Source organism: Mesorhizobium sp. P2_F7 (assembly GCF_056403695.1).
In genome coordinates this window covers 104,812-161,261 of the sequence record NZ_JBFUFA010000004.1, presented here as the reverse complement: position 1 = coordinate 161,261, position 56,450 = coordinate 104,812, and the positions used below count along the sequence as shown (strand labels likewise).

The following is a 56,450-nucleotide window of genomic DNA, read 5'->3' as shown; positions in this document are numbered from 1 at the left end:
GAGCCGGGTGAACTGGGCGAGATCGGCATTGCCGGCATCGGGCTCGCCGTCGGCTATCTCAACCGGCCGGACCTGACCGACCAGAAATTCATTGCCGATTTCATCGGCCTGCCGAACAACCCGTCGCAGCGCATCTACCGCACCGGCGACCTTGGCCGGATCAACGCCAAGAGCGAGATCGAGTATGCCGGGCGCATCGACACTCAGGTGAAGATCCGGGGGTATCGCATCGAGCTCGGCGAGATCGAGGCGGTGCTGCTCGACCAGCCCGAGATCGCGCAGGCCGCCGTTACCACCTGGGAGATCGAACCCGGCCGCGTCGAACTCGTTGCCTATTACGCGCTTAAAACCGGCGTAGCGGCGATTTCCCGCGGGGATCTCGCCCAGACGATGAAGCGGCGCCTGCCGGACTACATGGTGCCGGCCTATCTGGAGGAGCTGCCGGCGATCCCGATGACGGTCTCCAACAAGGTGGACCTGCGCCAGCTGCCGAAGCCGACAAGCACGAGGCTTTCGGCAGACCGTGCCATGGTGGCGCCCGGCAATGACGACGAGCGTTTCCTGGCCGACGCCCTGGCCGCGGTGCTGAAATTCGACGAGGTGTCGGTCGAGGACAATTTCTTCGACGACCTCGGCGCCAACTCGCTGCTGATGGCGCATTTCTGCGCCCGCGTTCGCACCCGCAAGGAATGGGCGACGACGTCGATGCGCGACATCTATCTCTATCCCACAGTGGCGCGCCTGGCGCGCCATCTGGGTGCGGCGGAAGAGATGACGACGGCCACCTTCGAGCCAGTGCTGACCCGCCGGGCCTCGAACCTTGTCTACTGGACCTGCGGCATGGCCCAGCTTTCGTTCTACCTTGGCTACAGCTATGTCGCGCTGTGGGCGATCAACAACGGCCTCAACTGGGTCTATGACGCGCTCGACGAGCCGCTGCAGCTCTATGTCAGGTGCGTGGCGCTTTCAGCCGCCGTGTTCTTCGGCATGTCGGGCTTTGCCGTCCTGGCGAAATGGGTGCTCATCGGCCGCTGGAAGGCCGAAGCGTTTCCGATCTGGGGATGGCGCTACTATCGCTTCTGGGTCGTCAAGACGCTGATCCGCACCGCACCTGTCGTGCTGTTCCGCGGCAGCCCGCTCTACAGCATTTACCTGCGGCTGCTCGGCACAAAGCTTGGGCACAACGCGGTCATCGAGTCGCGTTCCGTGCCCGTCTGCACGGATCTCATCTCGATCGGCGCCAACACCATCCTGCGCAAGGAATCGATGATCCTCGGCTATCGCGCCCAGGCCGGCTACATCCACACCGGGCCGCTGACCATCGGTCGCGATGCCTTCGTCGGCGTCGGCTCCACGCTCGACATCGACAGTTCGATCGGCGACGGCGGCCAGCTCGGCCATTCATCCTCGCTGCAGCGTGGACAAAGTATCCCGGACGGTGAGCACTGGCATGGGTCGCCCGCCGTGCCGACCACGGCCGACTATTGCAAGGTGCGCAACGCGAACGCTTACGAGGTTCGGCGTTTCCTCTACGAAGCCGTCCAGCTGGTGCTGCTGTTCGCTGTCGTCACCCCGCTGCCGCTGCTGTTCCATAGCTATTGGGAATATGTCGGCGACGACTATCAGGAAACGATCGGTCTGGTCGCGATCGGCACGACGGTCACGCTTTTCGGCTATGGCGCGCTCGCGTTTTTCGCCGCCACGGTGGTGCCGCGCGTGATCAGCCTGATCCTGAAGCCCGGCCGCACCTATACGCTCTACGGTTTCCGTTACTGGCTGCAGACCGTCTCCGAGTTTTCCAGCAACTCGCGTGTGCTCGGGCTGCTGTTCGGCGACAGCTCGGCCATCGTCTATTACATGCGCGCCATCGGGTGGAACCTCAACAAGGTGGTGCAGACCGGTTCCAATTTCGGCTCCAACCAGCAGCACGAAAACCCGCTTCTGTGCGAGATCGGCACCGAGACCATGGTGTCGGACGGGCTGTTCATGATCAACATGCACAAGTCCGCCTCGGCTTTCCGGCTCGAGCCGACGCGGATCGGCGAGCGCAACTATCTCGGCAACAACATCTACTATCCGCCGGATGGACGCACAGGCGACAACGTCCTGCTCGGCACCAAGGTGATGGTCCCCATCGATGGGCCGGTGCGCGAGAATGTCGGGCTCTTGGGTTCGCCATCCTTTGAGATTCCGCGCATGGTGAACCGCGACAAGGAGCTGATCGCCGGCGTCGACGAGGCGGACCGGCGCAAGCGCATCCCGTTCAAGAACCGCCACAATCTGGTGACGATCCTTCTGTTCATGGCGACGCAATGGGTCATGCTGTTCGTGACGCTGGCGATCTGGGACCGTGCGTTGAACTACTATACCGAATGGGCCGAGGTCGCGCTCTTCGTGGCGGTGATCCTGACCTCCATCATTACCATTCCGTTCTACATCTTCGTCGAGCGGGCAAGCCTTGGTTTCAGGAGACTGAAGCCACGGATAACAACGATCTACGACGTCGACTTCTGGCGCCACGAACGCCACTGGAAGCTGGCGGATTCACCGATCGTGCGCCTGTTCGCCGGCACGCCGTTCCGGCCGATGATCCTGCGCCTGCTGGGTGTCAAGGTCGGCAGCAGGGTCTATGACGGTGGCGCCAACCTGACCGAGCGTTCCCTGGTGGAGATCGGCGACGACGTCACGCTGAACGAGGGGTCGGTCATCCAGGCCCATTCGCTGGAAGAAGGCGCCTTCAAGTCCGATTACATCCGCATCGGCGATGGCTGCACGCTTGGCCCGTCGGCGTTCATCCATTACGGCGTCGTGATGGGCAAGGGATCGATGGTCGACGCCGATTCCTTCGTGATGAAGGGCGAGGAGCTCGAGCCCAACTCGATCTGGCGCGGCAACCCGGCCAAGCTTCATCGGTTCGTCGAGCCGATTTCGGATGACGGCTCCAAGATTTGACACTCGATCCCGATAACGGTCGGAGGCAACGTGACGGAGCGATCCGGAAGCACACTCGACATCCGGATCGCCCCGGTGACCCCGGCCAATCGCGCCTTGGTCACGGCACTGCAGCTGGCGCCTGAGCAGATGGACTTCGTCGCCAGCAACCAGGCCTCGCTGCGCGAGGCCGGATCCGACAGGGATGCCCGCCCGCGCGCAATCATGGCCGGGGGTCGTGTCGTCGGGTTCCTGATGTATGAGGCGCCACGCGACGAAGACGAGGCGCGGATCTACCGCTTCATGATCGACCGCGCCTGGCAAGGCAGAGGCTACGGCAAGGCCGCTTTGCGTGAAGTGCTTGGCGAAATCCAGGGGCTCGGCCACATCAGGCACGTTTCCATCTGCTACGAACCGGAAAATGAAGCGGCACGGCAGCTCTATCGCGCCGCCGGCTTCGTCGAGGAAGGGCTGGACGAGGACGGGGAAATGATCGCGGACCTCGCTTTGCCTAGACGGATCGACCAACCATGACACCGCCGCTAGACGCCGGTGCGAGCCTGTCGGCCCAGGCAACCCTGCTGGCGGCGATGGTCGCCATGGCGCCGCTCGGCGTTCGGCTCGGCTGCCGCACGATCCGCGAAGGCGATGAGAACCATTTGCTGCCGCAGGAAGCACGCTCCATCCCGTCGCGCCAGCCGCTGATGCGGCGGGCGAGCGGCGCGGCGCGATGGATCGCGCGCGGGCTGCTGGCGGATATGGGCTTGAACGGCGTGGCTGTCTTGCGTGCATCGTCCGGCGCGCCGGTATGGCCGCCGGGGATAATTGGTTCGCTGGCTCATGACGACGAAATGGCCGTGGCGGCAGTCGCGCCGGTCTCCGACATCGTCGCGCTCGGCATCGATGTCGAGCCCGCCCTGCCCTTGCCCGACGACATCTTCGCGCTTGTTGCAACTGGAGCGGACCGGGCAGACCCGGTCAATCGACACCTCGCCGTTCGCATTCTCTTTTCAGCCAAGGAAGCCGTCTACAAGGCGGTGTATCCGCTCGATCGCGAAGTGCTGGGCTATGAGGATATCGTCGTCGACCTGACCACCGGCGCCGCGATGACGAAGACGGGCCGCAGGGCGAGAGTTGTCTACTGCGTTGCTCCGCGTGTGGTCGCTCTGGCGTTCGTCGACAGTGGCCGGGGCTCGTCGCTGTAGGCGCCAGTGGGACTGGCCGGCGCCCAATGGCAACACCGGTCAGCTTCGCCTCACCCCGCAGCTCCCTTGCCGCGTTTGCTCTTGCCGGCGCGCGATTCCACCGCCTTCTCGATCTCGCGCTTCAACTCGTCCTTGATCGCTTCCGTCTCGGCCATCAGCGTGTCGATCTTCATGAAATCGAGCACGCGGTATTTCGACACGGGCGGGCGGATCAGGATGTCGGGGGGGTGCTGGTTCAGCTTGTGGGCGATGATCGACTGCATCATCAATTGCGTGGCGCCGTACATCAGGTCGACGGTGGTCGGGTGCTTGCGCTCGGCCTCGCTCGGCGCGCCGACGACGTCGATGGCGATGATGATGTCGGCGGCGTTTTCGATGAGGTCGAACGGCACCGGATTGTAGATGCCGCCGTCGATCAGCACGCGGTCGTCGCGCGTCACCGGACGGAACACGGCGGGAATGGCGGCCGAGGCAGCCAAGGCCGAATGCAGGTCGCCATCGTCGAAGACGGCCAGCTTGTGGCCGAAATAGTCGGTCGCCGTCACCTTGAGCGGGATCTTCAGCTCGGCGAAGGTTTCGGGGATGGCTTCGGGCAGGAAGGCCTTCAGGATGCGCTCGATGTTGAACTGGCTGACGCGGATGCCACCCTGCATGGCCTCGGCGATGGTGCCGGGCCGCGAGCGCCACATGCGCGCGGCGACCTCGGCGCGGCGGCCCAGGATCGAACGGGCATAGTCCTCGATGTCCTTACCGCTCATGCCGGAGGCCATGCCGGCGCCCATGATGGCGCCGATCGAGGAGCCGGCGATGGCCACCGGCTTGATGCCGAGCTCGTCCAGCGCCGCGACGATGTGGATGTGTGCCAGGCCGCGTGCGCCGCCGCCGCCAAAGGCGATGCCGAACGTGGGACCTGTCATTTGGCCTCCAGCTTCGGACCGATGCTCATGATCGCGGGGGCCGGCGTCAGCAGCTTCTTCGCCGCCGCCTTGACCTGATCGAGCGTCACGCCGTTGATGAGCGCCGCACGGCGCTGCACGTAGTCGATGCCGAGATTGTCGAGCTGCAACTCCACCAGCGTGGCGGCGATACCGCTGGAAGAATCCAGATTGCTGATGGCATAGGAGCCGACCATGTATTTCTTGGTCGCGTCCAGTTCGGCCTCGGTCGGGCCCTCCTCGGCCATTTTCTTGACCACGTCCTTGACGATGGCGAGCGTCTCGGCGGCGCGGTCCGAACGCGTCGCCGTGGTGATGATCAGCGCGTTGGAATGCTGGTGATCGACCAGGTTGGAATCGACGCTATAGGCCAGGCCGCGCTTTTCGCGCACCTCGTCATAGAGGCGCGAGGTGAAGGTGCCGCCACCGAGAATCTGGTTCATCAGCACCGCGGCGAAGAAATCCGGCGCATCGCGCTTCACGCCGGGATAGGCGAACTGCAGCGAGGTCTGCGGCAGGTCGTAATCGACTTCGAGCTGCTGGCCAAGCTTCAGCTCGGTGTCGGCAACCGGTTGCAGGATTTGCTTCTCCGGCAGATCGCCGAACACCTGGTCGAGTTTCTTTTTCAGCGTCGCGGCGTCGATGTCGCCGACCACCGCGACATGCAGGCCGTTGCGGGCGAAATTGGCCTTGTGGAAGGCCGCCAGATCCGCCGCGGTGATGGTGGCGATACTGTCCTTGGTGCCCTGGTCGGGCCTGGAATAGGGATGGTCGCCATAGATGGCGCGCAGCCATTTGGTCTGGGCGACGGTGTTGGGGTCGCGCTCACTGGCGAGGATGCCGGACAGGATTTGGGAGCGGATGCGGTCGATCGGCGCCTGGTCGAAGCGCGGGCTGGTGACCGCCAGCCGGAGCAGGTCGAAGGCGGCATCCTTCTGCTCGGCCAGCATGCGCATGGCGCCATAGGTGCCGTCGCGCGCCGCGTCGAAGCCCATTTCGGCGCCGGCATCGTCGAGCCTGGTCTGGAAGGCGTCGCTGTCGAGATCGCCGGCGCCCTCATCGAACAGGCCGGTCATCAGATTGACCAGCCCTTCCTTGCCGGCGGGATCTTGCGTCGAGCCGCCGTCGAAGACGAAGCGAATGGCGATGATCGGAATCGAGTGGTCCTCGACCAGCCAGGCATTGATGCCCTTTGACGAGGTCACCTGCTGGATGTCCATCGCGCGCGCCGAAAGCGCCGGCAGGACGAGGAAGAAGATGGAAAGGAACAGCGTGGTGAAGGCGCGGACGATCTTCCCTTCTCCCCTTGTGGGAGAAGGTGGATCGGCGCGCAGCGCCGAGACGGTTGAGGGGTGTTGGAAGGATCGCCGTCTTTGCCAAGCTGGAGCACCCCTCATCCGACCTCGCTTCGCGAGGCCACCTTCTCCCAGAAGGGGAGAAGGGGGAGCCTGGTTCGGAGAAGGCAACACAGCGCTATGCAGGTTCGTCATCAAATCAATTCCCCGCCTGTTGCTGCGGCAAGAGATAGCCGGTGGTCGAACGGTCGAGCAGCAAATAGCGTGCGGCGACCGCCTTGATATCATCGGCGGTGACCTTGCGAATGCGGTCCGGCCATTCCTCGATATCCCTAACGTTGCCGCCGGTGGCGAGTTCGGCGCCGTAGAGATTGGCCATCTCGTCCTGCTTGTCGCGGGCGAAGATCATGGCCCTGATATAGCGGGCCTTGGCCTTCTCCAGCTCGTCGGCGGTGACACCGTCCTTGATGATGCGGGCGATCTCGGCGTCGACGGCCGCCTCGACGTCGCTCAGCTTGGCGTCGCCGCGCGGCGCGCCATAGACGGTGAAATTGGTGGCGTCGAGCATGGTACCCTGGAAGAAGGCGCCGGTCCCCGATGCGATGCCTTGCTTGACCACCAGCTGCTGGTAGAGTCGGCTGCGGCTGCCGCCGCCAAGGATCTCTCCCAACAGGTCGAGCGCCTCGGCCTCGCCGGGTTTTGCGGTGTGGTAGGACGGAACCACCCATTGCGTCGAAAAGCTCGGCACCGAAACGCGCGCGTCAGTGAGCGTCACCGTGCGCTTGGTGTTCTGCTCCGGCTCGACCGGGCGGATGCGCGGCGGCAGATCCGGGCCGCGTGCGACCTTGCCATAGGTCTTTTCGGCCAACGCCTTCACCGCATCCGGCTCGACATCGCCGGCAACGATCAGCACGGCATTGTTGGGGCGGTAGTACTTGTCATAGAAGGCAACCGCATCGGTGCGGTTCAGCTGCTCCATCTCCTGCATCCAGCCGATCACCGGAATGCGGTAGGGCTGGTTCTGCCAGAGCGTCGCATCGACCTCTTCGTCGAGCACGGCCTCGGGGTTGCTGTCGATGCGCGAGCGCCGTTCTTCCAGGATCACGTCGCGCTCGGTCTTGATGACCTCGTCGGTCAAGATGAGATTGCGCATGCGGTCGGCCTCGAAGCTCATCATCTGTTCGAGCGCCGAGGGCGTCACCGTCTCGTGAAAGGCGGTGTAGTCATAGGACGTGAAGGCGTTGTTGGAGCCGCCTATGTCCGAAATGGCGCGGTCGAACTCGCCCGCGGCGTGGTTGGTCGTGGCCTTGAACATCAGGTGTTCGAAGAAATGCGCGATGCCGGATTTGCCTGGCGGCTCGTCGGCGCTGCCGATCTTGTACCACACCATATGGGTGACGATGGGGGCACGATGATCGGGGATGACCACCACCTCCATACCGTTGTCCAGCAGGAAATTTGCCACCTTGCCGTCGTCCGCGGCAAGAGCCGGGCCGGCCACGGTCAGCGCGGTGGCGAGCAACGCTCTCCGCAGCCATTCAGTATGAAGTGTCATTAATGGCTCCGGTTGTTATCGCGCGACGATAGGCAAGGTTAGCCACCGAGGCAAAGTGAATTGTGCGTCATTTTGAAGGCGCAAACCGCGCCGCCCTCACGCAGCCTCGATGAACCGGATCACCGTCTCACCGTAGTTGCGCTCATCGACCACCGAGAATTCAGGCCCAACCTCGAAGGCGGCCGAGGCGGCTTCCTCGACCACGCAAAGCGCGCCGGGCAGCAGCCAGCCACCGGCCTTGGCCGAACGCAGGGCGCGCTCGCCGAGGCCCTTGCCATAGGGCGGATCGGCGAAGATCAGGCCAAAGGCCGCAAGCGTGCCGGCCTCGCCCAAGGCCGTCGCGTCGCGGCGAAAGATCTTGGTGCGGCCGGTGAGGCCAAAGGCTTCGACATTGGTGCGGATCAGGCCGCGCCCTTCCGCCGATTCTTCGATGAAGACGCCATAGGAAGCGCCGCGCGACAGCGCTTCGAGGCCGAGCGCGCCGGTGCCGGCGAACAGGTCGAGCACGCGCGCGCCCTCGAGTTTGTCGGCGAAGCGGTGCGCCAGCACGTTGAAGACGGCCTCGCGGGCACGGTCGGTGGTCGGGCGGATGGCATGGTCACGCGGCGTCGCCAGCGGACGCCCGCGAAATTGACCGCCGACGATTCTCATCTAAACGGCTCTCATCTGGTCCGGGGACCCTTGGGACCATTGCGCGGCCGCTCACCGCCCCGACCGCCATCCGGACGTTCGCCGCGCGGCTTGCCGAACGGCTTGGCGCCGCCAGGCTTGCCATAGGCCGGCTTGCCATAGACCGGCTTGAACGAAGCCTTGCGCGCCTTGGCGTCGGCCGCCTTGGCGGCATCGGCTTCCGCCCTGCCCTTGCCGATCGGACGCGCCCCTGGCGCCATCCAGACATTGGCCTTGCGCTGGCCCGGCGGCTCGATCGGCCGCTGCTCGCGCTCGGGTTTCTTGCCGCCACGCGGCTTGTCACCAAAGGCGCCACGAGATTTGTCGCCAAAACCACCACGGGGCTTGTCGCCCAAATCGCCACGTGGCTTGTCGCGAAACTCGCTACGCTCGGGCCGGGGGCCACGTTCGCCAAAGCTCTTTGCCGGCGCAGCGCCTCTTTCGGGACTGGTCGACAGTTTGCCCAGCGCTTCGTCGCGGCTGCCTTCGCGGCGCTTGCGGTTCTTGATCAGCCCGCCCTCGCCGATCGGCCGGCGGTCCCCCTCGCGGGTGAATTTCGGCCGTTCGGGCTCCACTTCGCGCTCACGCCGCACCGGATGGTTGGAGAATGGCTTGGTGATCTCGGCGTCGAAATTGGCGCCGGACTCCTCGATCAGACGTTCGCCGAGCTGGTCGCGCAGGACCCGGCCCTTGATCTCCAGCACATGGCCTTCGGCAAGGTCGTCGAGCTGGAACGGACCGTAGGAGATGCGGATCAGCCGCGTCACGTCGAGGCCGAGCGAACCAAGGATGTTCTTCACTTCGCGGTTCTTGCCTTCGCGCAGGCCGATCGTCAGCCAGGCGTTGGTGCCTTGCTCACGGTCGAGCGTCGCCTCGATGGCGCCGTAGAAGACGCCGTCGACGGCAATGCCTTCGCGCAGGCCTGCGAGCATGCTTTCCTCGACCTTGCCATGAACGCGCACGCGGTAACGGCGCAGCCAGCCGGTGGCAGGCAGTTCGAGCACGCGCGACAGACCGCCATCATTGGTGAGCAGCAGCAGGCCTTCGGTGTTGATGTCGAGGCGGCCGATCGTCATCAGCCGCGGCAATTCGGCCGGCAGCACGTCGAACACGGTCTTGCGCCCCTCGGGGTCGCGGTTGGTGGTGACGACCCCGGCCGGCTTGTGGAACAGGAACAGCCTTGTGCGCTCGATCGGCGGGATTTCCATGCCGTCGAGATGGATGATGTCGCCGGGCATGACGTTGAAGGCCGGCGAGGTCAAAGCCCGGTTGTTGACCTTGACGCGGCCGGCCGCGATCAGGTCCTCAGCGTCTCTGCGCGAAGCCAGGCCGGCGCGGGCCAGCCGCTTGGCGATACGCTCGCCGGCTTCTTCAGTCTCCGCGGCGCGCGGGCGCGGCTTGAAGCCGCTGCCTGAGGCGCCTTGCGGCCGGTCACCACCGAAATCGCGCTTGGGGCGATCGCTGAAGTCGCGTTTCGGACGATCGCCGGCGTCGCGCTGTGGGCGATCGCCGAAATCGCGCTTTGGCCGGTCGAAACGGTTTTCACCTTCGGCGGCAGCAGGCCGATCACCGCGCGGTGCATAGGGCTTGCGCGGACCTTCGCGCTTCTCATACGGCTTGCCTTCGGGGCGCGGCCCTTTGCTGAACGGCCGGTCGTCGCTCTTGAAATCGCGCTTCGGCCGCTCGCCATCGGCCGCCATCGGCCGGTCGCCGCGCGGCGCATAGGGCTTGCGCGGCCGTTCGCGCTTCTCGAAAGGCTTGCCTTCGGGACGTGGTCCCTTGCTGAACGGCCGGTCGCCGCTTTTGAAATCGCGCTTCGGTCGCTCGCCATCGGCGGCAATCGGCCGATCGCCGCGCGGTGCATAGGGCTTGCGCGGCCCTTCGCGCTTTTCGAAAGGCTTGCCTTCGGCACGCGGCCCCTTGCTGAACGGCCGATCGCCGCTCTTGAAGTCGCGCTTCGGCCGCTCGCCGTCAGCCGCTTCCGGCCTGGCGCCACGCGGCGCATAGGGTTTCTTGGCCCCGAAGGAAGGCTTGCCGCCTTTGCCGGCGGCGCCATCACGGCGCGGCCCTGCGGCTCTCGGGCCGCTTTTGCCCGGGCCTTTGTGGCGCGGAGATTTCTTGTCGTTGTCGTCCATGTGGCCTTTGTCCGTTTGCGCTGCTACAGCGTGGCGCATCCCCAAGCATGATGCCGAAAAGCGGTTTTCGGCGTCATGCTCTATCTCTCGATCTAGAGACGGCGCGCAACGAACGCTATAGCACTTTGATTTGGCGCATGATCATTTCCGAAAATCTGTTCCGATGTTCGGGTTGACGCGCTCCATAACAGGATCACCGCCAAGTGGCGAGGAGATAATCGGAATGGAAACCGCGTGAAGCGGCCGGATTTCATGGCGCTGGCGCTGAAAGAGGCGCAAGCCGCCGCCTTGCGTGGCGAAGTTCCCGTCGGCGCCATCATCGCCAGCGGCGATACCGTGGTGGCATCCGCCGGCAACCGCACCCGCGAGCTTGCCGATCCAACGGCGCATGCCGAAATGCTGGCGATCCGCGCGGCCTGCCGGAAGCTCTCCAGCGAGCGGCTGACCGGGCACGACCTCTATGTGACGCTGGAGCCCTGCGCCATGTGCGCCGGCGCCATTTCCTTCGCCAGGCTGCGCCGGCTCTATTTCGGCGCGGCCGACGAGAAAGGCGGCGCGGTGATCAATGGCGTGCGCTTCTTCGCCTCACCGACCTGCCACCATACGCCCGATATCTATCCGGGCATGGCCGAGGCCGATGCGGCCTTGCTACTCAAGGAATTCTTCAGGGAAAGGCGGGAATCGTAGCGCCTTCAACTGGGAAGGCGACGCTTTTTACCAGGAAGGCAGCCAGTCGAAGAGCCCGCCGCTCTTGCTCTTGGCGGCAGCCTCTCTCTTGAGGCGGCGTTCCTTCTTGTATTCATCCTCGCCGAGTTCGCCCTGAGGCGCGGTATCGGCGGCGGCGCGATAGGCCAGAGGCGGCTCGCTCAGATATTTGCGGCTGTTGGGATCGCCCTGCTTGCCCTCTGCCGAGCGGCGCTGGATCTCGGCGGCGCGACCCTTGTCCGAATCCGCCGGCGACCAGCGCGGCGGATGGCTCGAAGCTGAATCCGCCATCGCCTTCTTCACCGCAGCCGGATCGGTCTGCACGTCGTCGACGATCTGCGACTGATAGGACGGATCATCCTGGTGGGCGGTGGCGTCGGCACGCAGACGGGCGCGGCGCTGTTCCGGCGATTCGGGCCAATCGGTGCTCGCCGTCTCGATGCTTTCCTGAGGCGCCGGCAGCACTTCCTTCTGCCCCGGCGCGGGCTTTACCAGCTCCGGGCGCGGCTTGTAGTCAATCTGTTGCTTGTGCTTGGGGGCGACCGAGAATGCACCCGACAGGTCGCCGACAAGCTGCTCGCCAGCCGTCTTGTCGGTGCCGTAGGTGGGCGAACCCATGCAGCCGGACAGAGCGAGGCCGGACGCGACAAGCGGCGCCAGCAGCGCAACGCGCACGGAAATTCTGTCGGTCATGCCAAAAAGTCCCACTGTAGACAGCCTCTCGATCGCCACCGGCCAAAGGTCCGGTCCCCATCGTCCACGCTCTTGCGACGGAAATCCGGCGACAATTTGTCTTCCGGAGTTTCGCGTGTTTACCTCAACCACTCGTTAAGGGCAACGCGCGGGCGGTTCTCGCCCACGCAGCGTGGTTTTTGTGCACCGGCTTATGGCCTCACAAACGTCCCCGCGCCTGCAACTCATGCAGCACCGCGGCATCGCGAGCCGAAACGTCGGGGAATTCGGCGTCCTGCCCAACATCGGCCGTATAGCGCCAAGAGCGCGCGCATTTGACCAGGCCGCGGTCCTCGGCCTTTTCGACCACGACGGCGACACCTTTGACATCGTCGAGCGCAAAGGCGCCTTCCGGCGCCTTGCCATGGGCGATGACGAGATCGCTGGTGATCGCCATTTCGGCCATATCGACGTCGGCGATTGCGGCTTCAAGCGCAGCATCGTCAAGCGTCACGACCGGCACGGCTTCCAGCGATGCACCGATGACCTTTTGCGCACGTGCGATCTCGAGCGCGCCGGTGACAACACGGCGGACCTGCCGCACCTTGCGCCATTTCTCGGCCAGCGCCTCGTTCTTCCAGTTGGCCGGAATCTCAGGAAACTGGTCAAGATGCAGCGAGACCGCATCGGGATGGCGGTCGAGCCAGGCTTCTTCCATGGTGAACGGCAGCATCGGCGCCAGCCATTTCACCAGGCAGTCGAAGAGGTGGCGCACCACTTGCACCGAGGCCTTGCGCTTCACGCTGGCAGGCCCGTCGCAATAGAGCGCGTCCTTGCGGATATCGAAATAGAAGGCCGACAGCTCCACCACCATGAAGTCGAGCAAGGTGCGGGTGATGCGCTTGAACTCGAACGCGTCGTAGCCCGAGCGCACGACCTCATCGAGCTCGGAAAGCCGATGCAGCATCAGCCGTTCCAGCTCCGGCATCTTGTCCAGCGGCACCTCCTCGCCATCGTCATGGGCGAGTGTACCCAGCATCCAGCGGATGGTGTTGCGCAGCTTGCGGTAGGCGTCGATGTTGGTCTGCAGCACGTTCTTGCCGAGCCGCTGGTCCTCCCAGTAGTCGGTCGTCACCACCCACAGCCGCAGGATATCGGCGCCGGACTGCTTGATGACGTCCTGCGGCACGACGGTGTTGCCGAGCGACTTCGACATTTTGCGCCCCTCCTCATCCATGGTGAAGCCATGGGTGACGACGGTGTCGTAGGGCGCCCTGCCCCTGATGCCGCAGCTTTCGAGCAGCGAGGAGTGGAACCAGCCGCGGTGCTGGTCGGAGCCTTCGAGATAGACGTCGGCAGGCCATTTGAGGTCCGGACGGTCTTCGAGCGTGAAGACATGCGTCGAGCCAGAATCGAACCAGACGTCGAGGATGTCCATCACCTGCTTCCATTTGGAGGCATCGTGATTGCCGAGGAAACGCTCCTTGGCGCCCTCCGCGAACCAGGCGTCGGCGCCTTCCTGTTCGAAAGCATCCATGATGCGCTGGTTGACCGCCTCGTCCCTCAGCACATTGCCGTCGGCATCGGCGAAGACGGCGATCGGCACGCCCCAGGCACGCTGGCGCGACAGCACCCAGTCGGGGCGCTCCTCGATCATGGCGCGGATGCGGTTCTGGCCGGCAGCCGGCACGAAACGCGTGTCGTCGATGGCCTTCAGCGCGCGGCTGCGCAGCGTCGTGCCGTCGCCCAGGTCCTTGTCCATATAGACGAACCATTGCGGCGTGTTGCGGAAGATGATCGGCTTCTTCGAGCGCCACGAGTGCGGGTAGCTGTGCTTCAGCCGGCCGCGCGCGAACAGCGCGTTGCGCTTGATCAGTTCGTCGATGACCGCCTGGTTGGCATTGCCCTTCTTGCCATCGTCGTCGATGACGCGCGCCGCCCCACCTTCGCGGTCCGGGCCAAAACCCGGTGCGTCCTTGGTGAAGAAGCCGCCATCGTCGACAGGAAACGGGATGGCGGTGTCGATGCCGCGCTGGCGAAGCTCATTGGCGGCATCCGTCCAGGCATCGAAGTCCTCGCGACCATGGCTGGGCGCGGTGTGAACGAAGCCGGTGCCGGCATCGTCGGTGACATGATCACCTGCAACCATCGGCACAGGGAATTCATAGCCGCCGCCGAAGCCTTTCAGCGGATGCGAAAGCGTAAGACTTCCAAGCTGTTCCGCCGAAACCCTGTGAAGACGATTCAAGGTGACCTTGGCCTTGGCCGCCGAGTCTTCTGACAGTGCATCGGCAAAGATCAGCTTCTCGCCCGGCTGGGGCCCGAAGGCGTTCTCGGCCGCCGTGACCTCATAAAGACCATAGCCGATACGCGGCGAATAGCTGACCGCACGATTACCGGGGATGGTCCAGGGCGTCGTCGTCCAGATGACGACATGAGCTTCCAGCAGGTCCAGCGACGTTTCGGTCAGCTTTGCCGGTTCTTCGGCGATCTGTCGAGCAAGGCTTGCGACTGGAAACTTCACCCAGATCGTGTCGCTCTCATAATCCTGGTACTCGACCTCGGCTTCGGCCAGCGCGGTACGCTCTACCACGCTCCACATCACCGGCTTGGAGCCGCGGTAGAGCTGGCCTGACATAGCGAACTTCAACAGTTCGCCGGCGATGCGCGACTCGGCGTGGAAGGCCATCGTCGTATAGGGGTTCTTGAAGTCGCCGACGACGCCGAGCCGCTGGAACTCCGCGCCTTGTACGGTGATCCAGTGCGCGGCGAAGTCGCGGCATTCCTTGCGGAATTCGTTGACCGGCACCTCGTCCTTGTTCTTGCCCTTGGCGCGGTACTGTTCCTCGATCTTCCATTCGATCGGCAGGCCGTGACAGTCCCAGCCCGGCACATAGTTGGAGTCATAGCCGCGCATCTGGAACGAGCGGGTGATGACGTCCTTGAGGATCTTGTTCAGCGCATGGCCGATATGGATGTTGCCGTTGGCGTAGGGCGGGCCGTCATGCAGCACGTATTTTTCGCGGCCGGCCGCGCTTTCGCGCAGCTTGCGGTAAAGGTCCATGTCCTGCCAGCGCTTGACCAGCAGCGGCTCCTTCTCCGGCAAACCGGCGCGCATCGGAAAATCCGTCTGCGGCAGATAAAGCGTCTTGGAATAGTCGATCGTTTCAACAGTGTCGGTCATTGGTCTGCCATGTGCATTGCCCGGCGGGCGTAGAGGCTCGGGCGTTGAATTATCAATATCTGGAAAAAGTGCGAGAGCGCACGCCAAGATGCCCGGCGGCTCCGGCAGCCTTCAAGCTGCCTGGAACACCGGGCTCGTAATTCGTATCGCAATCGCGAAAAGGCGCGAAAAGCTGGTCATGGCAGGGCTTTTAGCCGAAGCCACGGCAGGAATAAAGCGCCGAAATCGCCTACATTGAAAAGTTGAAACGGTAGGTGGTCGAGACGCCAACCGTGAACTGGTCGCGCTGGCCGCGCTCCTTGACCAGGCTGGAATCGGCGGCCGGGCCCATCAAGCGCGCATATTCGCCGAACAGGCTGGCGGTCATCGGCTCGGTGACCTTCCAGGTGATGGCGCCGCCAAGGCCGGTCGATTTCACGCCGCCGCCGGGATGATATTCGCTGAGGCCCGAGGCTGCGGCCTCCTTGGCGTTGACGCCGTAATAGGAGTCGAAATAGCCCGACGAGGCGAACGACACGCGCGGGCCGCCCGAAATCCTGACCGTCGGCGTCACATCGTAGAACGCATCGGCGGCGATGTCGGCGACAAAGCCGTCATGGGCACGGATGCCGTGGCGCAGTTCGGCGCGGGCGCGCAGCCAGTCCGTCGGGTAGAATTCGAAGAAACCGCCGACCTCGCCGCCCCAGCGCACCGGGTCGAGGCCTTTCAGCTCATCCTTGCTGCTGCGCGAAAACAGGAACTTTCCGGTCAGGCCGGCGCGGACGCCGCCATCGTCGACCAGCGCCAGCGAAATGTTGTCATTGCGCGAGGTGAAGCGGGCAGATGGCCCGACCTTGCCCAGCGAGATGATCGGCGTGGCGCTGAGCAGAAGACTGTTGGAGCCCTCGAATTTCGGCGCGACCATGCCGGTGGCGCCAAGCGTCAGATACCAGTCGCCGTGGAACCAGCCGAAGGTCCCCTCGCCCGCGTTTGCCACCGTCGGCGCACCCAGCATGATCGCCGCCACAACCGCAGACATTTTCCTGACCGGACTCATGGTCACTCCACTAACACAACACAGCCGCGCCCCGGCCACAGCTTTGAGGGCCGTTTGGTAAAATTTGATTTAAATCCGAGACAGAGATCGCGGTTTGCAGCTGCCGCCATCGCTGGACGGGTGCCGAAGCCGGGACTAACCTCAGGGACGGCGACAAGCCAGGCGATCTTTGACGCGCAGTGACTTTGAGGAGATGCGGCTATGACCCTGCACGGTGACACCCTGAAAGACGCGATCGGCCGGACACGAGACAAATGGGGGTGGTTCGTCGCGCTCGGCGTGCTGCTGCTCATCTTCGGCGGCATTGCCTTCGGCAATCTGTTCATCGCGACCGTCGCCTCTGTCTACGTCGTCGGCTGGCTGATGCTGATGGCCGGCATCATCGAGATAATTCATGCCTTTGGCGTGAAAAGCTGGAGCCGCTTCTTCTATTGGCTGCTCAGCGGCCTGCTCTATGCTGTTGCCGGCTTCTTTGCCTTCGACAATCCGCTGCTGGCGTCAACGGTGCTGACCTTGCTGCTGGCGGTGGCGCTTGTCGCCTCAGGCGCGCTCAGGGCCTGGGTCGGCTACAGCCACCGGCCCGAAAATGGCTGGGGCTGGGTCGTCGCGGCGGGCCTGATCAGTGTGCTGGCAGGCCTGACCATCGCCATGGGCTGGCCAGTCAACAGCCTGTGGGTGCTCGGGCTGTTCCTGGCCATCGACCTGATCTTCCAGGGCTGGAGCTTCATCGCGCTCGGACTTGCCTTGAAGCGGTAAGCGGCCGGAGGCTCAAAAAGCGATCGCGCTGTCCAGCTGCGATAGCGGCCTGACCCCGGCCAGCAGCGCGCGCGCCTCCGTCTCGTCGCGCTTGATCTGCGCCACCAGGGCGTCGAGCCCATCGAACTTCACCTCGGGGCGCAGGAAGCCGAAGAACGAGACCTCGCAGATCTCGCCATAGAGATCGCCGGAAAAGTCGAAAACATAGGTTTCGAGCAGCGGCGCGCCGTTGTCGTCGACGGTCGGGCGGCGGCCAAAGCTGGCGACACCGTCATAAAGCGTGCCGTCGGCGCGGCGGAAGCGGACGGCATAAATCCCTTCCTTCAGAGTCGCTTCCGGCGAAAGTCTCATGTTGGCTGTCGGGAAGCCGAGTGTGCGGCCGAGCTGCTGGCCACCGATGACTTCGCTTTCGACGGTGAAGCGGTAGCCGAGCAGACCGGCGGCCTCGGCGACTTCGCCTTCGCACAACAATGCGCGGATGCGGCTCGACGACACCACCTCGGCGCCTTCGTCGCGAAAAGCGTCGACCAAAGTGACGCCGAAACCGTGGCGCTCGCCTGCCGCCATCAGAAAGGCCGGGCCGCCTTGCCGGTCCTTGCCGAAGTGGAAATCGAAGCCGGTGACGGCATGGGTGATGCCGAGATTGCTTTCCAGCACATCGGTCACGAACGCCTCGGCCGACAGGCCGGCAAAGGCGCGCGTGAATGGCTGTTCGACGAGTGCCGCAAAGCCCAGATGCGACAACAGCCGCGCCTTCATCGGCGGCGGCGTCAGCACGAAAAGCGGCATATCGGGCCTGAACACCTTGCGCGGATGCGGCTCGAAGGTCAGCACCAGGGCCGGCACGCCGCGCCGCCCGGCCTCGGCCAGCGCGCGTTCGAGCACGGCCTGGTGGCCGCGGTGAACGCCGTCGAAATTGCCGATCGCCACGACGCCGCCACGCAAGTGCGCCAGCAGCGGCGCGGTCGCGGAAATATGATCGAAGGCTGCGCTCATGGAAGCGACCCTACCGCAGTCTCGGAATGACGGCGACCGGCCGGTAGCCGTGCTTTTGCAGAAAGGCTGCAAGCCTGGCGGGGTCCGGCTGCATGGGATCGCCATAGTCGCGCGCGTGAATGCCGCCCGACACGTAGAGCACGTCGATGCCATTGTCGGCGGCGCCCTTGACGTCGGTCATCATGCCGTCGCCGATGGCCAGCACCTCGGAGCGCCCGACGTCACGGCCGAGAAGCGAGGCGACTTCCCGCATTGCTGCGTCATACACCGGCGCATAGGGTTTTCCGGCAATCAGCGTGCGGCCGCCGAGCTGGGCATAGTCGCGGGCCAAGGCCCCGGCGCACCAGATCATGCGCTCGCCGCGCTCGACCACGATGTCGGGGTTGGCGCAGATGAAAGGCAGGTTCCTGGCGCGCAGCCGGCGCAGCAGTTCGGCGTAATCCTCAGGTGTTTCCACCTCGTCGTCGAACAGCCCGGTGCAGACGACGCCGGAAGCCTCGAACTCCTCGACGAGATCGACGTCGAGACCGTCATAGAGGGTGAAGTCGCGATCGGCGCCGATATGGAAGATCTTTCGCGGGCCTTCGGCGATGAGGTCGCGGGTCACGTCGCCCGACGTGACGACACGGTCGTAGGCAGCGGCGGGAACGCCGATCGCATTCATCTGCGCCACCACATCGGCATTGCGACGCGGTGAATTGGTGATCAGGACAACCGGAAGCTTGGCCGCGCGCGCGGTTTCCAGTGCCAGCGTCGCTGCCGGAAAATGCCATTCGCCATTGTGGATCACGCCCCAGACATCGCACAGGATGGCCGAGTAGGCTCCCGACAAATCCGCGAGCGAGCCGATGATGTCAGGCGAATCCGCCATGCCGCTTTCCTGATGTGACGATCGTTGCGAGAGCTGCAGCCGACGGTCCGCCGCAACCGGCCCCGCATTAACCGAAGCGTTTCATCCTGTCACCAGCTTTCGGCGTTTTCGACGCCGTCGCGCCACGGGCTGGTGGCGGTCGCATCTCACAGATGGCGCCCTTCCCCAAGCTTCGGCCGATCAGGAAATGTCGCATCGCCGATCACCAGGCCGAATGGTTAACGAGCCTTGAAAAGATGGGCCGATCTTGGACGTATTTCAGCAACCTGAAATTTAACGATTTGTGGGCATGTTCCCGCTGATATTCGACATTTGGGTCCTGGCAGGGGTGCTGTAGGCATGATCCGCAGATTTCTAGGCGACAGACGCGGCAACTATGCCTTGATGACGGTGATAACGTTGGTGCCGTTGATGGGCGCGCTGGCGCTCGCCATCGACTACACCGAGCTGGTCCGCCAGCGCCAACAAACGCTGAATGCGCTCGATGCTGCGGGCATCGCCACTGCCCGGCAGATCGTTTCCGGCGCGACCGACGATGCGATCAAGGCCTATGCCAAGAACTTCTTCGAGGCCAATCTCGGCCACGTCCAACCCGCCAATACGTTGCTGACCGTGACGCTGCCCAACAACAATACCGGCGGCGGCACGCTGAAACTTCAGGCGACGCTGACGTTCAAGCCATACTTTCTGCCGGTCGCGGCCTGGATGCTTGGCAAATCGTCAGGCACCACCGATGTCCAGATGACCGCAACCTCCGAAGTTCGTCTCAAGAACACGCTCGAGGTTGCGCTGGTGCTCGACAACTCGGGGTCGATGGCCTACCTCGGCTCCGGTACTGGTGAGAAGCGCATCGATCTTCTCAAGGAAGCAGCCAAGCAGTTGGTCGACACGCTGGCGCTTCAGGCGCAGCAGATGAAGCAGATCTCCAAGCCGGTGCAGTTTTCCCTGGTTCCGTTTTCGGCGTCGGTCAATATCGGCCCTAGCCACGACCAGGACGACTGGATGGACCAGAAAGGCATATCTCCGGTCCAGCACGAGGATTTCGACTGGACGAAGATGACCGCGACCAACGACCCCAACAAGTATGCCCAGAAGGTAGGCGACGTCTGGTACAAGAAAGGCGCTGGTTGGGGCGATACGGAGGGTGAGGCGCTGACCCGCTTCAGCCTCTATTCCGACATGACCGTGGAGTCGGGCCGCGAAGATGTGACCCCCCCGAAACAATATGTCTGCGACGTCACCAAGAAGGACGGCACCTGCAAGTCCGGCCACTGGGTTATTCCGTCGCCGCAATACGTTTACACCACGAGCCGCTACGCGAGTTGGCAGGGCTGCGTGGAGGCAAGGCCCTACCCATACAATGACGACGACACGACCCCGACGACCGCGACCCCGGCGACGTTGTTCGTGCCGATGTTCGCGCCGGACGAGGCCGGCACGCTCTGGCGCGACTTCAATCGCGACGGCGTCAATGATGTTTCGTCGGCAAGCTACAGCTCCGACAACAACTGGTGGGCAGACTGGCCCTACGATCCGGCAAATCCGACCGCGAAGCAGCGGCAGTCGGACATGCGAAAGTATTTCCTGGTGAAGCCCTACGGTTCAGCCTCCGCCGCTCAGGGCAACGGTCCGAATGCTGGCTGCACGACCACGCCGATCACGCCGCTGAAAGACGTGACCGACGCGGCCCAGAAAAAGGACCTGGACGACGCCATCGACGACATGGAACCGACCGGCAACACCAACGTTCCGGAAGGCATGGCCTGGGGCTGGCGTACGGTGTCGAGCAATGAGCCCTTCACCGACGGACGGCCGAACAACGAAAAGGGTAACGACAAGGTGGTCATCGTGCTGACCGACGGCGCCAACACCTATACCGCTGTCAGCGATTCCACCAATGCCAACAACAGATCGACCTACGCTGCCTATGGCTACACAGGCCTGACCTATCCGGGATCGGGAAGCGTCACCCGCCTGTTCATGAACACGAGCGTTCCCAGCACCACCTATACCTCCAGCAACTACACCGCCGCGCTCGACCAGCAGATGAAGACGCTTTGCGCCAATGCCAAGGCCAACAACATCCTGGTCATGACCGTCTCGCTCGACCTCGTCGACACCAAGACGGATGAAAAGAAGGCAATGGACGCGCTGAAGGAATGTTCGTCGGATTCGCGCTTCCGCAAGGACCCCAACGATCCGAGCAAGGCGGCGAAGCTCTACTGGAACGCCACCGGCGCCACGCTGTCCGATAATTTCAAGGAAATCGCCAACGAGCTTTCCAACCTGCGCATCGTCGGCTGAACCAACGAAATCCTTTCGAAACGAAACGGCCCGTCTCTCCGGCGGGGCGTTTCTGCGAGCAGCGGTCATCCACCGGCCGCCACCTTTGGTTAGCGCTTGGTGAAGCGCTCAGCGCATAATCGAGCGGTTTCCCAAACCCGTCCTTCAGCGTTTTGTGAAAGTGTGGCGGCATTGAAGAATCCGCAGGCGGGGCCGCTTACATCACATGCGCAATTTCTGGCGTGACTTTTGGCGCGACCGGCGCGGCAATTATGCTCTCATGACTGTTCTGGCCATGGTGCCGCTGATGGGCGGCGTGGCGTTGGCCGTCGACTTCAGCGGCATGGTCAGCGAGAAGCAGAAGGTGGTCAACGCGCTCGACGCCGCCAACTTCGCCACCGCACGCCGGCTTGTGGAAGGCGCCACCGACGACCAGTTGCGGGCCTATGCGCTCGACTTCTTCAAGGCAAACCTCAACGACGTCGACCCCGCCAACACGACGCTCAACGTTACACTGCCCAGCAGCACAGCCGGCGGCGGCATCGTCAAGCTTTGCGCCAGCCTGGTTTACAAGCCCTATTTCCTGCCGGCCGCGTCAATGCTGATCGGCAAGACGTCAGGCAACATCGATTACTCCGTGTGCTCGCAGGTGCGGTTGAAGAACACGCTGGAAGTGGCCATGGTGCTCGACAATTCAGGCTCGATGTCGACACCCGGCACCGGCTCCGGGCAAAAGCGCATCGACCTTCTCAAGCAGGCCGCAAAGCAGTTGGTGGACACGCTGGCCTCGCAGGCAGCGATGATCAAGCAGATCGACAAGCCGGTGCAGTTCAGCCTGGTGCCGTTCGCCGCATCGGTCAATGTCGGCGCCAGCAACGACAACGCGTCATGGATCGACGCCTATGGGCTTTCGCCCATCCACAATGAGAATTTCGACTGGTCGACGCTGAACGCCGCTGACAAATACGCCCAGAAGATCGGTGGCATCTGGTACAAGAAAGGCACTGGCTGGGGTGAAGAGGAAGGGCAGATGCTGACCCGCTTCTCGCTTTACCGCGACATGAAGGTAGTCACCAGCCACGAGCGTATCGTTGGCAGCAAGCGCGTGGTCTGCGACGAATACCGGTCCAACCACACCTGCAAGCGCAGCCACGACGAGTACGACTACAACGACACATACGGACCGTTCGCCAGCTGGCAGGGCTGCGTCGAAGTCCGTCCCTACCCCTACAATGTCAACGACGCGCCGGCCTCAGGCGGACCGAACAACACCGGCACCGGCGTCGGCGACCCCGCGACCATGTTCGTGCCGATGTTTGCGCCGGACGAGCCGGGCAACCACTGGTATATCACGCAGGATCCCGACGAGGCGGCGCCCAAGACCTATGGCGCTGTCAACAGCTGGTGGAACGACGATCCGTCGAGCACCACCGGCAAGACCAGACAGTCGAACATGGCCAAGTATTTCCAGCCGCGGCCGATCAATGCGCCGGTGCTGTCGAAAGGCGCCGGGCCGAATTACAGCTGCACCACGACGCCGATCACGCCGCTGACCGATGTCACCAACGCCGACGGGCTGGCAAAGATCAAGGCTGCGATCGACCTAATGGCGCCCAACGGCAACACCAATGTGCCGGAAGGCATGGCGTGGGGCTGGCGCACCGTCTCCAGCACCGAGCCCTTCACCGAGGGACGCCCGGAGACCGAGCGCGGCAACGACAAGGTGGTCATCGTGCTTACCGACGGCGAGAACACCTATTCGGCGCTGAGTTCCGACCCTGCCGGCAACAAGTCGACCTATGCCGCCTATGGCTATACCGGCGTCGGCTACAACGGCACCGCCGTCACCCGCCTGTTCGGTGGCACGTCAAGCGCCATCGGCCAGCTCAACTATTCGTCGAGCAACTACACCGCCGCGCTCAACGAGCAGATGGCGACGTTGTGCAACAACGCCAAGGCGGCCAACATCATGGTGATGACGGTGGCGCTCGACATGTCGACGACCGACGCCGGCGACAAGAGCGCGATGGACGCGCTGAAGACGTGTTCGTCCGACTCGCGCTTCCGCAAGGATCCGATCGACCCGAGCAAGCCTGCGAAACTGTTCTGGAATGCCACGGGCGCCACGCTGTCGGACAATTTCAAGGAAATCGCCAACGAGCTGTCGAACCTGCGCGTGGTGAGCTGAGGCAGAAGCTGCTCATCTCCCCCCTCGAGGGGGAGATGTCGCCAAAGGCGACAGAGGGGGTCGGTTCGACGGGACGCAACACCCCTTCGTCGACAGACGAGGCTGGCTCTCCACGCGAGACGACCCTCTCTGGCCTGCCGGCCATCTCCCCCTCAAGGAGGGAGATCAACAGCGTCGCCGCCCTCTGCAATTTTCGACGCTGGCGCAAAGGCTCCCGCCATCATGCTCTTGCGGCGAGTCAAAGCGCATGGTGAGTAACGTCACCGCTTCCCGGAGATTGCCCGTGCCCGAAACCGCCAACCATCTCGCCTTCGCGCTGGTCTGCCTCGGCATGGTGCTGACGCCCGGGCCGAATATGATCTACCTGATCTCGCGTTCGCTGTCGCAAGGACCGAAGGCCGGGCTGATCTCGCTCGGCGGCGTGGCAGTCGGCTTTCTGTTCTATGTCGTATCGGCCGCGCTCGGCATCACCGCGCTGCTGCTTGCCGTGCCGTTCGCCTATGACGCGCTGCGCATTGCCGGCGCGCTCTATCTGCTGTGGCTTGCCTGGCAAGCGGTGCGCCCCGGCGGACGCTCGCCGTTCCAGGTGCGCGAACTGCCAAAGGACAGGCCGCGCAAGCTGTTCGCCATGGGCTTGATGACCAATCTGCTCAACCCCAAGGTGGCGGTTCTCTATCTGTCGCTGCTGCCGCAGTTCATCTCGCTCGGCAAAGGTCATGTGCTGTCGCAGCTTCTGGTGCTCGGCGTCACGCAGATTTCGATCAGCCTGACCGTCAATGCCATCATCGCGGTGACGGCCGGTTCAATCGCCACCTTCCTCGCCGGACGACCGCTGTGGATGGTCATCCAGCGCTGGATGATGGGCACAGTGCTCGCCGCGCTGGCGCTCAAAATGGCGACCGACGCGCAACGCTGAGCCGCCTGCGGATGCAGCTACGTCGGCCGCCTGATCTGCTGTGCCCGTTCCGGCGCAACCACCTTGCGACATGCCAGGTGGCGTGGCCAAGTACGGGCAGAGGAGGCCAGTCGGATAAGACTGACGGAAACCTGGATCAGGGCCGAGCAAAATTCTGATCGAAATAGGGTTTTCGAATATTGCGGAATTGGGCGAAGGCGCTCAGGGTCGAGTCCTCCTAAACTGGTACGTGCCTTGCACCGTTGTGTCTACTACTAGCTGCATCAGAGCCGTCTGAGGCACCCGTAAGAGAAGCACTTCGCCAACCCTTCAGGCGACCCATATCTTGTTTCGGTAGGTTGCGGTTCGCCGGCCAGCTTTTGTTGGCCGCTGTCGAATTTTGCAACCTATGGCATATGCGTTACATCTAATGCTTGCACGCACAATTGAACGCAAAAGGAACAGAGCTAGCTTCAATTTGGGGAACGGAAAGTGTTGCTTTATGGCTTTGACGAGATATCAAGCTGAATCAATTCGGACTTGTTGCATACTATAGATGCTTCAGATCATACTGCTTCAAGTACTTATTGCAACATAGAACAGAACCTACCAGCAACATAAAATATGTCGAATGGGGCTTCGATGGGGAGATTCTCGACGTTAGTTGTATCTTAACGGAAAATATGTCAGATGTATTGGGGCTTGGGAGCTTTTCGACGGTTTTTCGCCATGCGCGACGAACCGAACCATACGGGAGCACCGCATGCGAGCTTTGTCCTCCGCCTTTCTGGCGGTCCTTTCTGCAGCCTCATTACTGACGAATTCGGCCCTTGCCGCCGTCGCAACCGGCAACATGAATGTTCGCATCACGATTACGGCCGAATGCAAAGTGCAGACCGCCAGCGATCTTGATTTTGGATCAAAGGGCGTCATCGATGCCAATGTTGATCAAACCAGCACCATCGGTGTTCAGTGCACCTCTGGTCAGACTTACAATGTTGGCCTGAGCGCCGGGGCTGGCAGTGGCGCGACCGTTGCGGTTCGCAAGATGACCGGCCCGGGTGCCGCCACCGTCAACTATACGCTTTACCGAGACACCGGGCGCACCCAACTTTGGGGAGTGACGATCGGCACCGACACTGTTGCGGGAACCGGAAACGGTAGCGTCCAGAACCTGACCGTCTATGGGCGGGTTCCACCACAGACGACACCAGCCGCAGGCGCCTATACGGACACTGTTGCGATCACAGTGACGTACTGATCTTTCCCAAACCGGAGGACACGACATGCGACCCATGCAGTCATGCATAGGGGCGGCAGCGCTCCTTTTGCTGTGTGTGAGCCATTCAGCAGCCGCTTCCCTTAGAGTAGCCCCAACCAGCCTGGAACTGATTGCTCCCGACAGCGCGGCAGTTCTAAATCTGCACAATGACGCCAAGCGACCCATTAACGTCCAGATTCGCGTATTCCGATGGCGACAGGTCGACGGGGTGGAGCAACTGGAGCCGACCACGGACGTTGTCGCCAGCCCGCCCTCGACTGAGGTCGGGCCAAATGCCGATTATTCCGTTCGCGTGCTGCGCGTAAGCAAGACGCCGGTGGGCACCGAGGAGGGCTACCGCCTGCTGGTAGACGAGTTGCCCGATCCCTCGCGCAGGAAGGCAGGCACCGTCACCCTGGTGCTTCGATATTCTGTGCCTGTCTTCTTTCGCAATCCCGACGCTAAGGCACCGGACGTCTCGTTCAGCCTGTCGCGGAAGGGCCGCAGCCTTCTTCTCACGGCGCGCAACAATGGTGAAAGCCGCCTGAGACTATCCAATCTCAATCTGACGCAAGGCGACAAGAAGCTCGGAAGCCGTAGCGGACTGGTCGGCTACGTTCTGGGTGGCGCCACCATGCAATGGCCGATCGGCAGCAGCAAATCGCTGGCCGGAAGCTCTGTCACGCTGAAGGCACAGAGCGACTTTGGACCATTCGATGCCCCAGTTGCGATCAAAGGGCAGTAGATTCGCGATCGTCGTTGCAGGTTTCTTTTTTCCTCTCCTGCCGTCGAACGCGCAGGATTCGCAATCTCAAATTGCGGAACCCGCTCCCGCCCAAACCGAACGCCGCGATCTTTATCTCGAGGTGTTCATCAACGACGTCTCGACGCAACTGGTCGGCACCTTCACGCAATTCCCGGACGGTGGCTTGGCGGCAACAGCGGATGAGCTGAAGCAGGTCGGCCTGAAGCCGGTGGATGATGCGGTGGGCGGTGATGGCTTGGTCCGACTTGACCGATTGCCGGACGTTGCCTTTCGTATCGATGGACCAGGTCAGCGCCTCTATGTCACGACCACCAATGAAGGCCGCGCGGCCCGCGTCGTCGATGTTGCCGGGAGCAGGAATGAGGACCGGATAGAACCGCAGGCCGGCTACGGCGGAGTACTCAACTATTCGCTTTTCGCTAGCTCCAACCAATTGTTCGAAAAGGACGTCGACCTGTTTCAGGGCATCTCCGGCGGCTTCGACGCGCGCGTGTTCAGTCCCCTCGGCACCCTCAGTCAAGGTTTCATCGCCGGCTACTCCGATGGTGAATTCGGCGGGTTTACTCGGCTCAACACGACCTGGAGTTACTCAGATCCCAAGCGCCTGATGACCTACCGGGCAGGTGATTTTATCTCCGGCGGGCTCTCCTGGACGCGGCCAGTCTATCTCGGCGGCATCCAGGCGCAGCGCAATTTCGCGCTACGATCTGATCTGGTTACTCTGCCGCTGCCATCGTTTGGAGGAACTGCCGCCGTCCCTTCAACGCTCGAAGTCTACACCCAGAACGTTCGCACCTATACCGGCAACATTCCCGCTGGGCCTTTTCAGGTCACCAATCTGCCGGTGTTTGCAGGTGCTGGTGAAGCGCAGGTCGTCCTGAGAGATAGCCTCGGTCGTGAAACGACGACCAGACTCCCCTTCTATACCTCCAGCGACATGCTGGGTCAGGGATTGCTCGACTTCTCGACCGAGGTCGGATTTCCACGGCGCAATTTCGGCACCCAATCCGACGACTACGACCAACGCATGTTTGGCGTTGCAACGGCACGTTACGGTCTCACCAACTGGCTGACGCTGGAAAGTCATGCCGAGGGTGGCGAGGATTTGATCAATGGCGGAGTGGGCGCCGCATTTCCGCTCGGACCTTATGGCGCCCTATCGGTCGCTGTTGCGGGCAGCCACCATGACGGGCGAACCGGCTCGCTTGTGAACGCCTCGCTGGAGATGAGCCACGAAGGCTGGTCGATTTACGGTCGAATCCAACGCGCCTTCGGCGACTACGAAGACATCGCCTCAATAACCGCCGAACCGTCGTTTTCCGATCCGGGCGACTTTCCGATCTTCAGCGCAGGCGTTCCCCGCGCGATCGACCAGGTAACCTTGAGCGTTCCAACGCCGCTCGATTTTTCCAGCCTCAATCTCTCCTACACGCATCTCGAAAGTGCCGAGGGCCAGAAGAGCCAGATTGTCGGCCTCTCTTACAGCCAGCAGATCTTCAAGCGAAGCAGCCTTTACGCCACCGCCTTTGTCGACCTTGAGGACCGCGACAGTTTTGGTGTTTTCGCTGGAATCTCCGTCCCGTTCGGCGACGATATCACTGCCTCGACTGGCGTGGAGAGTGGTCCGGATGGCCTGAATGTCGTAGCCGACGTCGCCAAGTCGGAGCGGCTGGAGGACGGCAGCGTGGGCTGGCGGGCACGGACCTCCGAAGGAGAAACGCCTAATCGGTCGGCCGCTGTTAGCTATCGGGCGCCGTTCGCTCGCTTCGAGGCCGGTGTCCAACAATACGACAATGATTTTAGGGCGACCGCGCAAATGGATGGCGCGATTGCCGTGGCCGGCGGCGGGGTCTTTGCCACCAATCGCATTGATGACGCTTTCGCTGTCGTCGATGTTGGTGCGCCGGATGTGGATGTCCAATTCCAGAACCGACCAGTCGGCAAGACCGATCGTAAGGGACGTATTCTCGTCCCGGGCCTCAACTCCTATGAGCCGAACACGGTTTCAATCGACCCCAAGAACCTGGCGGTTGATGCGGATGTCCCGGCAACCAAGGAGGTCGTGGTGCCAGCCGACCGCAGCGGTGTTGTAGTGAAGTTTGGAGTATCGGAGGCTCCGAAGGCAGCGCTCGTCACCTTGGTCGACACCAGCGGCACTCCGCTGGAGGCTGGTCTAAAGGGGCGCATCGACGGTAGCTCGGAAGTGTTCGTCATCGGCTACGACGGTCAGGCCTACATTCGCGGCCTTGGCGCGGAGAACGCGGTTGTGATCGACCGCTCGGATGGAAGCTCCTGCCGAGCCGAATTTCCCTACAGACCCGAGCCCGGCCAGCAAGTGGCGATCAAGGACGTGGCATGCCGATGAATTTGGGAGAAAAAATGCTCCGTGCTGCAATCCTCTTAACCGTCGCTTTGTTTCCATCATTCGCCTGGGCGCAAAGCTGCAGCTTTGGCGTTTCCAACATGAACTTTGGCTCGGTCGACTCACTGTCCAGCAGCCAAACCAACTCGACGGCTACGATCAACATGAATTGCAGCGGCATTGCCGGCCAGCGCATCCTGATATGTGCGCATCTTGCGGCCGGCACTGGAGGTGCATCTTCGGCAACGGCGCGACAGATGCTGAGCGGAGCCAACAGCCTTAACTACCAGCTCTATTCGGATTCGGCGCGCAGCGTGGTTTGGGGCTCTTATGCCTGGGCCTATCCCTCCCGGCCGCCGGCCCTTGCGTTGACGCCGAATGCTTCGGGGAACGCCACGGGCAGTGCGACCATCTATGGCGGAGCATTTGGTAGCCAAGGCACGGTTCCGCCTGGGACCTATCTCTCAACGTTTTCTGGCGCCCAGGTCGAGTTTCGTTATCGCTACACCTCCAGCAGCAGCTGCAGTACCGCTTCTGGAACCACCGCTGCAGATCCAACCTTCACCATCAATGCGACAGTGGCCGCCAATTGTCTCGTGTCGACGCAGAATATCGATTTCGGATCAAAAGGAATTCTGGGTGCAAATGTCGATGCCACGGGGCAGGTTTCGGTCACCTGCACGCCGGCATTGGCATATACCGTCTCGCTGAATGGCGGTGCCACCGGCTCGCCGCCGACTGCGCGCAAGATGTCGAAGGGCGCGGAAACCGTAACCTACGGCCTTTACAAGGATACCAATCGCGCCCAGCCTTGGGGCGACGCCACGACTCCTGGCAGCACGGTGGCAGGAACTGGAAACGGTGCGACGCAGACCCTCACCGTCTATGGCCGCGTTCCGCCACAAGCCACGCCCTCGGCCGGGGTTTATACAGATACTGTAATCGTCACCGTCACCTACTGAGTGAGGAAACGCGAAGGTGACCCCGAACGCCTATGCGCTTTGAACCGCGAGCGAAATTTTCATCGCCCTGCCCGGCAAAAGCCATGATCGCCATTATCTCAGGCGGGTATGACCATTGAAAAAATCGAAAACCACCAGATTCCGAACCTAAACCGGCGCCTACTGCTGATCGGCCTTGCAGCCATGGCCGGGCTCGCCGCTTGCAGCACGGTCTCTGTGCCGACCGGCGAAGGCGCCGGTGTCTCGTCCTCCGCCACCGCGACGCTGGCCGGCATCCGCGCCTCGGCCGGGCTGCCGGCGCTGGTGCCGGACGCACAGCTCGAGCAGGCCGCTCTCCAGCAGGCCGGCTATATGGCCTCGCGCGAACGCATGAGCCACACGACAGGCTGGGGCAAGGATTTCGCATCGCGGATGAAGGACAATGGCGTACGGGGCGCCGCCGCCGAGAACATCGCCGAGGGCCGGTTCGACCAGCAGAAACTGTTCGACATCTGGATGCATTCGGCCGGCCACCGCCGCAACATGCTCGATCCGGATTTCAGCCGCTTCGGTCTTGCCTATGTGCGCGACGGGCGCGACAGCGCTATCCGTTACTGGAGCCTGGTGCTCGGAAAATAGGGGCCAGAAATAATGGCCAGCCGGGCGCTCAACGTTTGCGCGCGATGAGCTCGCCGATATCCTCGGCCGACAGCGGTTTGCTGAAATAATTGCCCTGCATTTCGTTGCAATTATTCTGGCGCAGGAAGGCGACCTGGTCTTCTGTCTCGACGCCTTCGGCAAGGACCCTCAGGTTCAGCTTTTGGCCCAATGAGATGACGGCACTGGTAACCGCCTGATCGTTCTCGTCGGTCGCAAGGTCGTCGACAAAGGACTTGTCGATCTTCAGCCGCTGCACCGGAAAGGTCTTGAGCGCGCTAAGGCTGGAATAGCCGGTCCCGAAATCGTCGATCGAGATCTGCACGCCGAGCTCTTGCAGTCCGTTCATCGTCGCGACCGCCAGCTCGAAATCCTGCATGATCAGGCTTTCGGTCACTTCCATTTCAAGATACCTGGCCTCCAGGCCGCTTTCCTTCAATGCGTCGACGACGCGGTCGATCAGGTTCTTCTCCCTGAACTGCCGCGCCGACACGTTGACGCAGACGGTGACGGGCGGCAGACCGGCGCGCTGCCAGGCTTTGTTTTGCCGGCAGGCTTCATGCAGGATCCAGTCGCCGATCGGCACGATCAGCCCGGTCTCCTCGGCGGAAGGGATGAACGTCAGCGGCGAAACCAGGCCACGCGTCGGATGGTTCCAGCGTATCAATGCTTCGACCGCAAAGACCTGTCCCGATCGCAGATCCACCTGCGGCTGATAGTGCAGAGCGAATTCCGAACGGGTGAGCGCGTTTCGCAATTCCTCCTGAAGCAGGAATTTTTCATGCGCCCTGGAGTTGAACTCGGGAGCATAGAACTGGAAATTGTCGCGGCCGAATTCTTTCGCGCGATACATGGCGGCATCGGCATTGGCAAGCAGCGTATCCGGGTCCGCCCCGTCCTTCGGGTAACTTGCGATGCCGATGCTGGCCGTTATGCGCAGGCGATGCTCCGCGACAGGAACCGGCTTTGAAATCGCATCCGTGATCGTCTGCAGGATTTCCGAGATGACATCGACATTGGTGGGTTGGTCGAACAGGACGATGACGAATTCATCGCCGCCAAGCCGCACGACGGTGTCGGTCGCCTTCACGCAGCCAACCAAACGGCTGGCGATAGTCTTGAGAAGCTCGTCGCCGTCATTGTGGCCGAACGTATCGTTCACCAGTTTGAAATTGTCGAGATCGATGACCACAACCGTCACCCAGCGATTGTATCGCTGGGCGTAGAGGACCGCCTGGGAAAGCCGATCCTCCAGCAAAGCGCGATTGGGCAGCCCGGTCAGCGCGTCATGGTTGGCCATGAAGTGGATCTGGTCTTCAGCCCGTTTGCGCTCGATCGCGATACCGGCAATGTGGGTGGTGAATTCGATCAGGCGGGTCTCGACGTCGGTCGGCTCGCGCACGCTCATCGAATACATGGCAAAGACGCCAAGCACGACGCCCTGATGCGACAGGATCGGGGTCGACCAGCACGACCGATAGCCATAGGGCGCCGCGAGTTCGCGGTAGTCCTCCCAGAGTGGATCCTGCAGTATGTCGGCGACGATGACCGGTTCGCGCCGGAAGGCGGCGGTGCCGCACGACCCTGTCTTGGGGCCGATGGCAGCCCCATCGATGGCGCTCATATAGGCTTTGGCCAGGCTCGGCGCAGCGCCGTGCCGCAAATGCATGCCGTCCTTGTCGAGCAGCAGGACGGAACCGAATATCCCCTTCAGTTGAGACTCGACCAGGCGCATGAGGCTGTCGAGCACATTCTCGAGCGGAGCGCTCGTCGCAATCATCTCCAGGATGTTTGCCTGTCCGCTGCGCAGCACATCCGCCTGCTTGCGGGCCGTGATGTCGCGGGCGATGCCAACCAGGCCGAATATTTCGTTCTGAGCATTGCGCAACGGCACCTTGGTCGAGGAGAGCCATTTTCCGGCGCCCGACGCGTTGACGACGAACTCTTCCTCGTCGACCAAGGGTTGTCCGCTTTCGAGCACCGACTGTTCGATCCGCCGAAATTTCTGCGCAACCTCCGGGGGATGGATATCGAAATCGGTCAAGCCGATCATATCGGCGGTCTTGTCGTGGCCACTGTCCGTCGCAAGGGCGCTGTTGACGACGATGAAGCGGCTTTGCGTATCCTTGACCCAGAGATAGTTGGGCACCCAGTCGATCAGTGCCTGCAACGAGATGCGCTCGTCGACGATCTGTCGATTGGCGATGAGATCGGTAATGTCCTCATGCGTGGCTACCCAGCCGCCGTCGGGCATTGACTGGTTGTAAATCTGGATGGTCCGGCCGTCGGGGAGTTTGGCGGTCCAGGTCCTTGGCGCCTTGCCTGAATTGACCGATCTCGCCATCGCCAGATAGGCGTCGGTGGCCAGCGCCGCCGTGCCGGCAGCGGAGCGGCGCTCGACGATTTTGCTCAGCGTCAGGCCAGGCCACAACTGCTCGGGTGCGAGGCGGTAGATTTCCGCATAACGGCGATTGCTCAGGATCAGCCGCTCATCGCGGTCGAAAAAGCAGATGCCTTGCGAAACGTTTTCGATCACCGTCTCGAAGCGCAGCGCCTGCTGCTCAAGTGCGGTGATCGTCGCCCGCAGCTCGTGCTCCAGCGACCCATAGGAAACGTCGGCCAGTTTTGCCAATGCGGCCAAACTGACAGACTGAGTCGTTTCCACGGATTTCCCGGATGACTTCGTAGCCAAACAGACCTTCTCCTGGCTGGGTCTGAAACAACGCAAAAAACACTTTTGTGCCACGCGACAGTCGGTTGATAGTGTTACTTATGTACTAATAGCAGATAAGCTGAACCAAAATCAGAGGCGAAGGTTCCGGGTTACCTGAAACCAACCGCCGTTTTCAAATCGCTATTGGCGCAATAGAATCGACATTATTTGATATATGGAGATTTTTGCGATCATCTCGACGACCGCCCGACCTTACATATTTCGCAGACACGTCCGCGACTACGTCATCTGATACCAGCGACTATCGACGCGCGTCTCAATCCATATGCGCCGCCGGCGCGCCTGCGGCCGGGGCCGTCTTCGGCTTGCGCAGCAGAAACACAAACGGGATGGCAATCAGCGTCATCATCATCAGTATTTTGAAGTCGTTGACGTAGGAGATCATCATCGCCTGGATGTTGACCATGCGATCCATCTGCGAAAGCGCCATGGGATCGCCGCTTGCGGCGGCTGGCGAGGCCGCCCACAGATTTGGGTTGAACGGGTTGATGAAAGCCGACAGCTCGGTGTGATTGACCTGCGTATTGCGCACCAGGAGAACCGTCACCACCGACACGCCGATCGAGGATCCGAGATTGCGCACCAGGCTGAACAGCGCCGTAGCATCGGTGCGGAAACGCACGTCGAGCGTGGCGAAGGCCACCGTCGAGAGCGGCACGAACACCATGCCCATGCCCAGCCCCTGGATAACGCCGGAGCTGAGGATCAGCCAATTGTCCATCTGCGGGGTAAAGCCGGCCATGGTGTAGAGCGACTGTGCCGTGAGCAGAAAGCCGATGACGACGAGGATCCTGGCGTCGATCTTGCTCATGAGCCGCCCGACGACAAGCATCGAAATCATCGTGCCGACACCGCGCGGCCCCAAGACGATACCGATGGTGATGGTCGGATAGCCGAAGATCGTCGATAGCATCGGCGGCAACAGCGACATCGAAGCCAGGATCAGCACGCCCATGACGAAGATGAAGGCCAGCCCGGTGACGAAATTCTGGTCGAGGAAGATCTTGGGGTCGATGAAAGGACGTTCCGCCGTCACCGTGTGGATGATGAACACCCAGAAGCCGGTGATCGAAAGAGCAAGCTCGATCCAGATTTCGACCGAGGAAAACCAGTCGACCTCACCGCCGCGGTCGAGCAGCAGTTGCAGCGCGCCGACACCGAGCGAGATCATGGCGAAACCGAAGAAATCGAAGCTGCGCACGCGCCGGGCAACGACCGGCAGATAGGCGGCCATGCCGAGAAAGGCGATGATGCCGACCGGCAAGTTAATGAAGAAAACCCAGCGCCAGTTGAAATTCTCGGTCAGCCAGCCGCCGAGCGTCGGGCCCAGGATCGGCCCCAGCATGATGCCGGCGCCCCAGATGGCCATCGCCTGGCCGTGGCGTTCCCTTGGGTTGATGTCGAGCAGGAAGGTCTGCGACAGCGGCACGATGGCAGCGCCGAACACGCCCTGCATCAGCCGGAAGAACACAATTGACTCCAGGCTCCAGGCGATGCCGCACAGCATCGAGAACACGGTGAAGCCGACCACCGCCGCCAGGAACAGTTCCTTGCGGCCGAAGCGGTCGGCCAGCCAGCCGGTCACCGGCGTCATGATGGCGGCGGCAACGATGTAGGAGGTCAGCACCCAGTTGATGTTGTCGGGCGAGGCGCCAAGATCGCCGGTCATGGTCGGCAGCGCGACATTGGCGATGGTGGTGTCGAGCGCCTGCATGATCGTCGCCAGCATCAACGCCACGGTGATCAGGCCGCGATGCGGCACTTCCTTGAAAGGTTCTGGCGTGCTCATGATGCGGAACTTCCGACAGGTAACAAAAACGTGTACACTAGGCTTCCGGGCGGCGAGGCCTTCTCTGGTGAAGAGACCCTCATCGCGGTGGGACGCGATCTATCGATGTGGGGGTTACATCGACCGAAGGTCTCAACACATCAGGCGCTTGCCGCCCGGAAATCCAAGGACCCATGGATCGGCGTCGCGATGGCCAGGCTGTGGTCAGGCCGCGATGCGGCCCGGTCCAACCCCACCCGTCGCGCAACCTGCCATCGGACCAATCCTGTCATCACATCTCGCCTGAGCGAGCATCCCGGCCGTGATCCCGCTTTTCAGGATCACGGTCCATTCACAGTCTATTGTGCCTCGCCCGCGGCGGCGTGACCGAAGATGGCCGGCAACCCGCGGGCAACGCCGGTGTCCACCGTGACCGAGGCGCTCATGCCGGTGCGCAGCGCCATTTTGGCGTCGGCATCGGTGAGCTCCAGGCGCACGGGGATGCGCTGCGTGACTTTCACCCAGTTGCCGGTGGCGTTCTGGGCCGGCAGCAGCGAGAATTCCGCGCCGGTGCCGGCGCCGATCGCCTTGACGGTCGCCTCGAACGTGCGGCCCGGATAGGTGTCGACCACGATCTCGGCCTTCTGGCCTGTTTTCATGTGGGTGAGTTGGGTTTCCTTGAAATTGGCGTCGATCCAGGTGTCGCCGGTTTCGACCAGCGCAAACAACGGCGTGCCGGAACCGACATACTGACCAACCTTGAAGGACGAGGCCTGGCTGACGACGCCATCGGCTGGCGCCTTGACCGTGGTCTGCGCCAGATCGTAGGCGGCCTTGTCGCGCGCGGCGAGCGCAGCCATCACCGTCGGATGCTTGTCGGTCTCGATATCGGGATTGCCGGCGAGAGCGGCCTTGGCGCTGACGATGCCTTGCTCGGCAACGGTCAGCTGCTGCTTTGCCTTGTCGAGATCGTTCTTGGCCTCATCCAGCGAGGATTTGGCGTTGATGCCCTTCTGGGCAAGGTCGGCGGCGCGGTCATATTGCGATTGCGCGTAGTCGACTTGGCTGGCGTCGGACTTTTCCTGCGCCAGCGCCTGGCTGTAGGCCGCGCGCAACTGTTCGATGCCGACGCGTGCGACCGCAACGGCCGCGTCGGCCTGCGCCAGCGCGATCCGGTAGGGCTCGGGATCGATGGCAAACAGCACATCACCCTGCTTGACCAGCTGGTTGTCTGCAATGTCGACCTGAACGATGCGGCCGGCCGTATCCGAGGCAATCGACACCTTGGCCTGCTGCAAATTGGCGTTTTCGGTCTCCTGATAGCGGCCGCCGGTCACCCAGACGTAGCCGCCGCCAATGGCCAATGCCGCCGGCAGGACGACCATCAACAGCAAGCGGCCGAGGCGGCGCGGCTTTTTTGGAGCCGGTACGGGCTGCACCGGCGGAGCCACCGCGACAGGAGCGGCGGCCGACTGTGCCGGCGCTTCCACCTCCAGCTTGGTCACATTCTCATCTATCTTGGCTGCCGCATTCATGCCGCTGCCCCTTCCGTACTCTTCAGAGACGACGTCTCGCCATCCGCAAGGTTCTGCACGATGGTGTCCAGCGCCCGGATCAGGACGCGGCGATCTTCCGGCGAAACGCCGACCAGCGATTCCTCATAGACTTCGCCAGCCAGGCTCTTGACCTCGGCATAGGCGGCGCTCGCCTTGGCGGTCGGGAAAATCATGCGAACGCGGCGATCGGCGGCATCGGCGCGGCGTTCGATCCAGCCGCCCTCCTCCATCCGGTCAACGAGGCGCGAAACGCTGATCGGCTCGATTTCAAGCAGTTCGGCAAGCCGCGCCTGGCTGATGCCCTCTTCCTTGGCGACGCGGACCATCAGCCGCCATTGCGCCGAGGACAGGCCAAGCCCGCTGGCGCGCGTCTCGAAGCGCTTGCGCAGCAGGCGCTGCACGTCGTGGATCAAAAAGCCCAGTCTGTCTATGCCGTCGGAAACCATGAGTGATACATATTATAAGCGTGCTTACTATTCAAGATGCCGCATTGCGCCAGAGCCGGCAATCAGGGATGGCAGCCAGAAAATACGATCGCTGTCAGTGATGCCGACGGGCATCAACGTCGATTGCGAATAACCATCGCGACCACGAAGAAGGCGCCGACCGAACTGGTGATGATGCCGATCGGCAGTTCCTGCGGCGGCAGCATGGTGCGCGCCAGCAGGTCGCTTGCCAGAAGCAGCACGGCGCCAAGCACAGCGCAGCTGGCGACCAGGCGCAAATGCAGGGGACCGGCAAAGGGCCGCGACAGATGCGGGATCATCAGGCCGACGAAACCGATGACGCCGGCGACCGAGACAAGAATTGCCGTCGAGAACGCCGCGACGAGAAAAGTGGTCCTGCGCATCCGCGCCACCGGCACGCCAAGGCTTTCGGCGGCATTTTCGCCGGCCAGGAATGCATCGAGCCGGCGGTGGTTCCACAGCGCATAGGCAAGGATGGTGCCTGCGCCCAGCGCGCCGAGCCAGACGTTGTCCCAGCGCGCCAGGCCAAGGCCGCCCATCGTCCAGAACAGCACGGAATGGGCTGCGCGCTGGTCGCCGGCAAAGACCAGATAGTTGGTGAGCGCGGTGAACAGGAAGGAGACGGCGAGGCCGGCAAGGATCAGCCGTTCGGGGCCCTGCCCCTTGACCCGCGCCACCAACACCAGCACGACGCCGGTGGCGAGGATGCCGCCCGTGAAGGCCGCGACGGGCAAGGTCCAGATGCCAAAACTGTCGCCGAAGACGGTGATGACGGAAACCGCACCGGCGGCGGCTCCCGACGACAGGCCGAACAGGAACGGATCGGCGAGATCGTTGCGGGTCACCGTCTGCAGCAGGGCGCCGACAATGCCGAGGCCAGCGCCGACGCAGATGGCCAGTATGGTGCGCGGCAGCCGGAGATCGACGACGATCTTGCCGACCGGGCCGGACACGTCGTGACCGCCGAGCCCGATGGCACGGCCAAGCGCTGCAACGACATCGCTCGGCGGGATCAGCGTCGAACCATAGGCGATCGACAACAGGGCGAGAGCGGCGATTGCCACCGCTCCCACCACCATGACCGGAAAAAATGCCTTGTGCGACAAGCTCAGATACCCGGTTGAAGCATGTCGTTGCCCCAAAACCGCTGCGCACTTTTGGGCGACATGCTCAGAACGCTTCCGGATGCATTGCCTTGGCGATCTTTTCGATGGCCTCGATGTTGGCCGGTCCGGGCGTCAGCTCGGCGTAACGCAGCGCCACGAAGCGTTCGTTCTTGACCGCATCGGTCTCCTTCATCGCCGGGTGCGCTTTCAGGAAATCGAGCAGCTTCTTGTAGCCGCCGCCATCCTGGTAATCGAGCAGGATGAGGAATTGCGGGTTGCGCGACGCCACTGTTTCCCAATCGGTGTTGCCCCAGCTGGTATCCATGTCGGCCATGATGTTTTCGCCGCCGGCGGCCGTTATCATGGCGCTGGGGATGGCGAACTTGCCGGCGGTGAACGGCTTGTCTTCGCCGGAGTCAAAGAGGAACACGCGCGTGTCCTTGCGGTCGCCGACCTTGGCGGTGATGGCGGCGAGCTGTGCCTTCCAGTCGGTGACAAGCTTCTCGGCGTCAGCCTCCTTGCCAAAAATCTTGCCCAGCTTTTCGACGTCGCCATAAAGCAGGTCCATCGAGGCGGCGGGGCGGTTCTTGTCGAGGTGGACGCAGCTTTCGGTCAGCACCAGCGTCTTGATGCCGTGCGGCGCCAGCGTGTCTGGCGTCACCGCGCCGCCCGGGTCCATGCCGTAATACCAGCCGGCGAAAAAGAAATCGGGCTGGACCGCGACAAGGTTTTCCATCGTCGGATATTTCGGCGCCAGTTCCGGGATCGACCCCTGCTCGGCCTTGAATTCCGGGCCGACTTTGTACCAACCGGTAATGCCGGTCAGGCCGACGATCGAGGGCTGCAGTTTCAGCGCAAACGCCATCTCGGCCATGTTGAGATCGTGAATGACGGCGCGCTTGGGCGGCGCATCGAAGGTCAGCGGCTTGCCGCAACTGTCCACGGTCACCGGGAAAGCAAAGGCGGCGGAGGCAAACAGCGAGGCGGCAAGCGACAGAACGAGGCGTTTCACGGGGCGGTGCTCCTTGGATGAGTTTGGAATGGGTTGGATCAGAATGGCGACGAGACACGGTTGGGAACTTCGAAGACGGTGAGCTCGCGGTCTTCGGTCGGATGGCGCAGCCGCAGGACGTCGATACCGAAGATGTCGCGGATGAGGTGCTGGGTCAGCGCCTCGCGCGGTCCGGCCAGGGCGTGCAGGCGCGCCTCATTCATCACCGCGACCCGGGTGGCGAAGGGCGCGACCAGAGACAGATCGTGCAGCACGGCAACCACAGTCATGCCGAAGCCTGCGACCAAGTCGAGCAGTTCGCCGCGGGCGCGCGGATCGAGGTGATTGGTCGGTTCGTCCAAGAACAGGATGCGCGGCTGCTGGGCGATGGCGCGCGCCAATTGCGCGCGCTGGCGTTCGCCGCCTGACAGCGAGCCGATGGTACGGCCGGCGAGCGGCAAGAGCCCGGTCCGGCCCAGTGCGTCGACAACGATGTCGCGGTCTTCGTGCCGGCGCCTCAAGCCGGCATGCGGAACCCGGCCGAGTTCGACATAATCGATCACGCCGAGCCGGGGATCCGGCTGGTCGGTCTGGCCGACGACGGCCATGTGGAGAGCGCGCTCGGCGGTCGAGATCCGGTCCAGCCGGCGGCCGAGAAATGTCACATCGCCCGCGCTTGGCCGCAGCGTGCCGCTGAGCATGCGTAACAGCGTCGTCTTGCCGGCGCCATTGGGGCCGATGATGGCGAGGCGATCGCCATCGGCCACCGACAGGCTGACGCCATCCACCAGCAACCGGTCGTTGGCGGCCGCGGTCAGCTTGCTGGCTTCGAGAAGCGGCGCGTTCATCGTCCACCTGTTGTCGGACAACCCGGAATGCGGGCGAGTGTCTTGCCCGCCAGCCCGGCCGGACGCTGCCCTGAATTGCACCAGCCATCGGCAAGTGAGGCGTAGAGTTTCGCAAATCGCACGAGGTCGCCGGCGTCGGCCCGCGCATCGATGGAGCCGAAGAGGTAGGCGGCCTTGCCGGGCGCCTGGAAGCCGACAGTCAGCGGCCGCGAACAACCCGCCATGCAGGCCACGCCCTCGACCGAAAAGCCCTGGGCAACAGCCGGTTCATGGTGAGCCGCGAGCCGGGCGCGCAGATCGGCGCAGAGGCCCTCGCCCGACCTGATCCCGGTCACGAGATCGCGGCAGAGCGTGCACACGATGATGCGGTGGATGTCGGCGTCCAACGTTCCGTCACTTTCTCGATAGGCGACGGAAGGCAGTTCGGGCAGCCGGCCGACAAGACCGACGTCCACGTCTCCTCCCGGCACACCCCGTCCGGTCAACTCATTGAGATGGCAGGTCTCCTGGCTCGCGGGTCGTTGCGCCATCCTGCCTTCCCAGCCTTGCCGGCCAGTGGCTTGTCGGATTTTGCTCGCCGCTTACAGTTGCGGGGGCAGCCACGGCTTCGATCCTTGCGGATTTCACCGTGTTCCCTTTTCACCCCTGACCTTTCGGCGCGGGGACCATCACGAGGCGCAGCGTAGTTTTCCATCGGTCGCGCCGCAATGAATTTCTGTGACGGTTGCTCCACTTTGCATTGGTCAGTTATGTAATATCATAACAACTAAAGGGTACCCCGTCGCCCTGTCAAGCCGCCGCGCCACGCAAAGCCGGATCGGTTCAGGCCATCGGCAGCCGTCGCTGTCATCAGGACACCCATCCCCGGATCGTGCCGTTTCGATCCCCACATCGACACGGCATGCTGCATTATTGCCCAGTGCGCAATTTCGATCAAACTGTCGGGCGGCGCGATGGATAGTGTCAGCCCGCCGATGCGAGAATGAGAGCCATGAACCCGACCGAGAAAGCGCTGTGGTTTGTCGAAAGCCATCTGCCGGAAGCGATCTCGCTCGACGATGTCGCGCACAGCAGCGGCGTGTCGCGCTTTCATGTGACGCGGGCGTTTGGCGCCGCCACCGGCCGTTCGGTGATGGGCTATATGCGCGCCCGCCGGCTGACCGAAGCGGCGCGCAAGCTGGCCGCCGGCGCGCCCGACATTCTCGCGGTCGCGCTCGATGCCGGCTACGCTTCGCATGAGGCCTTCACCCGCGCCTTCCGCGACCAGTTCGGCACCACGCCGGAGCTGGTGCGTGCGCAGGGCAGCCTCAAAAACCTCGACCTCGTGGAGCCGATCCTGATGGACCAGTCCTTTCTCGCCTCACTGCCGCCGCCGCGCTTCGAGGCCGGCCGGCCATTCCTCATCGCCGGCCTCGGCGAGCGCTACAGCTGCGAATCCAGCGCCGCCATTCCGATGCAGTGGCAACGCTTCGGTCCCTATATCGGCAACATTCCGGGCGAGACCGGCGACGTCGCCTATGGCGTCTGCGTCAACGGCGACGATGCCGGCAATTTCGACTATACCGCCGGCGTAGAAGTGCTGGATTTCTCCGACCTGCCGAAGGAGCTTTCCCGCGTGCGGGTGCCGGCGCAGAAATACGCGGTCTTCACCCATGCCGAGCACATCTCGACCATCCGCCGCACCGTCAACACGATCTGGAACAAATGGCTGCCGGCCTCCGGCCATGAGATCGCGGACGGCCCGGAATTCGAACGCTACGGCCCGGAGTTCGATCCGCGCAGCGGCAATGGCGGGCTGGAGATCTGGATCCCGGTTCGCGCGTGAGGCGCTAAAGCTCCAGGTTCCAGTTCTGGCCGACCAGATCCTTGCCGAAGGCGTGGTGGCGCTCTTCGTCGGCCAGCTTGAAGCCGGCATTTTCATAGATGTGACGGGCGGCGGTGAGGATGTCGTTGGTCCACAGGGTCAACGTCTTGTAGCCCTTGGCGCGGGCAAAGCCGATGCACTCCTCGACCAGCCGCTTGCCGATACCGAGGCCGCGCGCCGAAGGCTCGACATAGAGCAGGCGCAGTTTTGCTACCTCGTCCGACTTGCGCACGACGAAGACCGAGCCGACCACCTCGCCTTGCCGCTCGGCGATCCAGCTGCGCTCCCATTTTGCATCGAAGGATTTGACGAACGCGCCGAGGATTTCGGCGACCAGCGCCTCATAGGTTTCGTCCCAGCCATAGTCCTGTGCGTAGATCTGTCCCTGGCGACGTACGATCCAACCGATGTCGCCGACCTGCAGCGGCCGCAGCATATAGGGGACTTTGGGCTCCGGGCTCTCGCCCAGGAGCTGCTGCACCGTCTGCATGGCCTTGACCAGCCGGTCCTGTTCGGCAGCGGGGAGCCGCTCCAGCAAGGCCGCGACCTGGTCGTGCGAACCGCGGTTCAGCGGCGCGAAGGCCTCTCGCCCCGCTGGCGTCAGCATGATCGACGACTGCCGCGCATCCGATGCCAGCGCCGTGCGCGAAATCAGCTGCAAGTGCTCGAACTTCTTCAACAGCCGGCTGACATAGCCGGCGTCGAGGCCGAGATCGCGAATGAGATCGGTGGCCGTCAGCCCGTCGCGATGCGCCAGTTCGTAAAGCACCCGCGCCTCGGTCAGCGAGAATGCGCTTTTCAGCAGGCCTTCGTCGAGCAGGCCGATCTGGCGGGTGTAGAAGCGGTTGAAAGCCCGCACCGCGTCGATGCGTTCCTTGCCGGGTTGATGATGGATCGTCATGGGCCAGCCTCCTTGCCCCAGGACGATCAATCATTTATTTGACTTAGTCAAGTATCCTCGTAACGACCGACTGGATGCTCACACCATCGTGTCTTCGGGAAGAGTGGGTTCGGTCAGGCGATGGCGCGGCGGCGCGCGACCAGGATGAACAGGCCGAGCAGTACGACGCTGGCCGCGGCACTCACGGCGGCGAACTCCGGTATCGGCCTAAAATCCTTGCCGTCGATCAGCAGCGATGCCGCGATCGGCCCGATCGCCAGGCCGAAGAGCTGGGCAGCCGGCACCAGAAGCACGGCCGTGCGCGTCTCGTCGGCGGTGATCGCCAAGCGGATCTGATAGGGCACGATGAACAGAAGGATGAAGCCCATGACCAAGGCGGCGGCCCAGAAAATCGCCAAGCCGGGGTTGCCGGCGAGCACCGCGGAACAAGCCACGGCGACCACGCCGATCGCCATGATGGCGATGCGGTAGTCGATGCGCGCCTCGAAAACAGTTGCCGTCATCGCTCCCAGGACCTGGACCGCGAGGCTGGCCGATACGATCAGGCCGACGGTGCGGCCATCGATGCCGTATTGAGCGCCGAGCGGCTCGAGAAAAGCCCAGACCGAGCCGAAGAACATGAAGTAGCAGAAGACGCACAGCAAAGCGGTGAGCGAAGGAACGGTCAGCACATTGCTGAACTGTTCCTCCTTGGGCAGGTCGGCATAGTCTGCCGGGACCAGGAAGGCGACCGCGACCGAAGCGATGCAGACGACGGCAAGGACGATGAAGCCTCCGGCCGATCCGGCGGCCGGAATCACGTAAAGCGCCAGCAACAGGGCCAGCGCGCATTGCGCCAGGGTTTGTAAAGTGACGAAGAAGCCGCCGATGCGCTCGGCCCGGCGCGAGCGGGCGATCAGCTCGGTGGCGACCGCCACAAGGCCGCCCTCGGCAACACCGGCCACGGCGCGGGCGCCAATCAGCGCGTTCGAGCTGACCGCATAAGCGGTTGCCCAGTTCGCCAACGCCAGCAGGACCAGAAGGATTGCACTTTTCCAGCGCATATTGTGAGCGGACAGCAGCATCGCGATGACCGCCGAGCCGATGCCGATGGCGATCATTTCGGCCGTGGCCACCAGCGCGAGTTCATCGCCGCTGACATGTCCTTCGGTGTAGAGCGCGCCAAGCAGCACCGGCTGCAGCCCGAGAATGAGCAGGCCGACCGAACCGATCCACAATGCCGAGGCAAGCTGCGCCCCGGTCGGGTTGCCGACCAGCCAGTCACCGTTCCCGGCATCGACCTTCCCGATTGAACTCACAGGCGCCTCCCAACGTCCCTTGCCCTACGGCAAAAAAACTGACAATCTGTCAGCATTTAGAAACTGATACTCGATCATATTCGTTTGTCAATCATTCGTGGGACTCGGCATCAGCAAGGCTGGGCATCGAATGATCTTGACGATCGAGAGGGTGGCGGCATGAGTGAAGCAGTGAGAACGGTGACCGAGCCAAGGCGCAGGCCGAAGCAGGAGCGCAGCCGTGAACGCATCGACGCCATTCTGGCGACGACCATGAGGCTGATCGGTGAAAAGGGCATCGACGCCGTCACCATGAAGGAAGTCGGTGCGCTGGCCGGCGGGCCGATCGCCACCGTCTATCACTACTTCCCCAACAAGTCGGCGATCCTGGCGATGCTCTACGAACGCTTCTCCGAGGTGAGCCGCGCCCGGCTAGCCGCCATCGTTGCCGACATTGGCGGGTTGAGCGACGTAATCGCAGCCGCCGACCGGCTGCTCGACGACTACTATGAACGCGTTGCCGGCGACCCGGCCATCCAGGACCTGCAGAACGCCATCCAGGCCGACAAGGCGCTGCAAAATCTCGACATCGCCGAAACCCGGCGCCAGGCGGCGATGTTCTGTGACCATGTCGGGCCGTTTCTGGCGCCGGAGCGGCGCCAAGAGTTCGGGCGCATGGTGTTCCTGATCTTCCAGCTTGCCGGCGGCGTCGTGCGCATGGCGCTGACCCAGGACGAAACGGAAAGCCGCCATACGATCGAGGACTACCGGTCGATCATCCACACGCAGTTGCGGCTGTTCGTCTAGCGCCCGATTGAGCGCTGTGCGGCCCGGCGGATAAGGTTTTCGAAGCCGTCGGCCAGGTTGGCGGTGCCGGCGGCGACGATCTTCGACAGGTTCCTGGCTCGGCCGGGGGTCTTGTTGGCATCGAGCAGCACCGCCCTGCCCTCATGCACGACAAAGTCGAACTTGCCGTAGTCGAAGCCGAGCTTCCGACGCAGGGCGCGCAGCTCGTCGGGAACCGGGACCGGCTCGCGGCGGATGGTATCGTCGCCCTTGACCAGACGCTGCGGCGAGACATAGCGCGTGCAGCGCTCCCGATCGCCGCAGAATATCCAGAACCGCGCCGCAAACCCGTCGGGCTCGATTTCGGGGATGAATTTTTCCACAATCAGGTCGGCACGCCCGAAAATCTCCGGCGCCACATCGGCCAGCGAGGCATGGACCTCATAGCGATCGAAAGTCTGCGCGCTCGGAAAAGGCGCGGCCTTGCCCGCGCGAACGGACTTTCGATTGATCTGATCCTCAGGCGTTCCCCAATGATTGAGGTTGCTCTTGACGATGACCTCGCCGCCCCAGCCGGCCCCCTGCTCGAGGATCGCACCGCTGATGCAGCGCTTGGAAATGTCGGTTGCACCGAGGTTGAGACAAAAGGGAAATCCGCTGGCGTACTCGACATAGTCCGATGGCGTCACTGTCGCGTCGACATGCAGGACGGCAATATCGGCGTCATGCTTTGCCGAAGGTCCACGCTGGATCCGCACGGAGTGACCGCGCCGTTTAAGCTCCGCAAGGATGTCGAACAGCATGTAGGGGCTGTCCTGGCGCAACAGCAGGCCGTGCCGGCTCTGGAAGGGGTCATATTCATGCGTTATGACGGCAATGCGGGCCACGACCTCTCCATGGATGCGGTAACACGTAAGGCAACCAACAGCCTGGAAGGAAATATGTCCAGCCATTCCCCAAGCCGTTCCGAATGACTGGCCACTGGGACGCAATTCGCCGTCACTGGCGGCTTCTCGGGTCGCCGCTGTGTCCGCCGCCGGAAGCCGTCGCCGCCTATGAGCGTGAACTCGGCCTGCAATCGGTCGATGTGGTGTTGCTTGGGGTCACGCCGGAACTTGCCGGTCTCGGCCGGACCATGCTCGCGGTCGACGAGTCCCCTGCCATGATAGCGGGCATCTGGCCGGGCGATACCGCCTCGCGCAAGGCGGTGATCGGCAACTGGCTGGAGCTGCCGCTGGGCGACGACAGTGCCGGCGCGGTGATCGGCGACGGCTGCCTGTCGGCGCTGGGGTCCTCGGTCGCACGCCAGACCCTGCTTGCCGAGATCGCCCGTGTGCTGCAGCCCGGCGCGCGGGCGGCATTGCGGGCCTATGCAAGCCCGCAGGTGCCGGACGATCCGCAAGAGGTCCGGGCGCTGGCCCTTTCCGGTGGCGTCGCGACCTTCCACGAACTCAAATGGCGGATTGCCATGTCGTGTGCCGGCAGCGATCCCGACCGGGCCATTCCGGTGCGGGGGATCCTTGACGCCTTCGATGCGATGTTTGCCGACCGGGACGTCCTTGCCGCCACCACCGGATGGGATATGCCGGTCATCGGCACCATCGACGTCTACGCGAATTCGCAGACGGTCTACAGCTTCGCCCCGGCGGCAACGCTTATCGAAGAGGCGAGCCGGTTTTTTGACAATGTCCGCCTCGCCTCGACAGGGACCTATGGGCTGGCGGAACGCTGTCCTCTGCTGGTGCTTGAATCGCCGCGGCGCCGGTAAGGTTTGCAGGACCGATTTTGGCGGATGACATCTGGTGGGCGAGCATCCCAGCGTATCGAAGTGGGCAGGCTGCTGCCCGATTTTGGCGGCGACCCGGATTTTCCACTATAGCGCGACAACATTGGAAAAATTTCGCGCGATTGCCCCTTCCCGCGCGCCTTGACTCTCGCAAGCCACAGGCCTATCTCACCGCCACGTTAGCACTCTCCCTTGGTGAGTGCTAACTGATGTCCGGCATCGCCGGATGGAGGAACTGTTCTCACCGTTCTCATTCGAGGAAGAAAAAATGGCAAAGTCGAAGTTCCGCCCGCTTCATGACCGCGTGGTCGTTCGCCGGGTCGAATCCGAATCCAAGACCGCCGGCGGGATCATCATCCCGGATACGGCAAAGGAAAAGCCGCAGGAAGGCGAGATCATCGCCGTCGGCTCCGGCGCTCGTGACGAAGCTGGCAAGCTGGTCCCGCTGGACGTCAAGGCTGGCGACCGCATCCTGTTCGGCAAGTGGTCGGGCACCGAAGTCAAGCTCAATGGCGAAGACCTTCTGATCATGAAGGAATCCGACATCATGGGCATCATCGGCTGATCATCGGCCTCACCGTCAACTGAATTCCGGGCTTCATCGCAAGCCCCTGCCAGGAGCTGAAAATGGCTGCTAAAGACGTAAAATTCTCTCGCGACGCCCGTGAGCGCATGCTGCGCGGCGTCAACATCCTCGCCGACGCGGTGAAGGTGACCCTCGGCCCCAAGGGCCGCAACGTCGTCATCGACAAGTCGTTCGGCGCGCCGCGCATCACCAAGGACGGCGTCACCGTCGCCAAGGAAATCGAGCTTGAAGACAAGTTCGAGAACATGGGCGCGCAGATGGTCCGCGAAGTTGCTTCGAAGACCAACGACATCGCCGGCGACGGCACCACGACCGCGACCGTTCTGGCGCAGTCGATCGTCCAGGAAGGCCACAAGGCGGTTGCCGCCGGCATGAACCCGATGGACCTGAAGCGCGGTATCGATCTGGCCGTGACCGAAGTCGTCGCGGCTCTCGGCAAGGCTGCCAAGAAGATCAAGACCTCCGAGGAAGTTGCCCAGGTCGGCACGATCTCGGCCAATGGCGACGAGTCGGTCGGCGCCATGATCGCCGAAGCGATGCAGAAGGTCGGCAACGAAGGCGTCATCACCGTTGAGGAAGCCAAGACCGCCGAGACCGAGCTGGAAGTCGTCGAAGGCATGCAGTTCGACCGCGGCTATCTCTCGCCCTACTTCGTCACCAACGCCGACAAGATGGTTGCCGAGCTCGAGGACGTCTACATCCTCCTGCACGAGAAGAAGCTCTCCAACCTCCAGGCCATGCTGCCGGTTCTCGAAGCCGTCGTGCAGACCTCCAAGCCGCTGCTCATCATCTCGGAAGACGTCGAAGGCGAGGCTCTGGCCACGCTCGTCGTCAACAAGCTGCGTGGTGGCCTGAAGATCGCCGCCGTCAAGGCGCCGGGCTTCGGTGATCGCCGCAAGGCCATGCTGGAAGACATCGCCATCCTCACCGGTGGCCAGGTCATCTCGGAAGACCTCGGCATCAAGCTCGAGAACGTCGGCCTCAACATGCTCGGCCGCGCCAAGAAGGTGTCGATCTCCAAGGAGAACACCACCATCGTCGACGGCGCCGGCAAGAAGGCCGAGATCCAGGGCCGCGTTGCCCAGATCAAGCAGCAGATCGAAGAGACCACGTCGGACTACGACAAGGAGAAGCTGCAGGAACGTCTGGCGAAGCTCGCCGGCGGCGTTGCCGTGATCCGCGTCGGCGGTGCGACGGAAGTCGAAGTCAAGGAAAAGAAGGACCGCGTTGATGACGCCCTGAACGCGACCCGCGCGGCCGTGGAAGAAGGCATCGTTGCTGGTGGTGGCGTTGCCCTGCTGCGCGCTTCGGCCAACATCAAGGCCACCGGCGCCAATGCCGACCAGGCTGCTGGCATCAACATCGTTCGTCGTGCGCTGCAGGCTCCGGCCCGCCAGATCGCTTCGAACGCAGGTGCTGAAGCTTCGATCGTTGCCGGCAAGATCCTTGACAACAAGGGCGCGACCTACGGCTACAACGCCCAGACCGGCGAGTATGGCGACATGATCGCCATGGGCATCGTCGACCCGGTCAAGGTCGTGCGTACGGCTCTCCAGGACGCGGCTTCGGTCGCCGGCCTGCTCGTCACCACCGAAGCCATGATCGCGGAGGCTCCGAAGAAGGAGTCGGCTGGCGGCGGCATGCCTGGCGGCATGGGCGGCGGCGGCATGGGCGGCATGGGCGGCATGGATTTCTAATCCACGCTTCCATCTGCAAAAAATACGGAAAGGGCGCCGAAAGGCGCCCTTTTTGTTGTTTCGGGTAACGGATCAGACGATTTCGGCGAGCTCGATCAGATTGCCGAAGGGATCTGCAACGAAAGCCAGCTTGCGGCTGATATCGTCGAGCTTGAATGGTTCGGTGACGATGGTGACGCCGCGCTTGCGCAGCTCGGCGACCGTCGCTTCGATATCGGCGACGTTGATGCAGAAATGATGGTAGCCGGAATAGCGCAAGCTATCGGCGAGATCCTTGTAGGCCGGCGCATCGATCGGCAGCGGATCGCCGCCGCCCAGCAACTCTATCATGAAGTGGTCGTCATTGGCCGGCGCGAGATAGGCGAGTTGCTCGTCGGCGAATGGCCATTCATGGACGACACGAAAGTCGAGCTTGTCGACATACCAGCTCTTGGCGGTCTCATAGTTCGGGACGCGCAACGCCACGTGATGACCGTGCATGTTGGCAAAGGCCGAAGCGGTGTTTTTTGCGGGCATCTGGAAGTCAGTCATTTGAATTTCTCCCTTTGATCGTGAACCGCTGCGTGATTGCTTGCGGCATGGGAAGAAGATGGCGCAATTCGATTGCAGCGATTAGAGTGACAATCCTATCGATACTCCTGAGTGACAATCATCAATGCGTGCGACTGATCTTTCCGAACTGGCCGCTTTCGATTCCGTGGCGCGCCACAGCAGCTTTCGCCGAGCGGCGGAAGAGCGCGGCGTCACCGCCTCCGCGATCAGCCATGCGGTGAGCAATCTCGAAGAGCGCGTCGGCCTTCGCCTGCTCAACCGCACGACACGCAGCGTGTCGCTGACCGATGCGGGAGCGATGCTGCAGGCCCGACTGGCACCGGCCTTCGGCGACATCGGCGCGGCGCTCGATGCATTGAACCAATTCCGCGACACGCCGTTCGGCAAGGTGCGGATCAACGTGCCCAATTCGATCGCGCCTTTCGTGCTCGGGCGTGTCATCGGACCGCTCGTCACAGACAATCCCAACCTCGAGATCGAGTTCGCGGCGACCGACAGGCTGGTCGACATCGTCGAGGAAGGCTTTGACGCTGGCATCAGGCTGGGCGAGAGCCTCAGGGAAGGCATGATCGCTGTGAAGATCAAGCCGCGGTTGCGCTTCGCGGTGGTCGGCTCGCCGGACTATTTCCGCAACCGCAAGATACCTCGGACACCGCGGGATCTCAGCGATCATGTTTGCGTGCAAAACATGTATCCGAACGGAATGCGCTATCCCTGGGAATTCGATTTGAAAGGCGAGGCCATCGCCTTCCATCCGAGTGGCCCGATCGCGCTCGACGATCATGACCTGATGGTTCAGGCCGCGCTCTCGGGCGTGGCGCTGGCCTATGTCTGGGAGAACCGCGCCCAACGCGATATCCTCGATGGCAGGCTGGTCCGCTGCCTGGACGAATGGTGCCCTCCGGAGGATTGGCTCTACCTCTACTATCCGAGCCGCCGCAACATGTCGGGCGGACTGCGCGCAGTTATCGACGCCATGAAGGCGTGAAACAGGGAAAATCGCCGAAGCAGCCGAGGCTCAGACGGTTGCATCCGCGCGTCGCCGCGTTTCTCGCCCAGCCAGCACAGCGCCTTCGATCAGCGCCGCCACTTCGTCGGCCACTGCCTGCAGCGGGGCGCGGTCGCGGGTGGCGCGAGCGATTACCATCAGCCCTTCCAGCGAGGATTCGACCAGCAGCGCCAAGGCATGCGCGCGGGGCTCGGGCACCCCTGCCCTGACAAAGGCCTCTCGCAGCAAGCCGATCCACTGCTCGAAAGCCGACCGGCAGAGTTCGGCCAGTTCCGGCACGTCGGTCGGTGAATCCAGCACCACCGGCGCGATCGGACAGCCCAGCGAGAACTGGTTGTCCTCCAGCATGCGCCCGACCGACTGATAGATGTGATGGACGGCCACCGCCGGGTCGTTCTCGGCGGCGAGCGCCTCGCCAAGCCTTTTGGTCACGTCGGCAACGCTGTCGCGCGTCACCTCGATGACCAGCTGGTCCTTGCCGCCGGGAAAATGGAAGTAGAGCGAGCCGCGCGGTGCGCCACTGGCGCTCAAGATGTCGTTGAGCGAAGTGCCGTGATAGCCGCGCTGCCGCAGCAGCAGCGCCGTCGTCTCGAGTATGCGGGTGCGGGTGTCGTTTGCCATGTCAGCCTCTGTCAGCAGCAGCCATTATAGGCCTTGCGAAAAATATGACAACCGGTCTACATAATATGTAGATCAGTCTACATACTTTTAGGAGAGCGATATGCGCAGCTACCATCTCGAAGGATCCGGCGGGGCCGAATCCGTGGCGATGCGCGACGCGGCGCGGCCAGAACCGAAACCGCATGAGATTGTGATCCGCGTTCGCGCCACCTCGCTCAATCGCCGCGACACTATGATCCTTGGCGGTACCTATCCGCTGCCGCCGCGCCAGGGTGTCATTCCGTTGAGCGATGGCGCCGGTGAGGTCGTCGCGATTGGCGATCAGGTCAGCCGCTTTGCCGTCGGCGACCGCGTCACCGGCAGCTACTTCGCCCGCTGGATCGACGGCCGCATCAATGCCGGGCTGATCGACCAGCTCGGTTGCACGCTGGACGGCATGCTGGCCGAATATGCCGTGCTCGACGAGCAATGGGCGGCGCGCCTGCCCGATCATCTGAGCTGGCACGAGGCGGCGACGCTGACCTGCGCCGGCGTGACGGCCTGGAATGCGGTGACGGGACCTGGAATTCTCAAACCAGGTCAATGGGTTCTGGTCATCGGTTCGGGTGGCGTAGCGCTGTTTGCGCTGCAGTTCGCCAAACTCGCAGGCTGCCGCGTCGTGGCTGTCACGTCGCGCGCCGAGAAAGCCGACAGGCTGCGAGCGCTGGGCGCCGACCTGGTTGTCTCCAGCACCGACACGCCGGAATGGGGCGGCTGGGTGCGCGAACAGACCGGCGGCATCGACCTCGTCGTTGAAACCGGCGGCCCGGCCACCTTCGCGCAGTCGCTGATTGCCAGCACGCTTTACGGGCACATCGTGCTGCTGACGCTGCAAGATGCCAAAGGCAGATCGATCGAGATGCCGGCAGCACTTTACCAGCGCAGCCTCGTCACCATCAGCCGCCTGTTCGTCGGCAGCCGGACGAACCTCGAAGCGATGCTGCGCGCCGTCTCCCAGCATCGCCTGAAGCCCGTCATCGACAAGGTCTTCCCCTTTGCCGAGGCCGCCGATGCCTACCGCTATTTCCAGCAGGGCGACGTGTTCGGGAAGGTCGTCATCGACAGCGCCTGACCCGGTTGCCGCTCATCATTTTCAACCCCAAACGAAGGAGAACGACCATGACAATCCGTGAAGCTTTCGCAGAATGGCAAGGGACGCTGAAGGAAGGCGCCGGCCGGTTGCGGCTGGGCAGCGGCGTCTTCGAAGGCGCCTATTCCTTCCCGTCGCGCTTTGAAAACGGCCCAGGCACGAGTCCGGAAGAACTGATAGCCGCGGCCCATGCCGGCTGCTTCTCGATGGCGCTGACCTTCATCCTCGGCCAGGACGGCCATGTTGCCCGCAGCATTCGCACCATCGCCAAGGTCCATCTCGGTGCGACCGCCGCGGGGCCGACGATCACCCGCATCGATCTCGAAACGCTAGCCGACATCCCGGGCCTCGAACCCGCCGAATTCCAGCGCATGGCGGAGACTGCGAAGACGACCTGCCTTGTCTCTCGCGCTTTGGCCGGCGTCACAACCATCGCGCTCAAGGCCGAGCTCGTCGCCACCACGGAACAATGAAAACCAGGAGATATGAGATGAGCCAGAACAGCATCACGAACATTCATCCGGACGACCGCTCCAGGCAGACCGCCGAAATCATGCAGCGCTTCAACGATGTGTTCCAGTTGCACGATCCATCGGCGCTCGGCGACCTGGTCGCCGAGGACTGCGTCATCGAAAACACCGTGCCGGCACCGGACGGCGCCCGCCATGCCGGCAAAGAGGCGTGCGTCTTCCTGTGGTCGGCGATCGCCACCCAGCCCGGCACGCGCTTCGACCTCGAGGAAACGTTTGTCGCCGGTGAGCGGGCAACGATCCGCTGGCGTTATTTCATGGCCGACGGCAACTCCATCCGCGGCGTCAATCTGATGCGCGTCGCGGATGGGCGGATCGTCGAGGCGATGGGCTACGTCAAGGGATAGCGCCGCGCCCCGTCTTTCCTACCGATCGGCCAGCGCCAGCTTGGCGCCGAGCATGACGAAGGCGCCGGCAAAGGTGCGGCGCATCCAGGTCAGCACCATCGGCCGCGACACGACGTGGCTGCGGATCGAGGCGGCAAAGATGCCGTAAGCGACGAACACGACGAAGGTCAGCAGCATGAAGACGCTCGAGAGTTCGAGCATTTTGGCGAAGGCGTTGGGTTCGGTGGTGCTGACAAATTGCGGCAGGAAGGCAAAGAAGAAGATCGACAGTTTCGGGTTGAGGATGTTGATCAGAATGCCGGAGGTGATGACCTTGGCAGCGGAACGGGGTGCTGCGTTTTCGTCGACGCTCAAGCCGCCCTTCTCCTTGAGCGTATTCCAGGCCATGTAAAGCAGATAGGCAACGCCGAGATACTTCAGGGTCTCGAAGGCGACAGCGCTGGTGTGCAGCAGCGCCGCCAGGCCGGTGATGGCGGCGGCCATATGCGGGATGATGCCGAGCGTGCAGCCAAATGCGGCAATGATCGAGGCGCGCACGCCGCGCGAAAGCCCGGCGCTCAGCGTGTAGAGAACGCCGGTGCCGGGCGAAGCCACGACGATCAGCGACGTCAACAGGAATTCGATGCTCATGGATCCTCCAACGCCCTGCCCGTGGCGGAAGCTATCGGGGGATTTGGGATGAGGCAAGCCGGCAGTGAGCTTGATCTCCCCCCTCGTGGGGGAGATGGCCGGCAGGCCAGAGGGGGGCGCGAAGGATCGCCTACGTCTCGAACTTCGAAGGCTACTCAGGCGTAGGATTGAAACTCGACAGAGAGGCCGGCGGGACAGCGCCCCCCTCTGCCCTGCCGGGCATCTCCCCCACGAGGGGGGAGATTAGCAGTTCCATCCCGTGCGCCTTGCGCGCCATCAGGCAATCGTCGCCGCCGGGCATGCAGGCGCGGCAGACGTCGGGGCGGATCTCGTAAATGCCGCAGGCCGTGTGCTTACCGACCTCGCCGGTCAGCGCCGTACAGCGAACGCCCTCGCACCGCATGCCGGACAGGTCGGCCGCCACGAACTTTTCCGGAATCCGGTCGAGCTGCGCATCGTCTTCCATCGAGAAGCGCGGCCATTCGGCCGAATAGGAACAGCAGGCGCCGCAGCTCTGGCAGTCGAAAACCGGATCAGCGCTCTGTTCCGATGACAAAACGTCCCTGGCGGCCAAAGCGGCCAGCCCAGCGAGATTGCGATCGGCCTGGGGCGGCAAGGCGCTATTTCTTCTTGCCTGCCTTGCGCGATGGCGTGGCGGCTGGCGCCTCGAACAGATCGGTCGCGGACGGTTCAGCGGCCTTCGGCGCGGCAGCGGGCTTGGCCGGCTTTGCAGCGGCAGCCGGCACTGCCGGCTGGTCCTTGGCGGAAAACTTTATGGCCATGTCAGTCCTCGTCGGAAAAACGCGATGATGGTGCGCGCGGATTGCGCAAGCGGCCGATCAGCGCCGAGACCGCCGTGATGTTCATTTCCTCGGGCGACCAGTTCCTGGCTTCCGCAATGTGGTGCGCCGCCAGCTCGCGATGGGTGCTGCCACTATAGGCGGCGTCCTGGTAGGTCACCCGCTCCTGGGTCTTTTTGTCCTCGCGGACATATTCAATCAGGTAGTTCGGAGCTTCGGCGCGACCGCGCACGCCGACGCGCACCTGGGCATCGCCATGCGCGCGCTTGCAGCGCTCGAGCTTTTCCAGCACGCGGCGGACATATTCGACCGGCTTGTCCAGGCCTTCGACCATGGACGCGATGGTCGAATCGGCGTCGATCAGTTTAGGCGGCACGCGCTTGGTGGCCATCAACGTTTGCCTGCCCGCTTCGGCAACGCCGCAAGTGCTGCGGCCGCCGCCATCTCGTCGGCTTCCTTTTCCTTGCGCAATTCGCGCAAGCGCGCGGTCTTGGCTTCCCGTGCCTCGCTGACGGCATCACGCTCGGACAGGATGCGGTTGAGTGACATCGACTGGGTCTGCGTCTTGCTGAACAGCGAGCCGGCCTGGTCGGCGGTCTTCGATTGAGTGGTCAAAAACTTTCTCCTGTCGGGAGCCTGGTGCCGATAGAACGAGACCGGTCGTTGCTCACGACCAAAGGCAATACGGCATCGGGGCAATATGGGCGGTTCAGATTGCTGGAGCGTCCCTTAGCACGTTCCGGCCTGCGTGCAGCGCACTTTTAGCGGCATGACACGCAAAATGAAAAAGGCCAGGCACCGCCTGACCTTCCATGGAAGCGCCGCGCATCCAGTTGGATGCGCAAGGCACTCCTTTCAGCCTTTCATCGGTGCCAGTACATCCGTGGTCACCGGAAGGCTGAATTTCTTGATCAGGCCGCCTTCAGCTGATCGGCGGACATCTTGCCCGACTTGTTGTCGCGGGTCATCTCGTAGCCGAGCTTCTGACCCTCGACGATGTCACGCATGCCGGCGCGCTCTACGGCCGAGATGTGGACGAAAACGTCGGCGGAGCCGTCGTCAGGCTGAATAAAACCAAAACCTTTGGTGGCGTTGAACCATTTCACTGTGCCGGTGGCCATGAAGAACCCTTTCCCTGGCAAATATTCGTTCACCATTGCGCGACTGCACAACAGCGTTTGTCTCGATTTTTGATGGGGAAGTTCGTCAAAGGCGCGCTTGGTGTGCGCGGATAACAAAAGTCGGTCAAACAAATATCGACATATGTCTTGTAGACTTCTTTTGGCGCCGAGTCAATTTCTGGTTTTCCTGCGACCAGAATTCAACCTGGAGATGTTAAGGGATGACGCCTCAACTGGCGAGCCGGGCGCAGGATAAGGCAGACGTAAAAAAAAATGCACAAGGCCGGAACCAATCCCAAGCCGGCGCATTTTTATGGTGTCAGCAGTACAGAGAGCAATCTCAGAATGCTGGCAACAGGACGCCTCCCGCACATTAAATGGTGCGAGAGGCGTTCTTGTATGTACCCTAAGCTCTTTCCCGCTTCATTGTGATGCCCGGCGGCCGGTCGGGGTTCGCTTGCAGCGCAACCGGGCGGCGCGCGATGCGGTAGACCGTCGCCGGCGGAATGTTCCTCAGCGTGCGTCCCATCCGCGTCGCTTCGAGGCCGAGCCCTTCCAGCAGCCCGCCGGGGACCGGGCAGCGCGGACCGTAGGTGAACTGGTAGAGAGAGCCGTCTTCGCGCAGATGTGCGAACGATCCGGCCACAATGGCCGCCACCGTCCTGGCCGGCATGGACAATAGCGGCAAGCCGCTGACCACCGCGCCGGCCTGCGCGGACTGCGTCCCGATCGCGTCGCCGATGTCGGCCGCGTCTATGCGCAGCAGGCGTGCTCGCGGAAAACGCTGGCCGAGCATCGCAGCGAACTCAGCGCCCTTTTCGACCAGGATCAGTCTGTCCTCACTGACGCCTCGCCGGATCAGAGCCTGGGTGAAGACGCCCGTCCCCGGCCCGAGTTCGATCACCGATCCAGTCCCGGCACCGATCTCGGAAACCATCAGCCGTGCCAGCGCAGCACTTGAAGGCGTGATCGAGGCGACACGCAGCGGATCGAACATCCAGGCGCGGAAGAAGCGAAGGATGTCAGACGGCATGGGCGGCCCCCAG

53 protein-coding genes and 1 riboswitch (2 of these 54 only partly in view) are annotated in these 56,450 nt (G+C 62.9%); of the genes, 22 read left to right on the top strand and 31 right to left on the bottom strand.

The genetic code is table 11. From position 1 onward, the window contains the following. The 3 genes in view from AC1DZ8_RS14855 to AC1DZ8_RS14845 are tightly spaced (at most 30 nt apart) and all read left to right on the top strand, a layout consistent with a single transcriptional unit that may run on beyond the window. Positions 1-2,952, top strand: partial view of a Pls/PosA family non-ribosomal peptide synthetase gene (locus tag AC1DZ8_RS14855; protein WP_477401122.1) — the 3' portion only. It extends 1,155 nt beyond the left edge of the window; only the last 2,952 of its 4,107 coding nucleotides appear in the window; its start codon lies beyond the left edge, outside the window; the stop codon is at positions 2,950-2,952. 30 nt (positions 2,953-2,982) lie between these two features. Beyond that, positions 2,983-3,465 (top strand): GNAT family N-acetyltransferase, encoded by a 483-nt coding sequence (locus tag AC1DZ8_RS14850; protein ID WP_477401120.1) that lies wholly within the window; start codon positions 2,983-2,985, stop codon positions 3,463-3,465. Then, complete coding sequence (locus AC1DZ8_RS14845; RefSeq protein WP_477309515.1) at positions 3,462-4,136, top strand: 4'-phosphopantetheinyl transferase family protein; 675 nt, start codon at positions 3,462-3,464, stop codon at positions 4,134-4,136. Before AC1DZ8_RS14850 ends, AC1DZ8_RS14845 begins: the two co-directional genes overlap by 4 nt. Positions 4,137-4,186: 50 nt before the next feature. On the opposite strand, the gene AC1DZ8_RS14840 is transcribed toward AC1DZ8_RS14845, so the two are convergent. The 5 genes from AC1DZ8_RS14840 to AC1DZ8_RS14820 all read right to left on the bottom strand — a co-directional run bounded on the left by AC1DZ8_RS14840 (position 4,187) and on the right by AC1DZ8_RS14820 (position 10,725). After that, complete coding sequence (locus tag AC1DZ8_RS14840; protein ID WP_477309514.1) at positions 4,187-5,053, bottom strand: patatin-like phospholipase family protein; 867 nt, start codon at positions 5,051-5,053, stop codon at positions 4,187-4,189. Continuing rightward, positions 5,050-6,468 carry a M16 family metallopeptidase gene (locus AC1DZ8_RS14835; RefSeq protein WP_477309513.1) on the bottom strand — a complete coding sequence of 473 codons (1,419 nt, stop codon included), beginning with the start codon at positions 6,466-6,468 and terminating at the stop codon, positions 5,050-5,052. Before AC1DZ8_RS14835 ends, AC1DZ8_RS14840 begins: the two co-directional genes overlap by 4 nt. Positions 6,469-6,565: 97 nt before the next feature. Next, complete coding sequence (locus AC1DZ8_RS14830; protein WP_477309512.1) at positions 6,566-7,921, bottom strand: M16 family metallopeptidase; 1,356 nt, start codon at positions 7,919-7,921, stop codon at positions 6,566-6,568. Between the two features lie 96 nt (positions 7,922-8,017). Next, positions 8,018-8,572 carry a 16S rRNA (guanine(966)-N(2))-methyltransferase RsmD gene (rsmD, locus tag AC1DZ8_RS14825; protein ID WP_477309511.1) on the bottom strand — a complete coding sequence of 185 codons (555 nt, stop codon included), beginning with the start codon at positions 8,570-8,572 and terminating at the stop codon, positions 8,018-8,020. 11 nt (positions 8,573-8,583) lie between these two features. After that, positions 8,584-10,725, bottom strand: a complete 2,142-nt coding sequence (locus AC1DZ8_RS14820) for a pseudouridine synthase (protein ID WP_477309510.1) — start codon at positions 10,723-10,725, stop codon at positions 8,584-8,586. A 234-nt stretch (positions 10,726-10,959) separates the two neighbouring features. On the opposite strand from AC1DZ8_RS14820, the gene AC1DZ8_RS14815 reads away from it, so the two are divergent. Further along, positions 10,960-11,412, top strand: a complete 453-nt coding sequence (locus tag AC1DZ8_RS14815; protein WP_477309509.1) for a nucleoside deaminase — start codon at positions 10,960-10,962, stop codon at positions 11,410-11,412. 27 nt (positions 11,413-11,439) lie between these two features. Here AC1DZ8_RS14815 and AC1DZ8_RS14810 read toward each other — a convergent pair whose 3' ends face one another. From AC1DZ8_RS14810 to AC1DZ8_RS14800, 3 genes are all read right to left on the bottom strand, one after another. Continuing rightward, complete coding sequence (locus tag AC1DZ8_RS14810; RefSeq protein ID WP_477401117.1) at positions 11,440-12,123, bottom strand: hypothetical protein; 684 nt, start codon at positions 12,121-12,123, stop codon at positions 11,440-11,442. Positions 12,124-12,322: 199 nt separating this feature from the next. Then, entirely contained in the window at positions 12,323-15,286 is a 2,964-nt protein-coding gene (gene ileS / locus AC1DZ8_RS14805) for an isoleucine--tRNA ligase (protein ID WP_477309507.1), read from the bottom strand. Positions 15,287-15,515: 229 nt separating this feature from the next. Beyond that, entirely contained in the window at positions 15,516-16,322 is an 807-nt protein-coding gene (locus AC1DZ8_RS14800) for a MipA/OmpV family protein (protein WP_477309506.1), read from the bottom strand. A gap of 201 nt (positions 16,323-16,523) precedes the next feature. On the opposite strand from AC1DZ8_RS14800, the gene AC1DZ8_RS14795 reads away from it, so the two are divergent. Further along, entirely contained in the window at positions 16,524-17,078 is a 555-nt protein-coding gene (locus AC1DZ8_RS14795; RefSeq protein ID WP_477309505.1) for an HdeD family acid-resistance protein, read from the top strand. 12 nt (positions 17,079-17,090) lie between these two features. Here AC1DZ8_RS14795 and AC1DZ8_RS14790 read toward each other — a convergent pair whose 3' ends face one another. Both AC1DZ8_RS14790 and AC1DZ8_RS14785 read right to left on the bottom strand, forming a co-directional pair. Then, entirely contained in the window at positions 17,091-18,074 is a 984-nt protein-coding gene (locus AC1DZ8_RS14790; RefSeq protein WP_477309504.1) for a bifunctional riboflavin kinase/FAD synthetase, read from the bottom strand. Positions 18,075-18,084: 10 nt separating this feature from the next. Continuing rightward, on the bottom strand, positions 18,085-18,945 hold the full coding sequence (locus tag AC1DZ8_RS14785; protein WP_477401114.1) for a TIGR01459 family HAD-type hydrolase: 861 nt from the start codon (positions 18,943-18,945) through the stop codon (positions 18,085-18,087). Positions 18,946-19,284: 339 nt separating this feature from the next. Between AC1DZ8_RS14785 and AC1DZ8_RS14780 the strand changes: the two genes are divergently transcribed. The 8 genes from AC1DZ8_RS14780 to AC1DZ8_RS14745 all read left to right on the top strand — a co-directional run bounded on the left by AC1DZ8_RS14780 (position 19,285) and on the right by AC1DZ8_RS14745 (position 30,280). Then, positions 19,285-21,249 (top strand): pilus assembly protein TadG-related protein, encoded by a 1,965-nt coding sequence (locus AC1DZ8_RS14780; protein ID WP_477401112.1) that lies wholly within the window; start codon positions 19,285-19,287, stop codon positions 21,247-21,249. Between the two features lie 205 nt (positions 21,250-21,454). Further along, on the top strand, positions 21,455-23,416 hold the full coding sequence (locus tag AC1DZ8_RS14775; RefSeq protein WP_477401110.1) for a TadE/TadG family type IV pilus assembly protein: 1,962 nt from the start codon (positions 21,455-21,457) through the stop codon (positions 23,414-23,416). A 283-nt stretch (positions 23,417-23,699) separates the two neighbouring features. Next, a complete protein-coding gene (locus AC1DZ8_RS14770; protein ID WP_477309500.1) occupies positions 23,700-24,332 on the top strand; it encodes a LysE family translocator in 633 nt (210 codons plus the stop codon). A gap of 742 nt (positions 24,333-25,074) precedes the next feature. After that, complete coding sequence (locus tag AC1DZ8_RS14765) at positions 25,075-25,572, top strand: Csu type fimbrial protein (RefSeq protein WP_477309499.1); 498 nt, start codon at positions 25,075-25,077, stop codon at positions 25,570-25,572. Between the two features lie 25 nt (positions 25,573-25,597). After that, positions 25,598-26,317 carry a fimbrial biogenesis chaperone gene (locus AC1DZ8_RS14760; RefSeq protein ID WP_477401107.1) on the top strand — a complete coding sequence of 240 codons (720 nt, stop codon included), beginning with the start codon at positions 25,598-25,600 and terminating at the stop codon, positions 26,315-26,317. Next, positions 26,289-28,703: a fimbria/pilus outer membrane usher protein gene (locus AC1DZ8_RS14755; RefSeq protein WP_477309546.1), complete on the top strand. Its 2,415-nt coding sequence runs from the start codon at positions 26,289-26,291 to the stop codon at positions 28,701-28,703. Before AC1DZ8_RS14760 ends, AC1DZ8_RS14755 begins: the two co-directional genes overlap by 29 nt. A gap of 14 nt (positions 28,704-28,717) precedes the next feature. Further along, positions 28,718-29,662, top strand: a complete 945-nt coding sequence (locus AC1DZ8_RS14750; protein WP_477309571.1) for a Csu type fimbrial protein — start codon at positions 28,718-28,720, stop codon at positions 29,660-29,662. Positions 29,663-29,770: 108 nt separating this feature from the next. After that, complete coding sequence (locus tag AC1DZ8_RS14745) at positions 29,771-30,280, top strand: CAP domain-containing protein (RefSeq protein ID WP_477309547.1); 510 nt, start codon at positions 29,771-29,773, stop codon at positions 30,278-30,280. A 28-nt stretch (positions 30,281-30,308) separates the two neighbouring features. Here the strand turns inward: AC1DZ8_RS14745 and AC1DZ8_RS14740 are convergent, their stop codons facing one another. The 8 genes from AC1DZ8_RS14740 to AC1DZ8_RS14705 form a co-directional block, all read right to left on the bottom strand. Beyond that, positions 30,309-32,963, bottom strand: a complete 2,655-nt coding sequence (locus tag AC1DZ8_RS14740; RefSeq protein ID WP_477309548.1) for an EAL domain-containing protein — start codon at positions 32,961-32,963, stop codon at positions 30,309-30,311. 325 nt (positions 32,964-33,288) lie between these two features. Then, a complete protein-coding gene (locus tag AC1DZ8_RS14735; RefSeq protein ID WP_477309549.1) occupies positions 33,289-34,821 on the bottom strand; it encodes a DHA2 family efflux MFS transporter permease subunit in 1,533 nt (510 codons plus the stop codon). 338 nt (positions 34,822-35,159) lie between these two features. Further along, positions 35,160-36,335 (bottom strand): HlyD family secretion protein, encoded by a 1,176-nt coding sequence (locus tag AC1DZ8_RS14730; protein WP_477309550.1) that lies wholly within the window; start codon positions 36,333-36,335, stop codon positions 35,160-35,162. Continuing rightward, positions 36,332-36,802, bottom strand: coding sequence for a MarR family winged helix-turn-helix transcriptional regulator (locus AC1DZ8_RS14725; RefSeq protein WP_477309551.1), 471 nt, complete (start codon positions 36,800-36,802; stop codon positions 36,332-36,334). Before AC1DZ8_RS14725 ends, AC1DZ8_RS14730 begins: the two co-directional genes overlap by 4 nt. A gap of 113 nt (positions 36,803-36,915) precedes the next feature. Continuing rightward, on the bottom strand, positions 36,916-37,902 hold the full coding sequence (locus tag AC1DZ8_RS14720; RefSeq protein ID WP_477309572.1) for a FecCD family ABC transporter permease: 987 nt from the start codon (positions 37,900-37,902) through the stop codon (positions 36,916-36,918). Positions 37,903-37,993: 91 nt separating this feature from the next. After that, the gene (locus AC1DZ8_RS14715; RefSeq protein WP_477401104.1) at positions 37,994-38,941 is read right to left on the bottom strand and encodes an ABC transporter substrate-binding protein; all 948 of its coding nucleotides are present in this window, start codon (positions 38,939-38,941) and stop codon (positions 37,994-37,996) included. A 38-nt stretch (positions 38,942-38,979) separates the two neighbouring features. Then, on the bottom strand, positions 38,980-39,768 hold the full coding sequence (locus tag AC1DZ8_RS14710; protein WP_477309553.1) for an ABC transporter ATP-binding protein: 789 nt from the start codon (positions 39,766-39,768) through the stop codon (positions 38,980-38,982). Continuing rightward, positions 39,765-40,223 (bottom strand): DUF1636 family protein, encoded by a 459-nt coding sequence (locus tag AC1DZ8_RS14705; protein WP_477309554.1) that lies wholly within the window; start codon positions 40,221-40,223, stop codon positions 39,765-39,767. The genes AC1DZ8_RS14710 and AC1DZ8_RS14705 overlap by 4 nt, the downstream gene beginning before the upstream one ends. Before the next feature lie 24 nt (positions 40,224-40,247). Next, a riboswitch (cobalamin riboswitch) is annotated at positions 40,248-40,453 on the bottom strand. Positions 40,454-40,759: 306 nt separating this feature from the next. Between AC1DZ8_RS14705 and AC1DZ8_RS14700 the strand changes: the two genes are divergently transcribed. After that, positions 40,760-41,593, top strand: coding sequence for an AraC family transcriptional regulator (locus AC1DZ8_RS14700; protein ID WP_477309555.1), 834 nt, complete (start codon positions 40,760-40,762; stop codon positions 41,591-41,593). Positions 41,594-41,597: 4 nt separating this feature from the next. Here AC1DZ8_RS14700 and AC1DZ8_RS14695 read toward each other — a convergent pair whose 3' ends face one another. Together AC1DZ8_RS14695 and AC1DZ8_RS14690 are read right to left on the bottom strand one after the other, a co-directional pair. Continuing rightward, a complete protein-coding gene (locus tag AC1DZ8_RS14695) occupies positions 41,598-42,533 on the bottom strand; it encodes a bifunctional helix-turn-helix transcriptional regulator/GNAT family N-acetyltransferase (RefSeq protein ID WP_477309556.1) in 936 nt (311 codons plus the stop codon). Positions 42,534-42,646: 113 nt separating this feature from the next. Continuing rightward, positions 42,647-43,831 (bottom strand): MFS transporter, encoded by a 1,185-nt coding sequence (locus AC1DZ8_RS14690; RefSeq protein WP_477309557.1) that lies wholly within the window; start codon positions 43,829-43,831, stop codon positions 42,647-42,649. Between the two features lie 159 nt (positions 43,832-43,990). Between AC1DZ8_RS14690 and AC1DZ8_RS14685 the strand changes: the two genes are divergently transcribed. Next, positions 43,991-44,617: a TetR/AcrR family transcriptional regulator gene (locus AC1DZ8_RS14685; RefSeq protein ID WP_477309558.1), complete on the top strand. Its 627-nt coding sequence runs from the start codon at positions 43,991-43,993 to the stop codon at positions 44,615-44,617. Here the strand turns inward: AC1DZ8_RS14685 and AC1DZ8_RS14680 are convergent. Further along, positions 44,614-45,483, bottom strand: a complete 870-nt coding sequence (locus tag AC1DZ8_RS14680) for an ATP-grasp domain-containing protein (protein WP_477401101.1) — start codon at positions 45,481-45,483, stop codon at positions 44,614-44,616. The two genes, AC1DZ8_RS14685 and AC1DZ8_RS14680, sit on opposite strands and share 4 nt — an antisense overlap. 83 nt (positions 45,484-45,566) lie before the next feature. Between AC1DZ8_RS14680 and AC1DZ8_RS14675 the strand changes: the two genes are divergently transcribed. From AC1DZ8_RS14675 to groL, 3 genes are all read left to right on the top strand, one after another. Continuing rightward, positions 45,567-46,364 (top strand): class I SAM-dependent methyltransferase, encoded by a 798-nt coding sequence (locus tag AC1DZ8_RS14675; protein WP_477309560.1) that lies wholly within the window; start codon positions 45,567-45,569, stop codon positions 46,362-46,364. Positions 46,365-46,650: 286 nt separating this feature from the next. Further along, positions 46,651-46,947, top strand: coding sequence for a co-chaperone GroES (gene groES / locus AC1DZ8_RS14670; protein ID WP_006203049.1), 297 nt, complete (start codon positions 46,651-46,653; stop codon positions 46,945-46,947). 62 nt (positions 46,948-47,009) lie between these two features. After that, complete coding sequence (gene groL / locus AC1DZ8_RS14665; protein WP_477309561.1) at positions 47,010-48,665, top strand: chaperonin GroEL; 1,656 nt, start codon at positions 47,010-47,012, stop codon at positions 48,663-48,665. A gap of 72 nt (positions 48,666-48,737) precedes the next feature. Here groL and AC1DZ8_RS14660 read toward each other — a convergent pair whose 3' ends face one another. Beyond that, on the bottom strand, positions 48,738-49,196 hold the full coding sequence (locus AC1DZ8_RS14660; protein ID WP_477309562.1) for a VOC family protein: 459 nt from the start codon (positions 49,194-49,196) through the stop codon (positions 48,738-48,740). A 124-nt stretch (positions 49,197-49,320) separates the two neighbouring features. Here AC1DZ8_RS14660 and AC1DZ8_RS14655 point away from each other — a divergent pair, with 124 nt between their 5' ends. After that, complete coding sequence (locus AC1DZ8_RS14655) at positions 49,321-50,205, top strand: LysR family transcriptional regulator (protein WP_477309563.1); 885 nt, start codon at positions 49,321-49,323, stop codon at positions 50,203-50,205. Positions 50,206-50,235: 30 nt separating this feature from the next. Here AC1DZ8_RS14655 and AC1DZ8_RS14650 read toward each other — a convergent pair whose 3' ends face one another. Then, positions 50,236-50,847, bottom strand: coding sequence for a TetR/AcrR family transcriptional regulator (locus tag AC1DZ8_RS14650; RefSeq protein WP_477309564.1), 612 nt, complete (start codon positions 50,845-50,847; stop codon positions 50,236-50,238). 100 nt (positions 50,848-50,947) lie between these two features. Here AC1DZ8_RS14650 and AC1DZ8_RS14645 point away from each other — a divergent pair, with 100 nt between their 5' ends. Genes AC1DZ8_RS14645 through AC1DZ8_RS14635 form a run of 3 tightly spaced genes read left to right on the top strand, consistent with a single transcriptional unit; the run spans position 50,948 to position 52,853 of the window. Beyond that, the gene (locus tag AC1DZ8_RS14645; RefSeq protein WP_477309565.1) at positions 50,948-51,958 is read left to right on the top strand and encodes a zinc-dependent alcohol dehydrogenase family protein; all 1,011 of its coding nucleotides are present in this window, start codon (positions 50,948-50,950) and stop codon (positions 51,956-51,958) included. A 47-nt stretch (positions 51,959-52,005) separates the two neighbouring features. After that, entirely contained in the window at positions 52,006-52,449 is a 444-nt protein-coding gene (locus tag AC1DZ8_RS14640) for an OsmC family peroxiredoxin (RefSeq protein WP_477309566.1), read from the top strand. 17 nt (positions 52,450-52,466) lie between these two features. Continuing rightward, positions 52,467-52,853 (top strand): nuclear transport factor 2 family protein, encoded by a 387-nt coding sequence (locus tag AC1DZ8_RS14635; protein ID WP_477309567.1) that lies wholly within the window; start codon positions 52,467-52,469, stop codon positions 52,851-52,853. An 18-nt stretch (positions 52,854-52,871) separates the two neighbouring features. Here AC1DZ8_RS14635 and AC1DZ8_RS14630 read toward each other — a convergent pair whose 3' ends face one another. The 8 genes from AC1DZ8_RS14630 to AC1DZ8_RS14595 all read right to left on the bottom strand — a co-directional run. After that, entirely contained in the window at positions 52,872-53,483 is a 612-nt protein-coding gene (locus tag AC1DZ8_RS14630; RefSeq protein ID WP_477309573.1) for a LysE family translocator, read from the bottom strand. A 151-nt stretch (positions 53,484-53,634) separates the two neighbouring features. Then, a complete protein-coding gene (locus AC1DZ8_RS14625) occupies positions 53,635-54,099 on the bottom strand; it encodes a YkgJ family cysteine cluster protein (protein WP_477401097.1) in 465 nt (154 codons plus the stop codon). A 4-nt stretch (positions 54,100-54,103) separates the two neighbouring features. Next, on the bottom strand, positions 54,104-54,265 hold the full coding sequence (locus tag AC1DZ8_RS14620; RefSeq protein ID WP_477309568.1) for a hypothetical protein: 162 nt from the start codon (positions 54,263-54,265) through the stop codon (positions 54,104-54,106). A gap of 1 nt (position 54,266) precedes the next feature. Beyond that, positions 54,267-54,674, bottom strand: a complete 408-nt coding sequence (locus AC1DZ8_RS14615) for a hypothetical protein (protein WP_477309569.1) — start codon at positions 54,672-54,674, stop codon at positions 54,267-54,269. Further along, positions 54,674-54,898, bottom strand: coding sequence for a hypothetical protein (locus AC1DZ8_RS14610; protein WP_112562407.1), 225 nt, complete (start codon positions 54,896-54,898; stop codon positions 54,674-54,676). Before AC1DZ8_RS14610 ends, AC1DZ8_RS14615 begins: the two co-directional genes overlap by 1 nt. A gap of 296 nt (positions 54,899-55,194) precedes the next feature. Continuing rightward, positions 55,195-55,404, bottom strand: coding sequence for a cold-shock protein (locus AC1DZ8_RS14605; RefSeq protein WP_023671502.1), 210 nt, complete (start codon positions 55,402-55,404; stop codon positions 55,195-55,197). A 406-nt stretch (positions 55,405-55,810) separates the two neighbouring features. Next, complete coding sequence (locus AC1DZ8_RS14600) at positions 55,811-56,437, bottom strand: class I SAM-dependent methyltransferase (RefSeq protein WP_477309570.1); 627 nt, start codon at positions 56,435-56,437, stop codon at positions 55,811-55,813. After that, positions 56,427-56,450: the 3' end of an oxidoreductase gene (locus AC1DZ8_RS14595; RefSeq protein ID WP_477401094.1), read on the bottom strand. It continues 1,017 nt past the right edge of the window; 24 of the gene's 1,041 nt are visible here — the last part of the coding sequence; the start codon falls outside the window, past its right edge; its stop codon occupies positions 56,427-56,429. Before AC1DZ8_RS14595 ends, AC1DZ8_RS14600 begins: the two co-directional genes overlap by 11 nt.

What these genes read in the sequence shown, in the direction of transcription:
- AC1DZ8_RS14605 (WP_023671502.1), bottom strand. Translation starts at nt 55,404, where the DNA reads ATGGCCACCGGCACAGTGAAATGGTTCAACGCCACCAAAGGTTTTGGT.
- AC1DZ8_RS14775 (WP_477401110.1), top strand. Translation starts at nt 21,455, where the DNA reads ATGCGCAATTTCTGGCGTGACTTTTGGCGCGACCGGCGCGGCAATTAT.
- AC1DZ8_RS14840 (WP_477309514.1), bottom strand. Translation starts at nt 5,053, where the DNA reads ATGACAGGTCCCACGTTCGGCATCGCCTTTGGCGGCGGCGGCGCACGC.
- AC1DZ8_RS14765 (WP_477309499.1), top strand. Translation starts at nt 25,075, where the DNA reads ATGCGAGCTTTGTCCTCCGCCTTTCTGGCGGTCCTTTCTGCAGCCTCA.
- AC1DZ8_RS14830 (WP_477309512.1), bottom strand. Translation starts at nt 7,921, where the DNA reads ATGACACTTCATACTGAATGGCTGCGGAGAGCGTTGCTCGCCACCGCG.
- AC1DZ8_RS14755 (WP_477309546.1), top strand. Translation starts at nt 26,289, where the DNA reads ATGCCCCAGTTGCGATCAAAGGGCAGTAGATTCGCGATCGTCGTTGCA.
- AC1DZ8_RS14760 (WP_477401107.1), top strand. Translation starts at nt 25,598, where the DNA reads ATGCGACCCATGCAGTCATGCATAGGGGCGGCAGCGCTCCTTTTGCTG.
- AC1DZ8_RS14615 (WP_477309569.1), bottom strand. Translation starts at nt 54,674, where the DNA reads ATGGCCACCAAGCGCGTGCCGCCTAAACTGATCGACGCCGATTCGACC.
- AC1DZ8_RS14675 (WP_477309560.1), top strand. Translation starts at nt 45,567, where the DNA reads ATGACTGGCCACTGGGACGCAATTCGCCGTCACTGGCGGCTTCTCGGG.
- AC1DZ8_RS14645 (WP_477309565.1), top strand. Translation starts at nt 50,948, where the DNA reads ATGCGCAGCTACCATCTCGAAGGATCCGGCGGGGCCGAATCCGTGGCG.
- AC1DZ8_RS14660 (WP_477309562.1), bottom strand. Translation starts at nt 49,196, where the DNA reads ATGACTGACTTCCAGATGCCCGCAAAAAACACCGCTTCGGCCTTTGCC.
- groES (WP_006203049.1), top strand. Translation starts at nt 46,651, where the DNA reads ATGGCAAAGTCGAAGTTCCGCCCGCTTCATGACCGCGTGGTCGTTCGC.
- AC1DZ8_RS14785 (WP_477401114.1), bottom strand. Translation starts at nt 18,945, where the DNA reads ATGGCGGATTCGCCTGACATCATCGGCTCGCTCGCGGATTTGTCGGGA.
- rsmD (WP_477309511.1), bottom strand. Translation starts at nt 8,572, where the DNA reads ATGAGAATCGTCGGCGGTCAATTTCGCGGGCGTCCGCTGGCGACGCCG.
- ileS (WP_477309507.1), bottom strand. Translation starts at nt 15,286, where the DNA reads ATGACCGACACTGTTGAAACGATCGACTATTCCAAGACGCTTTATCTG.
- AC1DZ8_RS14750 (WP_477309571.1), top strand. Translation starts at nt 28,718, where the DNA reads ATGCTCCGTGCTGCAATCCTCTTAACCGTCGCTTTGTTTCCATCATTC.
- AC1DZ8_RS14795 (WP_477309505.1), top strand. Translation starts at nt 16,524, where the DNA reads ATGACCCTGCACGGTGACACCCTGAAAGACGCGATCGGCCGGACACGA.
- groL (WP_477309561.1), top strand. Translation starts at nt 47,010, where the DNA reads ATGGCTGCTAAAGACGTAAAATTCTCTCGCGACGCCCGTGAGCGCATG.
- AC1DZ8_RS14655 (WP_477309563.1), top strand. Translation starts at nt 49,321, where the DNA reads ATGCGTGCGACTGATCTTTCCGAACTGGCCGCTTTCGATTCCGTGGCG.
- AC1DZ8_RS14600 (WP_477309570.1), bottom strand. Translation starts at nt 56,437, where the DNA reads ATGCCGTCTGACATCCTTCGCTTCTTCCGCGCCTGGATGTTCGATCCG.
- AC1DZ8_RS14745 (WP_477309547.1), top strand. Translation starts at nt 29,771, where the DNA reads ATGACCATTGAAAAAATCGAAAACCACCAGATTCCGAACCTAAACCGG.
- AC1DZ8_RS14725 (WP_477309551.1), bottom strand. Translation starts at nt 36,802, where the DNA reads ATGGTTTCCGACGGCATAGACAGACTGGGCTTTTTGATCCACGACGTG.
- AC1DZ8_RS14730 (WP_477309550.1), bottom strand. Translation starts at nt 36,335, where the DNA reads ATGAATGCGGCAGCCAAGATAGATGAGAATGTGACCAAGCTGGAGGTG.
- AC1DZ8_RS14650 (WP_477309564.1), bottom strand. Translation starts at nt 50,847, where the DNA reads ATGGCAAACGACACCCGCACCCGCATACTCGAGACGACGGCGCTGCTG.
- AC1DZ8_RS14790 (WP_477309504.1), bottom strand. Translation starts at nt 18,074, where the DNA reads ATGAGCGCAGCCTTCGATCATATTTCCGCGACCGCGCCGCTGCTGGCG.
- AC1DZ8_RS14780 (WP_477401112.1), top strand. Translation starts at nt 19,285, where the DNA reads ATGATCCGCAGATTTCTAGGCGACAGACGCGGCAACTATGCCTTGATG.
- AC1DZ8_RS14685 (WP_477309558.1), top strand. Translation starts at nt 43,991, where the DNA reads ATGAGTGAAGCAGTGAGAACGGTGACCGAGCCAAGGCGCAGGCCGAAG.
- AC1DZ8_RS14695 (WP_477309556.1), bottom strand. Translation starts at nt 42,533, where the DNA reads ATGACGATCCATCATCAACCCGGCAAGGAACGCATCGACGCGGTGCGG.
- AC1DZ8_RS14800 (WP_477309506.1), bottom strand. Translation starts at nt 16,322, where the DNA reads ATGAGTCCGGTCAGGAAAATGTCTGCGGTTGTGGCGGCGATCATGCTG.
- AC1DZ8_RS14630 (WP_477309573.1), bottom strand. Translation starts at nt 53,483, where the DNA reads ATGAGCATCGAATTCCTGTTGACGTCGCTGATCGTCGTGGCTTCGCCC.
- AC1DZ8_RS14710 (WP_477309553.1), bottom strand. Translation starts at nt 39,768, where the DNA reads ATGAACGCGCCGCTTCTCGAAGCCAGCAAGCTGACCGCGGCCGCCAAC.
- AC1DZ8_RS14620 (WP_477309568.1), bottom strand. Translation starts at nt 54,265, where the DNA reads ATGGCCATAAAGTTTTCCGCCAAGGACCAGCCGGCAGTGCCGGCTGCC.
- AC1DZ8_RS14635 (WP_477309567.1), top strand. Translation starts at nt 52,467, where the DNA reads ATGAGCCAGAACAGCATCACGAACATTCATCCGGACGACCGCTCCAGG.
- AC1DZ8_RS14720 (WP_477309572.1), bottom strand. Translation starts at nt 37,902, where the DNA reads ATGGTGGTGGGAGCGGTGGCAATCGCCGCTCTCGCCCTGTTGTCGATC.
- AC1DZ8_RS14820 (WP_477309510.1), bottom strand. Translation starts at nt 10,725, where the DNA reads ATGGACGACAACGACAAGAAATCTCCGCGCCACAAAGGCCCGGGCAAA.
- AC1DZ8_RS14845 (WP_477309515.1), top strand. Translation starts at nt 3,462, where the DNA reads ATGACACCGCCGCTAGACGCCGGTGCGAGCCTGTCGGCCCAGGCAACC.
- AC1DZ8_RS14700 (WP_477309555.1), top strand. Translation starts at nt 40,760, where the DNA reads ATGAACCCGACCGAGAAAGCGCTGTGGTTTGTCGAAAGCCATCTGCCG.
- AC1DZ8_RS14810 (WP_477401117.1), bottom strand. Translation starts at nt 12,123, where the DNA reads ATGACCGACAGAATTTCCGTGCGCGTTGCGCTGCTGGCGCCGCTTGTC.
- AC1DZ8_RS14835 (WP_477309513.1), bottom strand. Translation starts at nt 6,468, where the DNA reads ATGAGGGGTGCTCCAGCTTGGCAAAGACGGCGATCCTTCCAACACCCC.
- AC1DZ8_RS14640 (WP_477309566.1), top strand. Translation starts at nt 52,006, where the DNA reads ATGACAATCCGTGAAGCTTTCGCAGAATGGCAAGGGACGCTGAAGGAA.
- AC1DZ8_RS14735 (WP_477309549.1), bottom strand. Translation starts at nt 34,821, where the DNA reads ATGAGCACGCCAGAACCTTTCAAGGAAGTGCCGCATCGCGGCCTGATC.